The following is a 57,058-nucleotide window of genomic DNA, read 5'->3' as shown; positions in this document are numbered from 1 at the left end:
TGGTGCTCGACGAGCCGACCAGCGCGGTCGACGCGCACACCGAGGCACGGATCGCCGACGGCCTGCGGAAGATCAGAGCGGGCCGCACCACCGTGGTCCTCACCTCCAGCCCGCTCCTGCTGGACCGGGCCGACCAGGTCGCCTTCCTCCACGAGGGCAAGGTCGTCGCCGAGGCCGCCCACCGCGAACTGCTGCACAGCCACCCCGCCTACCGCGCCGTCGTCACCCGCGAGACCGACACCGAGCCGGCGGTGCGGACCGGCCCAGTCGACCGGATCGACCAGCCCCACCCCACCCACCGGATCGACCAGATCTAGGAGACCGCATGATCGGCCTGGCGCCGCCGGAGCACGATCCGGACGCCCCGCAGACCCTCACCACCCTGCCCGTCGGCTCACCGGCGACCGTACGCGGCTACGTGCGCGGCCTGATCCGCCGTCACCGCCGGGAGTTCACGGTGCTGGTGGCCGTGAACGCCGCCGCGGTCATCGCCTCCATGGCCGGGCCATATCTGCTCGGCGGCGTCGTCGAGAAGCTGGCCGCGGGCAGCCGGGACCTCCAGCTCGGGCGCACCCTCGCCCTGTTCACCCTCGCCCTGGCCGTCCAGGCGGTCTTCGTGCGCATGGTGCGGCTCCGCGGCGCGATGCTGGGCGAACGCATGCTGGCGGATCTGCGCGAGGACTTCCTCGTACGGTCCGTGGCGCTGCCGCCGGGCGTCCTGGAGCGGGCCGGGACCGGCGATCTGCTGTCGCGGATCACCACCGACATCGACCGGCTCTCCAGCGCGATGCGCGAGGCCGTACCGCAGCTGTCCATCGGTGTGGTGTGGGTGGGGCTGCTGCTCGGCGGGCTCACCGTCACCGCGCCGCCGCTCGCGCTGTCCGTACTCGTCGCGCTGCCGCCGCTGGTCCTCGGCTGCCGCTGGTACTTCAAGCGGGCGCCGGGCGCCTACCGTTCGGAGGCCGCCGGATACGCCGCGGTCTCCGCCGTACTCACCGAATCCGTCGACGCCGGCCGCACCATCGAGGCCCACCGCCTGGGCGGGCGCCGCATCGCCCTGTCGGAGGACCGCATCCGCGCCTGGACCCAATGGGAGCGCTACACGCTCTTCCTGCGCTCGGTGCTCTTCCCCGTCATCGACCTGACGCATGTGCTGCTGCTGGGCGCGGTGCTGCTGCTCGGCGGGGCCTTCGTCCTCCAGGGCTGGATGACCCCGGGGCAGCTGACGACGGGGGCGCTCCTCGCGCAGATGATGATCGAGCCGGTCGGCATGATCCTGCGCTGGTACGACGAACTGCAGGTGGCCCAGGTGTCCATCGCCCGGCTCGTCGGCGTCCGCGAGATCGAACCGGAGGCGGCGGACACCGGGCGGTCCCCCGACGGTCGTGACGTCCATGCCGACGATGTGACCTTCGGCTACCGCGCCGGCGTCGACGTACTGCGCGAGGTGTCACTGCGGATCCGTCCGGGGAGCCGACTGGCGCTGGTCGGGCCGTCCGGCGCCGGCAAATCGACGCTGGGCCGGCTGCTGGCCGGGATCTACGGTCCCCGCCGGGGCAGCGTCACGCTGGGCGGGGCGGAGCTCTCCACGATGCCGGCCGAGCGGGTGCGCGAGCAGGTGGCGCTGGTCAATCAGGAGCACCATGTCTTCGTGGGCTCGCTGCGCGACAACCTCCGGCTGGCGCGTACGGGAGCGACCGACACCGAACTCTGGGCGGCGCTCGGCGCGGTGGACGCGGCCGAATGGGCCCGGGCCCTGGACGACGGCCTCGACACGGAGGTCGGGTCGGGCGGTCACCCACTGACCCCCGCCCAGGCCCAGCAGATCGCCCTGGCCCGCCTGGTGCTCGCCGACCCGCACACGCTGGTCCTCGACGAGGCGACCTCGCTCCTCGACCCCCGGGCGGCGCGCCACCTCGAACGCTCCCTGGGCAGGGTGCTGGACGGCCGCACGGTGGTGGCCATCGCCCACCGCCTGCACACCGCCCACGACGCCGACGTGATCGCCGTCGTCGAGGACGGCCGCATCAGCGAACTGGGCAGCCACGAGGAACTGGTCGCGGCCGAGGGGGCGTACGCGGCGCTGTGGCGGTCCTGGCACGGGTGACTCGGCGGCCCGGGCCCGTCTGGCGGGCGCATCGGGCGGGAACCGGGGTGCGGCGCCGCGCTGCGGATGGTGCGGGCCGACCACGGCACGTCCGTCAGAACACGTCCGTCAGAAGCAGCCGATGCCAGAAGCAGGCGACGCCAGAGACCGCCGACGTCAGAGACCGCCGACGTCAGATATAGCCGAGTGCGCCCAGGGCGCCGACCCCGCCCAGCACCATGAACACCGGCATCAGCACCTTCAGCTCCACCCAGCTGCCGGCCTTGAAGCGCATGGCCTTCGGCGGCCCGACCGGGTACCAGCGCTTACGGCCTATCGGGATGGGCCACAGCACGGGGCACCCCGAGACGGTCAGCGCATCGCCGATGTCATGCACCAGCGCGCCGAGCACGATGGGCAGGCCCAGCCACAGGTACTGCTGCCCCGGTTCGGTGAACAGCCAGCTCGCGCCGTTGCCCGGCTGGTCGAGCACCCCGGCCAGGATCCAGGCCGAGGCCGCGCCCAGCAGCCACACCAGCACATCGCTGGAGACCCGGGCGGCCCGCCACAGCAGCCCCTCGATGGCCAGCACCATATGGACGAAGAGGATGCCGAGTACGGCCCAGCGGCCGCCCTGCATCGCCAGCAGCGACATCCCGCCGCCGACCAGCACGGCCCACACCCAGGTGTGGGTGAGCGTGCGGTGCCCCCCGTTGCGGCTGGAGTCGCCGCGCATCTTGGTCGCCTTGTAGACCGCGTGCGAGAGGGCGTCGACCACCTCGCACAGGATCCGCGACAGCGGGCCGAACGCCCGCGAGATGGTCGCGGACTTGTGGTCGAGGTCCGGGGCGAGCGCCGCTCCGGCACATATCAGCGCTCCGCAGACGAGCACCGGCCAGGGCATCGGATGCTCGGTGGCCGCGGCCGCCGCGCCCACCCCCAGCCAGGCCGCAGCCCCGGACAGCGAGTGCGCCGGTCCCATCATGGTCGTTCCCACCCCTTGTTCTGCCGCGTCGCGTGTCCTGTGCGTCGCGCGCTCGGTGACCGCGCCTCTGACGCCCGGTCGGCGACTCAGCGTAGCGTCAGATGATCTCCGTACGAGGACCGGGTGACCCGGCCCCCACCCCCGTTCGGGTGCCGTTGCCCTTCCTCCTCGGCCCGGCCTCCCCCACCCGGTCGGGATCTCCCCCGGACACCCCGCCCGCCCCGCATCGAGTGATCTCCACCACCTCGCGGCCTCGGCCCCGCACCGCGGGGACCAGCGGCGACAACAGCACGTCCACGGCCAGGTACGGAATGTGAAGGCATTGCGCGGATGTCTTCGTGAGTGCCGCGACCGCCGACGACCCCGGCGCCGCACAAAGGAGCCTCCCGCCCGCGCCGAGGCCCCGTCCGCTCCGGGCGGCCAGTCACCGGGCAACGACTCCTTACGCCCACATTTCCGCAGGTCAGAGCAGAAGAAGTGACTTTCTGAGGCGAGCCGGCCGATGGCTTGGACGGCAGAGCGCGACCCCGGGACGCTCGGACCACCGCCCAGACGATCTTCGACAGCTCCCTCTTCCGGTCGCCGGTTCCCTGATCCGGGCCCGAGGCAGGCAGTATGGGGGCGTGACCCTCATCGATCATCTGCCGAACGACGCCGACCCCGATGCCCTCTTCGAAGCCTTTTCGGGCTGGGCCGAGCAGCAGGGCATCTCGCTCTACCCTGCCCAGGAGGAGGCGCTGATCGAGGTGGTGTCGGGAGCGAACGTCATCCTGTCCACCCCCACCGGCTCCGGCAAGAGCCTGGTGGCGGCCGGCGCGCACTTCACCGCTCTCGCCAACGACCAGGTCACCTTCTACACCGCGCCCATCAAGGCGCTGGTGTCGGAGAAGTTCTTCGATCTGTGCAAGCTGTTCGGCACCGAGAACGTCGGCATGCTCACCGGCGACGCATCGGTCAACGCCGACGCGCCGGTCATCTGCTGCACCGCCGAGGTCCTCGCCTCGATAGCGCTGCGGGACGGCAAGGACGCCGACATCGGCCAGGTCGTGATGGACGAGTTCCACTTCTACGCCGAGCCGGACCGCGGCTGGGCCTGGCAGATCCCCCTGCTGGAGCTGCCGCAGGCGCAGTTCATCCTGATGTCGGCGACGCTCGGCGACATGTCGCGCTTCGAGGAGGACCTGACCCGGCGCACGGGGAAGCCGACGACGGTGGTGCGCTCGGCGACCCGGCCGGTGCCGCTGTCGTACGAGTACCGGACCACGGCGATGACGGAGACGCTGACCGAGCTGTTGGAGACCCGCCAGTCTCCCGTCTACATCGTGCACTTCACCCAGGCCGCCGCCGTGGAGCGGGCGCAGGCGCTGATGAGCATCAATATGTGCACGCGTGCCGAGAAGGACGAGATCGCCCAGCTCATCGGCAACTTCCGGTTCACCACCAAGTTCGGCCGGAACCTCTCGCGCTACGTCCGCCACGGCATCGGCGTGCACCACGCCGGCATGCTGCCGAAGTACCGCCGGCTCGTCGAGAAGCTCGCACAGGCGGGCCTGTTGAAGGTGATCTGCGGTACGGACACGCTCGGCGTGGGCGTCAACGTCCCGATCCGCACGGTGCTGTTCACCGCGCTGACGAAGTACGACGGGTCGCGGGTGCGGACGCTGCGGGCGCGGGAGTTCCATCAGATCGCCGGCCGCGCCGGCCGGGCCGGTTTCGACACCGCGGGCTTCGTGGTCGCGCAGGCTCCCGAGCATGTCGTGGAGAACGAGAAGGCGCTGGCGAAGGCGGGCGACGATCCCAAGAAGCGCCGCAAGGTCGTACGCAAGAAGGCGCCGGAGGGCTTCGTCAACTGGGGTGAGAACACCTTCGAGAAGCTCATCGCTTCCGACCCCGAGCCGCTGACCTCCCGCTTCAGGGTGACGCACGCGATGCTGCTGTCGGTCATCGCCCGGCCGGGCAACGCCTTCGACGCGATGCGGGGGCTCCTGGAGGACAATCACGAGCCGCGCAGGAACCAGCTCCGGCACATCCGGCGGGCCATCGCGATCTACCGGTCGCTGCTGGACGGCGGGATCGTCGAGCGGCTCCCCGAGCCGGACGCGGAGGGCCGGATCGTCCGGCTGACCGTCGACCTCCAGCAGGACTTCGCGCTCAACCAGCCGCTGTCGACCTTCGCGCTGGCCGCGTTCGACCTGCTCGACCCCGAGTCGCCGTCCTATGCGCTGGACATGGTCTCGGTCGTGGAGTCCACGCTGGACGATCCGCGGCAGATCCTGGCCGCCCAGCAGAACAAGGCCCGGGGCGAGGCGGTGGCCCAGATGAAGGCCGACGGCGTCGAGTACGAAGAGCGCATGGAACGGCTCATGGACGTCGAGTACCCCAAGCCGCTGGAAGAGCTGCTCTTCCACGCCTACGGGCTGTACCGCAAGAGCCACCCCTGGGTCGGTGATCACCCGCTGTCGCCGAAGTCGGTCATCCGCGACATGTACGAACGCGCCATGACCTTCACGGAGTTCACGTCCTTCTACGAGCTGGCGCGCACCGAGGGCATCGTGCTGCGCTACCTGGCGAGCGCGTTCAAGACGCTGGACCACACCGTGCCGGACGACCTGAAGTCCGAGGACTTTGAGGACATCATCGCCTGGCTCGGCGAGATGGTGCGGCAGGTCGACTCCAGCCTGCTCGACGAGTGGGAACAGCTCGCCAACCCCGAGGAGGAGACCGCGGACCAGGCGCAGGAGCGAGCCGATCAGGTCCGCCCGGTCACGGCCAACGCGCGGGCGTTCCGGGTGCTGGTGCGCAACGCGATGTTCCGGCGGGTGGAGCTGGCGGCGCTGGACAAGGTCGAGGAGCTCGGCGAGATGGATGCCGAGTCCGGCTGGGACGCTGAAGCCTGGGGCGACGCGATGGACGCCTACTGGGACGAGTACGAGGAGCTGGGCACGGGTCCGGACGCCCGCGGCCCGAAGCTGCTGCAGATCCAGGAGGATGCCGAGCACGGACTGTGGAAGGTGCGGCAGACCTTCGCCGACCCGAACGGTGATCACGACTGGGGCATCTCGGCGGAGGTGGATCTGGCCGCCTCCGACGAGGAGGGCCGCGCGGTGGTGCGGGTCACGGATGTGGGTCAGTTGTAGGGCGGGCATGCCCTAGGGTCTGTCCGATGGGTCAGGGTCGGAAAGGCCGCGGCCATGACCCATCGGACAGGCCCTAGGACGACGGCTTCACCCGAGGCCGTCGAGGACGCGACGGAGGGCCACCGGTCATGACCAATCCCGCCGAGAGGCTGGTCGATCTGCTGGATCTCGAACAGATCGAGGTGAACATCTTCCGGGGCCGCAGCCCGCAGGAGAGCCTCCAACGGGTCTTCGGCGGCCAGGTAGCGGGCCAGGCGCTGGTGGCCGCCGGGCGGACCACGGAGGGTGACCGCCCGGTCCACTCGCTCCACGCGTACTTTCTGCGGCCGGGCCGGCCGGGGGTGCCGATCGTGTACCAGGTCGAGCGGGTACGCGACGGGCGGTCCTTCACCACCCGCCGGGTCGTCGCCGTCCAGGAAGGACGCACGATCTTCAATCTGACCGCCTCCTTCCACAAGCCGGAGCCCGGCTTCGACCATCAGTTGCCGATGCGCCGGGAGGTGCCCGGCCCGGAGGACCTGCCGACGGTCGCGGACGAGGTCCGCGAGCACCTGGGCGGCCTGCCCGAGGCGTTCGAGCGGATGGCGCGCCGGCAGCCCTTCGACATCCGCTATGTCGACCGGCTGCGCTGGACGCCGGACGAGATCGAGGGTGCGGAGCCGCGCAGCGCGGTGTGGATGCGCGCGGTCGGCCCCTTGGGTGACGATCCGCTCGTCCACACCTGCGCACTCACCTATGCCAGCGACATGACGCTGCTGGACGCCGTCCGCATCCCGGTCGAGCCGCTCTGGGGGCCGCGCGGCTTCGACATGGCCTCGCTCGACCACGCGATGTGGTTCCACCGTCCGTTCCGCGCGGACGAGTGGTTCCTCTACGACCAGGAGTCGCCGATCGCGACGGGCGGCCGAGGCCTGGCCCGCGGCCGGATCTACGACCGGGAGGGCAGACTTCTGGTGTCGGTAGTGCAGGAGGGGCTCTTTCGTCCTCTCTGAGGGGCTCATTCGTCCCGTCCAAGGACGTGGCTGCCTACGCTCGTCCCATGGACTTCAACATCACCGCGGCGGAGGAAGCGCTCGTACTCCACGTCGCCGCCCTCGTGCGCGCCGACCGCTCCCCCACCGATGACGACCTGGCGGAGGAGATGGGCGACGAGGTCCGGCCCCTCCTTCAGTCCCTCCTCGAGAAGGGCTGGCTGGTCGTCGACAGGGAGCGGGCACTGACGCTGTCCACGATCGCTCGGGCCGCTGTGACGAACCGGCGGGATGTCGAGGGGCCACTGGCGTGACGGACGCCTGCGCACTCTGCCCCGTCGCCACCTCCAGCTCCAGGTCCAGCTCCATCTGCATCGCCGTCGCCGTCGCCGCGATCGGCTGACAGATCGTTTCCTCACCACCCACAAGGAGGACCGTCGGCGTATCGGTGCGCAGGTGGGGAAAGTTGTCGCCGGACATACCAACCACCTTGCACAAAGGGATAGTTAATGCGCCGATTCGCCACTGTCGCCCTCGGAACCATCGCGCTCTTCGGGGTCCTCGCCACCCCGGCCCAGGCAACCACCGGACCCGCCGCCGACCAGGCTTTCACCCTCGTCGGCCACGTGTGGGGCCTCGTCGCACCGGCGAGCGTCACCGAACACGCCGCGAACGCCGCCATCGAATCCAGTAAGTGACGACAAGGATCACACCGTCTTCGCAGCGGCTGGCACTATGAGTTGACGCCATGTATTGACGCCATCAGTTGATCTGCCTGAAGACGAGGGGACCGCGAGGTTGAGACCCGGGCGTGGACTCGGCCTCGCGGTTCCGCGCGAATGCGGTCAGTGCAGAGCGGACTCACCTACCACCGTAGCTCGCCTACGGCTGTAGCTCGTCTGCGCGCTCTATAGGCCGCGGCCTTGACGCGGTTGCCGCACTCGTCCATCCCGCACCAGGTGCGCCGGGCACCGCGCGAGCGGTCGAGATAGATACGAGTGCAGCGGGCGCGACCACACTCCTTGAGACAGGCGTGCGGGTCGGCGAGCACGGCGATGCCGCTTCTGGCCACTTGGGAGAGCGCGGCGTGCAGGTCCCCGGACATCTCCAGTCCTGCGTCGCTGAGCTTGATCGTGGGCACCGGCCCGGCGGCCGCGTCGTTGACGATTTCGAGGCCGCCCGGATCGAAGGGCCGATCGAGCACGCGGTCGAGCGCAAGCCGGTAGAGCGCCTCTCGCAGTGACAGCGCGGACTCGAAGGTGGCGACGTCGGCGGTAGCCCGGCCAGGGAGCTCTTCACATTCGGCCACCCAACGCTCCAGGTCCGCGGGCGCGGCCAGGGCGTCGACGGGCTCGTCTCGACGGGACAGCACGGTGCCGGCCAGATCAAGGGCCGGGTTTCCGCTGACGAATGCGAAATTCACGTCACCATCTTGACCGGTGACGCACCGGATGGCAACGTCGTCACCTGTTGAGATGGTGACGGCGAGTGCGAACGGAATGAACGGGACGAACGGGAGGAAGCGTGGTCGGGATCCGCGACATCGAGGCCGTCGTCTTCGACGTCCTCGGCACACTGGTCGACGAACCCGGCGGGCTTCGGGCGGCAATTCGCGAGGCCGCGCCCGCGTCCGACGGTGCCTGTGTCGACGAGCTGCTCACCTTGTGGCAGCAGCATGTCGAGGTCGAGCAGCAACGCATGGCGCAAGGGCATCGCGCGTACGTCAACACCGAGATCATCGACGGGGAGGCCGCTCAACGGGTGGCCGACCATGCCGGACTCACCGATCCGGCGGCCATCGCCCGGCTGGCCACAGCGAGTCAGCGACTGCCGCCCTGGAGCGACTCTGTCGCCGGTCTCGACCGGCTCGCGCGGCACCTCCCCGTGCTGGGCCTCTCCAACGCCGGCCGTACCGCCCTGCTGCGACTCAACGCACATGCCGGGCTGCGCTGGCATCAAGCCCTGTCCGGCGAAGCCGTCCTGGCCTACAAGCCGGCACGGGAGGTCTACCAGCTCGCCGTCGAAACCGCCGGATGCCCACCAGAAGGCATCCTCATGGTGGCCGCCCACGCCTGGGACCTGCGCGGAGCTCAGGCGACGGGCATGCGGACCGCCTATGTCCGGCGACCGGCCGGGGATCCGCCGACGAGTTCCGACGTCTTCGACTGGCGGTGCAACGGACTCGACGAACTGGTCACCGCGCTGACGGCGCAATAGCCGGGCGATCCGCATTCCGCCGAGCGGACACACTGCGCTCACACCTGCCGCATTGACGGCGACTCCTTCCGTTTTCCGTGCCGGACCGGGCGAGTTACGCTCAAGGTAATTGGGGCCGACACGGCTGATCGTGGAGGTCGGCATGGATGTCACGGTGGGAACCTTCAACCTCAACAATCTCTTTTCACGGTTCAACTTCCAGGCCGAGATTGAACAGATCCATCCGGTCGGACCCGACGGCGAGCTGACCTCGAAGTATGTGTTCGACGACCCCGAGAAAGTGCGGGTCCGCACGTACAAAGGCAAGCTGGTCAAGGGAAAGGACCCCGCGGAGCAGAAGTTGATCGCCGAGCGGATCAAGGCGATGGACCTCGATGTGCTGGCCGTTCAGGAGGTCGAGGACATCGACACCCTGCGATACTTCGCCGCTCAACATCTTGATAATGCCTACAGGTTTCTTTCGCTGATCGAAGGCAACGACCCCCGGCTGATCGATCTGGCCCTGCTCTCCAAATTCCCGGTGGGTGCGGTCACCTCATGGCAGCACGCCTCCCACCCCGAGGCGCCCGGCGAGCGAGTATTCAGCCGGGACTTGCTGGAGGTGGACATCCTGGATCCGCACGACACCGATCGGCGTCTGCTGACGCTCTTCAACAATCACCTCAAGAGCAAGTTCGTCGAGCACGGAGTGGACCCTGAGGAGGGCAAGGCCGCGGCCGATGCCCGCAGGCACCGGCAGGCGGAGTCGATCGCCCGTATAGTCGCCGCACGCACCCGCCCCGACGGGCGTTTCATCGTGCTGGGGGACATGAACGACTCCCCGGACGCGCCGACTCTCGCCCCGCTGGCCACCTCTGCGCAGCTGAGCCTGACGGAGGCACTCGCGCATCCTCAGGAGACCCGAGCGCCCAAGCCCGACGATCCGCCGCCACCCGCTTCGGGGTCGTGGACCCATCGGTTCAAGGCGGCCGGGCAGAACGCCCAGTACGAGCTGTTCGACCAGATCTGGCTGAGCCAGAGCCTCACCTCGCAGCACAAGAGCTCACATATCGACCGGCGCACCCGACACGGCGGTGACGGCTCCGATCACGACCCCGCCTGGGTCGTTCTCGATTTCTAGCCGCTGCCGGCCGCCTTTCTCGCTTCGGAGTGATGACCCATGCCACTGAAGAACTACGGAGTTCTGGCGTGCCGGGCCGTCGAGCGGCGCCGCGAGGGCGCCCCCGACGAGACCCCGCATTACCAGATGCACCTCACCGACGACGCCGGCACCCATTACCGGGCCGCGATCAACGTCAAGTCCCAGCAGCGTCCGCCCGATCTGCTCTTCGTGACCGATGAGAACTTCCACCATCCCGTGACCGGGCAGCTGCCCGCGGCCGGCAGCGGATGGAATCTCCTGGCGTCGCAGCCGGGCACGGCCAGCCTGGACTTCATCCGCGGCAATCTCTTCCCTCCTGACGCGGTACGGCCGCTGCCGCCCGATCTGCCCGGCCTGGACAACGACCTGGAGGACATGCTGGACCATCACGTGGAACGAGCCATCGCCGACTCGAATACGGAGATCTATCTCTTCGGAGAGCGCTACGGGCCCGAACCCAACGAACCTGACAAGGTGTTCGGCTTCCTGCCCGGCAACGGTGTCCACGAAATTCACATGAACCAAGGCAGCAGCGGACAGTTCCGTCCCAGCAACGGAGTCTGGCAGGACGGCGGGCTGCTGCTGCACTTCCCCGCCGAAGCGCGCTGGGTCGCCGTCTTCCTGGCGTTCCAGTCCCAGGTATGGCACACCGACGAGCGCACCGGCCACCCCCTCACCGCCGCACCGCCACGGCCCGTCACGCGTGACGCATCGGTGCGCATCCTGGCCGCGCTGGTCAACCCCACCGGGCCGGCACCCGAGCGCGAGACCGTCACGCTCCTCAACGCCTCCCCGGTCACCATCGACCTCGACGGCTGGCGCCTCGCCGACCAGCAGGATCACCTGCTGCCGCTGCCGGCGCAGCCGCTCACCGCCGGCGCCACCCTCGCTGTCGCGGGCGGCAACGAATTCCAACTCGGCAACCACGGCGGGTCGATCACGCTCCTCGACCCTGCCGGGCTCAAGGTCGACGGCGTCTCGTACACCGAGGAACAGGCCCTGCGCGAGGGCTGGACCGTCTCCTTCTGACATTCGAAGGTGCGTTTCGCGCTTCGTCCGCTGCATTGGCTTCGTTCGCTGCATTGGCTTCATTCGATGCGGTTTCGCGTTTCGTTCGCTGCATTGGTTTCGTTCGATGGCGTTGCAGGTGATCCAGGAGCGGGCGCGCTGTGCCGCACCACAGTGCGCCCGCCGGTGCCGCGCGGCGGGGTTCGGTCTCGGCTCGGGCGGCGGCCTTGGGAGCGTCCGGCGCGACGGCGGGGGCGGCGGGGGCAGCGGACACCCGCGCACCCGTCAGGAGATGCACCGTGAAAGTCCTGCAACCCACGCTGGCGAAGGTGCCGTGGGTACTCGCGGCGCTGGCCCTCACGATCGGCGTGCTGCTGGACCTCATCGCGCCCGAGCCGTACACGGGACTCCCGCTGCTGGCCGCCGCACCGCTCGTGGCGGGCGCCACGCTCTCCTTCCGCGCCGCGCTCGCCGTCGTGTGTGTCACCTGCGTGGTCTCGGTGGCGGTGGACATCGAACGCCGACGCCCAGCGACGCCCTTGCTCGTCGATCTGGCCGTCGTCGGCCTGATCGGCGTGCTGGCTCTGGGGGTCAACCGGCTCATTGTGCGGCAGGGGCGGGATCTGGCACTGGCCAGGGATGTCGCGGAGGCAGTCCAGCGGGCGGTGCTCCCGCACCCGCCGAGGGAGGTCGGGCCGCTGGACGTGGCCGCGGGGTATACAGCGGCACAGGCCGAGGCACGGATCGGCGGTGACTTCTACGCGGTGCAGGAGACACCGTTCGGAGTGCGGATGATCATCGGGGATGTGCGGGGCAAGGGCATCGCGGCGGTCGCCGCCGTGTCGGTCGCGATCGGAGCGTTCCGTCAGGAGGCCGAGTACGCCCCCACCTTGGTCACGCTGGGAGAGCGGATGGACGAAGCGATGGCCAGGGCAGCGGCCCGTGGCGGTCCAGTGACCTCCACGGAGGGCTTCACCACCGCCGTGCTCGCCGAGGTGTCCGCCGACGGCGAGGTGCTGAGCCTGGTGAACCGCGGACATCCGCCTCCGTACCTGGTGCACGAAGGGCATTTCGTACCGCTCGACCCGGCCGTCCCACAGCTGCCTCTCGGGGTGGGCCTCGGCGATATCGCTCCCCCCGGCCCCGTATCCGTCGACACGCTGCGACTGCCGCCCGGTGCCTCCCTCCTGCTGATCACCGACGGTGTCACCGAGGCGCGGGACAGCCGGGGGGCCTTCTACGACCCGGTCCGCTCGGAGCGCATGCGCAGGTCGTTCAAAGATCCGGAGACGCTGGTCGATGCCCTCACCAAAGACGTCGGCCGCTGGACCGAAGGCAACCGCGAGGACGACATGGCCATCCTGGCCGTCACCCGACGCCGCCTTTCCCGCCCCACCTGACCAGGAAACGAGCAAGGGTGTCGCCGCAGGGGGCGGGGCGGGGGCCCGCTCGGCACCGGCAGCCTGCCGAACGCGGGAGAGGCTCAGCCGGCGTCCGGGGCCGGTTGGCCGCCGGACGGGCGTGACAGCATGCGGCCATGCCTCTCCCGCACCCCGACGGCGATTACGCGATCACCGCGATGTACTCCGTACCCGATGACGCCTGGTACTTGGAACTGGACCTCGTGGCCGGGCAACGCAGCCTTGTGACCGCGATCGTCCCCGACGAGGACCCGGCACGGGAGCCGACGGTGTGTTTCCACCCTCATGGGCCACACCTGGACGTTCCCTACGAGGTCATGCGCTGGTTCATGGAACAGGTCGAGGAAGAGATCCGCACGTCCCGCGCCTGGATGCGGCTGCGTCCCGAGCTTGTCGAGATCATTTACCAACTGCGGCAGGAGTACCTGGGGGTCATCGACGATGACGACTTTCGTCATGTCCTGGCGGAGGTGCGCACCGAAGTCCCCGAGGCAGACCTCCCCGCCGTCCTTGAGGCAGCCTTCGGGCGGAGGCCCGACGGCACCACCGTGGACCAGTGACAAGCACTACGGTCGCCAGGCGACCAACGACGCAGAACCAAGGCGCCGCCGCCTGTCCGGCTGTCCGACTGTCCCGAAATGCCCGTAGGGGCACCCGCCGTTCCTGACTCGGATCCCAGCTCGGCAAGGACCGCCGCGTGGTCGGACGACCAAACGCCATTCACCGCCCGGTCTGAGGCGTCGAAGAAGACATGGCCGGGGGCGGCGGTTGCCGTTTTTGCCGTTTTGTAGCCGCCGAACAGCCGGACCTCGTCGGAGTCCGGCCATGCGTTGAAGTCCCCCGTGATCACAGGCGGGAAGGCGGTCCCGGTTCGATGGGCCACGACGAACTCCGCGAGCACTCCGACCTGTTCGCAGCGCACCGCAGAGGCGTCAACGGCTGAGGACGGCGTTGCCCGTGGCGCGGGCACTTTGCCCGTCCCGTGAGCACGAGATGGCGCAGGCAGCGATACCCACCAGGGCGCCATGGTCACCGTTCTGCGGAACCGCCTGCGGCACACCCGGCCCATATGACCCGGGATGGTCCGGGCACATCTGCGCAGCCGCGGTCAGGTGTCCTCGGGGTCCAGCTCGAACGTGAAATAGACGCTCAGTGTGTCTACGAGTCGCCAGAGGCCGGCCCTCTGAGCACGACGCCCGGTAGGACCACCGCATGCCCGGAACGGTTGCCTCTGCCGAACAGCGGCAAGCTGGCAGCCTGGCGGTTTGCCCCACGGCCGCCGAAGGTCGGTCGCCGACAGGCTTACGATCAGCCGGCCGCACCCGGGCCACTTCCGAAGCGGAACCCCAGAGCCTTCATCAACTCCGTCACCAGGTCCTCCGCGAGCGGGTCCGCCTCGGCCGCGAGTACCGCGGCCACCGCGTCAGAATCAGCTTCACGGCCGGCTTCTCTTGCCCATGCCACGGCAGGCCCAACCGCCATCGTGTTCCGCTCGGTTATCTCCTCTGGAGCTCCGTAAGAGTCCCGCGCTGTCTGCGGTGACAGCACGCATTCCCACCTCTGCCCCTGCGGGCTCGTCGCTTCTACCGCCACCACATCACTGTCAAACACATGGGCGACGAGCACCGGAGCCCGGGTCTCTTCGATGATTGAGTCGGCAGGTCTTCCACCGCCATGAAGTTGCACCATCTGCCACACACCATCCTGGGCGGACCAACACCTCTCGCCGCCCGCCTGGTTCATCGCAGGCAACTCCGTCAGAGGTCTGTCGCTCCGGGCTATCACGAAAGATCCAAAGAATCCCATGGGCGGAGACCGTAGACCCCACCACTGACAGACCCCACGTTCGTCCCGTCGGGGCTGGTGCGGGCTGTCGGGGCCGGGTCCGACCGTCGGGCTCGGATCGGACCGTCGGGGCCGCTTCGGACCGTCAGGTCCCGACGGCTCACCGCCGATCGGCGCACCGGCGGAAATTCCCTACCGTGGTGGCCGGAAAGGGCGGAGACTCCTCTCATGGCTGACATGGGGTCGTTTCGGGAAGCGGTCATGGCGTGGGCGGCCGGTGGTCCCGGCGACCCCGCGCGCGAGCTGGCCGCGCGGCTGCCCGTCCGGGCAGTCGTCCTGCTCGAAGGGCCGAGCGACGCCGCAGCGGTCGGCGCGCTGGCCGCGAGCCGCGGCCGGAACCTGGCTGCCGAAGGAATCTGTGTCCTGCCGATGGGCGGGGCGATGAACGTCGGGCGCTTCGCCCGCCTCCTCGGGCCACCCGGCCTGGGCGTGCGCCTCACGGGGCTGTGCGACGAGGCGGAGCGTCGCTATTACGCCCGCGGCTTGGAGCGGGCCAGTGCGGCAGAGCAAGGGTTCTTCGTCTGCGCGGCGGACCTGGAGGACGAACTCATCCGCGCGCTGGGCGTGACACGCGTGGCGGAGCTCGTCCGGGCGGAGGGCGACCTGCGCGCCCTGCAGACCTTCCTGCACCAGCCCGCCCAGCAGGACCGCACCCCACAGCAGCAGTTGCGGCGCTTCCTCGGCACGAAGAAGGGGCGCAAGATCCACTATGGCCGCGCCCTCGTCGAGGCCCTCGACCCCGACCGCGTACCCGCCCCACTCGACGGCCTCCTCACCAGTCTCTGACCGCTGGGCGATGTCCCTCTCGGCAGAAGCAGCCGGGCGGCGAGCCCGGCGGTCTCCGTAGTGAGTGGCAACCGCTCGTGCGCGCTTCAGTCACCACGCCTGTCGCTCCCCGACAAGAACGGCAGCCGCAGCCGCTCCGACCCGGCGCCTGTCAAATCACCCCGCCCCACAGCCAGAGCAACGAGCAGCGCGGTTGGGGTGTACCAGCGCTTACGCTCACGCAATGGATCGTGACGAGAAGACGGCGCATCTGGAGTGGTGGGCCAACCAGCGCACATGCCTGGCCCACATTCCCGTCAGAGTGACGGCCACCGCCAACGCAGGTAAGTGGGAGGCCGTGATCTCACCTCCCCTCGACCAAGATGCCTACGAAACCCTGAAACAGCTCATCGACACGGACGACCCCTGCTTCACCCTTCGCTTCGACGACTCCGCCGTCGACGTCCAGACGGAGGGCCTCGACGACGGCGGTCACCTTCGGCTGGCTGCCATCCCCACGTCTTCATCGCCTTGAGCCCCGCGAGCCCGCGAGCCCGCGAGCCCGCAATGATCGACAGGCCGCCGGGTCCACTCCGTGAAGCACCGGTGCGCAGCCGGTTCCGGAAGAGCCGAAGACCCGGGGAAGCTGCTGGCCAGGTGCAGCAGCCCTCGTGGCCACGGAAATGATCGCCACTACTCCCTGCGGCTGGTCCCACGGCATTCGCCGAGCCGCGCGACTTGCGACCCTTCCGCCCCGACTCTCGCGTGGTGATCTTGGCCCTCAGCAGCCTCGCATGCGCTCTCATCTGCTGCTTCAGAGAGGCCAATTGAGGTGGCTGGTAAGTGTTCCCGATCGAAATCGGGTCGCCGGCGCACCCCCGCACTGAAGGCATCAAGGCAGTACCTCCGGCCCCGGGTTCCCTCGTTGCGCGGTCGTCGGTCAGCGGGTGGCGCTGCGTGAGAGGGAGACGGGCCCTGGGCGGGTGGTGGTTGGCGCGGTGGTGGGTGTCCTGGGCCGGGCCGGGTTGTCGTTGCGGGCTTGTTCCAGGGCTCGGGTGAGGTGGATGCGGTACCACATCACCTCGTCGAAGTCGTCCGCTGTCAGTACGCGCTCGTAGGCTTCCCGGGCCGCTGGTGTTGCGGTGATGACCGACGCGAGGGTGGGCCTGAGCCGGCGGAGCAGGGAGCGTTCCAGTGGGTTCTCGGCCACCGAGGCCAGTTCTTCCGGGGGGAGTACGGCGGCGATCACCGCTGCGGACTCCCAGGGGTCCTCGGTCTGGCCCATCAGCTGGCCGACCCTTCGGCTGCGCCACTGGCGCGCCCGCCGGTCCTGTCCGTTGTCGAGCATCACCCGCATCGCGGTGGGGATGTTGCCGCGCAGCAGATCCGGTTCTCGGTCGGCGAAGTCGGTGACCTCGGAGGCGAGATAGAGCCAGACCACCGCGCCGTAGCGGTTCACATAGAACCGGACGGGGCCGAAGCAGCCGGCTCGGGTCAGGCGCAGGACGCGGCCGGGGCCGATGCCCATCAGGGCCGCGGCCTCGGTCGTGCCGACCGTGCGGATGCGCTCGCGGAGAGCGTCGGGGAAGCCCGGCTCGGCCTGCAGCCGGGCGACCTCCTCCGCCGGGACCCGGCGCCGGCCGGGTGCTCCGGCGCCGCCCGGTCGGCCGTCGCTGTCGGCGGCCGGGATCGTTCGTACTTCTCCGAGCTGGGTGGCGAGCTCGAACTCGCCGGTCCTCAGCTCCAGTTCGCGGGCTGCTCGCCCCATCGCGAGCGTCTGCCGCCCGTCGCACATCACTGTCATGTCGGTTCCCCCGCAACTCGGTCGATCACTGACAGTGACGACCATAGCCGCAGTCAATGACAGTGCGTCAACCTCTCCCGCCGACCTGTGGATAACTCTCCGGCCGGCGGAGCGCGACGCCCAGATGCTCCCCGACACGATTGACCAGCAGGGTCATCTCGTAGGCGATCTGGCCCAGATCGGCGTCGGCGCCGGCCAGCACGCACAGGCAGCTGCCGTCCCCCGCAGCCGTCACGAACAACACTCCGTCGTCAAACTCGATCATGGTCTGGCGCACCCGCCCGACACCGAAGTGGAGTGCCGAGCCCTTGGCCAGGCTGTGCAGTCCCGAGGCGACGGCCGCGAGGTGCTCGGAGTTCTCCCGCCCCAGCTCCTCGCTCGCGCCGGTCACCAGCCCGTCAGTGGAGAGCACCAACGCGTGCCGTACCTTCTCCACCCGTTTGGTCAGGTCGTCCAGCAGCCAGTCGAGTCCGCTGCTCAATGCCATGTGCCGCTTCCTCCCCGTATCCCCGTCCGCGCGCCCGGCCGGACGGCAGGCGCGCGGTCCGTCCGCAGCCTGCCGTGCCAGCCTGTCCCACCTCCGCCGTCTCGGCAAGCGGCCCTGCGGTCCGGCGCGCCACACGGCGCGAGTTCGTGCGGCACCGGGAGGATGCCGGTATGGGACACAAGATGAGCAAGGACGAGTGGCAGCGGTTCCTCTCCGAGGGCGCCCGCACCGGCAAACTGGCGACCGTACGGGCCGACGGCGGTCCGCACATCGCCCCCGTGTGGTTCCTCTTGGACGGCGACGACCTGGTGTTCAACACCGGCGCGGAGACCGTCAAGGGCCGCAATCTGGCCCGCGACGGCAGGGTGGCGCTGTGCGTCGACGACGAACGGCCGCCGTTCTCCTTCGCGGTCGTGCAGGGGTCCGCGGAGATCAGCGACGATCTGCCGGAGGTGCGCGACTGGGCGACCCGGATCGCCGCCCGCTACATGGGCGAGGACCGTGCGGAGGAGTACGGCGCCCGCAACGGGGTGCCGGGCGAGGTGGTGGTCCGCGTCAAGATCGACAAGGTCGTCGCCGTCGCGGCGCTCGCGGACTGAGGACACCGGGCGGCACCAGCCGTCCGGTGTCCGCGCCGGATCGGGCCGCGGCTCAACCCACCGGCGCCGGCACCCTGGCGGAGTGCCGCCGCCCGGCGTGCTCGACGAGCCGGACCAGGACTTCCTTGCCCGAGTCGCGATCCCTCGCGTCGCAGAGCACGACGGGAGTGCCGCGGTCCAGGTCCAGCGCGCGGGCGACCTCGTCGGCACCGTAGGACCGTGACTCCGCGAAGCAGTTGACGGCCACCAGGAAGGGGATCGAGCGGCGCTCAAAGTAGTCGACCGCGGGGAAGCAGTCCTGCAGTCGACGGGTGTCGGCCAGTACCACGGCTCCCAGTGCGCCCTCGGACAGGTCGTCCCACAGGAACCAGAAGCGGTCCTGTCCCGGGGTGCCGAAGAGGTACAGGGAGAGCCCCTGCCTGATGGTGATGCGGCCGAAGTCCATCGCCACCGTGGTGGTGGCCTTCCGCCCTACCGGTCCGGTGTCGTCGACCGCCTCGCCCGCCGCGGTGAGCCCTTCCTCGGTGCGCAGTGGGCGGATCTCGCTCACCGCCCCCACCAGGGTGGTCTTGCCCGCGCCGAAGCCGCCCGCGACTAAGATCTTCAGGGTCAACTCGGGGTCGGGGACCGGGGCTGCGCCGTCCGGGGCCCCTAGTGCGGCGTTCATCGGCCGTCTCCTCCAGGATGCAGGTCCTGCGCGTCACGGGGTATACGGATGCATGGCTCGACGAGGGGAGCCTGGCGGCGGCAGAGCGCCGCGCGAATCCATGGCGAGGACCGTACCTGGCGCCGACCGGGATGTCCGCCCGTTCGCCAAAGCCGTCGTCTTCTTCGATCAAGAATCCCACCGACCCTGATTTCCATGGTAGTTGGGTCGTACGTTCGTTCCCCGCGGCGGTGGCCCATGGGAGATCATGTCTCCATGACGCAACAACAGGAACGTGAGGAGCTCGGACCGGCCGCCGCCGCGAACACCTCGGCCGGCTCCGTGGAACGCAACGGCATCGATCCGGTACCGGACACCGAGCGGCACGGCACGCCCCGGTCCCTGTTCTGGCCATGGGCCGCATCCGGGCTGTCGCTGCTGTGCATCGCCTACGGGATCTACCTGATGGGCCTCGGCCTCAGTCCCTGGCAGGCGATCGCCACCGGGGCCCTCGGCTATGTGCTCTCGTTCCTCCTGGTGGGGCTGGTCTCGGTCGCCGGTGCCCGTACGGGCGCGCCCACCATGGCGATCGGCCGGGCGTCCTTCGGACTGCAGGGCAACAAGCTGCCCACTTTATTCAGCTATGTCTCCAACGTCGGCTGGGAGACCGTGCTCGTCGCGCTCTCCTCCCTGGGCGGCGCGGTGATTCTGGCGCGGGTCGCGCCCGGCACCTTCGCCCAGGCCGACGGGCGGACGCCGACCACGGCGGCGCAGGCGGTCTGCTTCGCGGTGACGGCGGTCGCGGTGGTGGTCGTCGGCATCTACGGACACGCACTGATCATGAAGGTGCAGAAGTATCTGACCTGGGCCGTCACCGTACTGACCGTGGTGTACATGGCGCTGATGGCCGACCGCGTCGAATGGTCCGCTCTGGGGGACGGCCGCTCGGGCGACCTCGGCACGTTCGTCGGCGGCGTGGTGTTCGCGATGACGCTCCTGGGGCTGGGCTGGGTCAACTGCGGCGCGGACTACAGCCGCTATCTGCCGCGTACGAGCAGCGGGCGGGCGATCACCGGGTGGACCACGCTGGGCGGGGTGCTGCCGCCCCTGGTACTGCTGGTCTTCGGCGTGCTGCTGAACGCCGGTGATCCCAAGCTCGCCGAGGCCGCGGCCGCCGACCCGGTGGGCGCCCTCGCGGCGGAGCTGCCGACCTGGTTCCTGGTGCCGTATCTGCTCACCGCCATCGGGGGCTTCGCCTCCGGAGCGATCATGGACATCTACAGCTCGGGCATGTCGATGCTGGCGCTGGGCATCCCCGTCCGCCGGCACCTCGCGGTCCTGGTGGACGGTGTGCTGATGGCCGTCGGCGGCTGGTACGTCCTGTTCGTCTCGCCCAGCTTCTTCGCCACGTTCCAGGCGTTCCTGTCGATCATCGGGGTGGCGATGGCCGCCTGGACGGCGGTCTTCCTGGTGGAGCAGTGGCGCCGCCGCCACACCGGTTTCGACCTGCGAAACGTACGGTCCCTGGGCTGGCCGGCGGTGCTCTCACTGATCGTCGCCACCGTCGTCGGGCTGGGCCTGATCACCTCGGCGGACCCCCACATCGCCCGGGCCGTAGGCTTCCTGCTGACCGACAGCGCCGCGAAGGGCACGCTGGGCGCCATGAACCTCGGCGTCGTAGTGGCGCTGGCCGTCGCCGGCGTCCTGTACGCCCTCACCGCCCCCCTCGCCGCCCGGCGCACCCCGCCCGAAGGAACACCATGACCGACCACCACGCCGACCGGCCGCACGAGGTCCGGGCGTTCTTCGCGGCCCGCGCCGCCGGCTGGGACGCCAAGTTCCCCGACGACGGTCCCGCCTATGCGGCGGGCGTCGGCGAACTGGGCCTGCAGGAGGGCGACCGGGTGCTGGACGCCGGCTGCGGCACCGGGCGGGCGCTGCCCGCGCTGCGAAAGGCCGTGGGCCCGCGCGGCGCGGTGCTGGGCGCGGACCTCACCCCGGAGATGCTGCGGGCCGCCGTACGGGCCGGGCGCGGCCGGCATGCGGCGCTGCTGCTCGCGGACGCGGCCCGGCTGCCGCTGCCCCCGGCCTCCCTGGACGCGGTCTTCGCCGCCGGCCTGATCTCCCATCTGCCGGACTCGGCGGGCGGGCTCGGCGAACTGGCCAGGGTCGTACGCCCCGGTGGCCGGCTCGCCCTCTTCCACCCCATCGGGCGGGCCGCCCTCGCCGCGCGCAAGGGCCGCCCGCTCACCCCCGACGACCTCCGGGCCGAGCCGAATCTGCGTCCCCTCCTGGCCGGGAGCGGCTGGGACCTGACCCGGTACGAGGACAAGGACGACCGCTATCTTGCGCTGGCGGTCCGCCGGGGCTGAGCCCGGCCACCGGGCCCGTGGTTCAGGACGCCGCCGGGCTCTCCCCATGGGGGACCGGGCAGCCGCCGGTGCGGCGGGAGGCGGGGAAGGTGCCCAGTTCGGCCACCCGGAAGCCGTTCGGATAGCCCTTGATCTCGGGGTTCTGGCGGGCGTAGTGCGGGGTGCGGCGGGGCGGCAGCAGCCGTACGGCCTTGGCGCGCAGCTTCAGGGCGCCGCGTACGGCCTTTTGGACCGCCGGTTTGGGCCGCTCGTAGCGGAAGGCGTCCAGCAGCGCGTCGTCCAGGAGGGCCTTGCTCGCGCCGCGCACCACCGGGGCGAGCGGTCCGTACCAGCCCGCCATCAGGTCCAAGGTGGCGTCCGACACCCGTCGGGCGCCCTCGTCCCAGCCGAAGTGTGCCGCCTCGTAGGCATCGAGGCACCGCTCGAAGTCCTCGTAGGTCTGCGGGAGTTCGGCGATGCCCATATGGCTGCCGAGGGTGCGGTAGTAGGCGGCGACGGCACGCTGTTCATGCTGGGTCAGGCGCCGCCAGCCGTATGCGTCGAGCCAGCGCTTGGGCACCACCACGAAGGTGCACAGGACATAGCGCATGTCGTCGTTGGTGATGTCGTAGCGGCGGTGCATCTGGTTGATACGGCGGATCGCCGTCCGGCCGTCCTCGCCGTCGAAGCCGTGCTCCAGGACGGCGTCCAGAAGGAGGGCGGTGTCGTCATAGCGCTTCTGGGTGCGGTCCGTCAGTTCGGCCGTCTGCGCCAGTAACCGGCCGATGCTGGGCACGGCGTAGGTGCGGTACAGCGCGAGTTCCAGGGCCCTGGTGATGTCCCAGGGAAACTCGTGCGTCGCGATGATGCGGTAGATCCGCAGGAAGTCGCGCTCCGGGTCGAGCCGCCGGATCTCCTTGAGCCAGTCGTAGCGCCGCACCTGGCACCTGTCCCTTCGATCGCCGAAAGGGCAATTTTAGGGGTGGGCAAGGGGGTTGAAGGATGGCGGCGGCCGCCAGTTCCGGCGGCGTATGGCCGGATTCCGTCGCCTCGGGAGCCGGTTTACGTCGCCTCAGGAGCCGGTTTACGTCGCCTCAGGAGCCGGTTTACGTCGCCTCAGGAGATCGCCGTGGGGTCCGCCACGGCCAGCGCCCGCCGCACCGGCATACCGGTGCGCCCGGCCAGCGCCAGCCGCTCACGGACCTCGCGCGGGGCGCGCGGGCGGTAGCCGGGGCCCGTACCGCAGCAGCCCCCGTGGAACGTCAGGCCCGCGCGCAGTACCGCCTCCAGAGCGCGCCAGCCCGCCACGTCCCGCCGCTTGGGGACCGCCAGCTCGGCGCCCGCGTCGATCAGCTCGCCGCGGCACTGCGGGCAGTGTCCGGGGCCGGGCCCGGTCGGCGTCCTCTTCCACGCGGTCCGGCAGCCCAGGCACACGAAGTGCATCCGGCGGCTGTAGAAACACATAGGCGCAGCGTAGGGCTGGTGACAAGCCGCTACCAACCCCATTAGGGTGCGCCGACATACTGAGCCACGGACCGGGATGGGGAGGCCTCGTGCCCACGACCGAGAGCGCCGACGACGACCAGTTGTTCGTGCTGACGGCGGTGCTGCTGACGCCCGCGCAGTTCCCGAACTGTGCGAAGCAAGGGACGACAGCCTCGACCCTACCGTCCGCAAGTCGACGACAGTACGGAGAGGCGCTGTGACCAGGCATGATGAGGCTCAGGACGATCAGCTCTACGTCCTGACCGCCGCTCTCCTGACCCCAGCCACCTTCCCGGCCGTACTGGGCAACGACTACCCGGAAGCCTGTGCGGTGCTCGGCCTGACTCCGATCGCGGACGGGTACGGCCTGGTCCTTGGGCAGGACGGCGACGGAGCGCGGTGGACCGTGGTCGTGGATGACGTGTCCCTCGTAGCCGTAGCCATCTCCTCATGGGACTGCGGCATGGAGTACGACCTGTCGCCGGACGAGCACTCCATCGTGGCCGGGCTCCCAGGCTGGCCGCTCCCCCTCGCCGTGGCGGCTCCGGGGGTACCCGCCCCGCACGACCCAGAGCCAGACGTTGATGATCCCGACGCCCGGCCTCTCGCACCACCTGACGCAAGCACCTGGGGCCCAGCACAGCGGCGGCTCGGTGCCGACGAGATTGCTTTGCAGTGGGCGACCTGGCGATCGCAGATCGACGACACAACCTTCGCCACCGATACCGACGCTGATGCGGCAGCCGGCGAGGGCGCAGGCAGGCCCAGCGGTGTCCGCCGGGTGCTCACCGAGGCCAGCGCCTACATCGACAACCCTCCGCCCATCGGGCGTGTCCGATCCGCCTTCGCCACCGAGGACGCTCGTACGCTGCGCGCTGACGGTCCCGGCTGGTCGCTGGTCGCCAGGACCGACGACATCGCGTTCGTGCTGCTGGATGAGGAACCCGGCGAGGTGCATCCGGTAGGCCGTGGGGCCGAGCTGCCCGGCCTTTTGGAAGCGCTGGACAAGATGGCGGTGCGACCGTCCTGACGCGGAATTCCGGCAGACACAACGAAGCCCCCGGGATCGCGTCCTCGGGGGCTTCTTCGTGGCTGTGAAAGCTACGGCTTCCAGTCGTCGCGGTAGTCGCGGTCTCCCATGTCGCCGAACGGCCTGGCGACCTCAAGCATCAGCTCGCCGAGCACTGTGGCGTTGGCATTGTTGCCAGCGTTGCACGAATAGCAGTCTCGGCACGGACGGGTGGTGGTGTCGTCCAGAACCGCCTACTCGTTGCTGACGCCGTTGCCGCTGAGAACCGGGATGTCGTCGAGGAGGTGCGAGATCGGCTCATCGCCATTGGCCGGGGTTGAGTTGTCGGCGCACTGCTGGTTCTGTGGCGCGGACAGGATGGGGATGTCCTGGACTGCGACGATGTTGACCAGGCCGATCAGTTGCTGAATGTTGGCTTTGATGGGAATGCCCAGGCAGAGCTTGTTCAGGCTGTCCGTGACAAGGCTGCCCTGAGGCGACATGTCGCCGCGGGTACCCGAGTTGCCGTATGCGTCCTGGGCGTGGTGGCCATTGACAGTCGCAGTGCCGCTGCCGTGGCCGATGGCTGCCGCCGGGGCGGCGCTGACCGCGCCAAGGGCGAGCACGATTGTTGCTGTTGCGAGTACCTGCTTGATCATTCAGTTCCTTCCGGTTCGGGGAGCAGCCGGTGGGGGGCCGGACGCCTCCTGCCAGCCCGTCTTCGCACGTGTGCGGCTGGCACAGAGGGTCAGCCGATGGCGGTCCCAGGGGAGGCTTGGCAACTCGCATGCGGTGAAACCATATTTACGGCGGATTCCTCCTCGCGGGTGAGGCAAGGGCGGTCGCCGTGTTCGACGCGCCAGACAGGAGCAGGCCCTGTACGCGAACGTCGGCGGACCGGACGTCATGGGAGACCAGCTCGACCACCTCACGGCGGTGATGAGCCTGCCGCCGCGGGTGAGCCTGGGCCTCGTGCCTTCCACGGCCGCCACAGGGATCTGACTTGGTCACTCATTCTCGATGTTCGATGACAGGCTCGTGCTCGTGGAGACGTTTTCCGCCGAACCATCCGTCACGCAGCCGCGCGAGATCGAGCTATACACGAAAGCGTATTCACTGCTCAAGCAATCGGCGGTTTACGGAGAGAGCGCCAGACTGCTCCGGAATGGTGCACGAGTTCGTACACTGAGACGGAGAACTGCGTCGAAGTCGCCGATAGTGACCCGACTCAGGTCCTGGTTCGGGGTACGAAGGACCGAGAGGGGGCCGTTCTCATCCTTACGCCTGCCTCCTGGGCAGATTTCGTGGAATTCAGCAAGACCGTCGTCACCTGAGAGATCCTACCGGCCGGCCACTTCTCGCAAGGAGGGGACATTTCTCTCGGCAACCCCAACGGTCAAGCCCCCCGGGTGCCTTATACTCCGCGTATGGCACAGAAGATCGTCACCATCTATACGGACGACCTCACGGGTGAAGAAACCGAAGAGGCCGCCACCCACGTCCTCAGTCTCGACGGCGTGACGTACGAAATTGACCTGGGTCCTGACAGCTACGAACAGCTGTTGCAGGCCGTCGCCCCGTTCACGAAGGTTGGGCGAAAGGTTGGCAGGACCCGTAAGGCCCACAAGGCCACTGCTGCCGCCAGCCGTGAAGACAGCGCAGCGATCCGCGCATGGGCCAAGGAACAGGGCTACGAGGTCAGCAACCGCGGCCGGGTGCCGGCTGAGGTACGCGAGGCGTACACCAAGGCCCACTGACCGAACAGCGGAAGCCCCTCACTGCCTTGTGAGGGGCTTCCATGCTGCGGCAGAGTCATCCAAACCTCAGACAGATGAGCCATTGAGCGATTGAAGAAAGGGCGAGAAATGAAGGGGGTAATGGCACATACAATCTCGCAAAACCCCGTCGGGGACGCCGTTCTTCAATCATGTACGAATCTGGGGCTTCCGTATCGTGGATGGCATACCAGGCCGTCGGGCTGTTGAGTATGGAAACAATCCAGGCCAACTGCGAGGGCTCGCAGTCACCCAATGGGTGGATTCGGGGTGTGGCCTGGTCCCCGCTCCGACCCGTGCTCTTCGGAAGTTTGCGGCTCCAGCCGAGCCCACAGGGCGCGATCGGCGGAATCGATTGCCCAACTGGGGTGAACAACGGCGCGGGATGGGATGCTGAATCGTTCCAGCTGTGGACACTGGCTTAGCAACAGACAAGACCGAAACGTCTCATTCATCACCCCCAAGACCCCGGGTGACAGTCGAGTCATCTACGCGAATGCGAAATCTGACGTCTACGCCTGGGGCAACAGCTACGGTCCGGCGTTCTGCGTTCAAACCAAATTCGCCATGTGCTACGTCTGGGATGAGGACTGGAGGTTCCGCGGGAGGTGGGAGAAAGGGGCGGGTTACGGCGAGGCGTTCAATATCGAAATTAGGCACAACCATGACAAATTTGGGCTCACCGTGAAAGAAGACGGCATTATCGAGCCCTACTACCTCCGACACCGCGGCGAGGCGAGGCGAAGGTTCTCCTGCCTCGCCGCTCTGCTGTCCCTGCTCCGAGGCCATAGGGCATCAGAGTGTCGCGGCTGAGGGAGTCACATGCCTTCGCGTCATGGACTTCAACATCACCGCGGAGGAGGACGGCTCCGGCGCGCGCTGGACGGTGGCGACGGAGGATGTGTCGCTGGTGGCGTGTGCGATCGCGGCCTGAGACTGCGGCGTGGCGCGAGCAGGTGGACGGCGACGTCAGCTTCGCCGCACCGGGGGACGAGGCCCACGAAGGCGTGCGCCGGGTGCTGGCGAGGTGCACCCCGTGAGTCGGGGGCCCGAACTGCCCGGTCTGCCGGCGTCGCTTGACGAACTGGCGGCGCGGCCGGTCTGAGCGCGGCCGGCCCGGGCCCCCGCGGTCTGCGGCGGGGGCCCGTCTGCTCAGCGGCCGAGCTGTTTGCGGCCGACCCGGCGCAGGCGGCGGCGCTGGGAGGAATCGAGGGTCAGATACGCGACGGCCGGGACGCCGACCATGACCAATACGGCCGCCCAGAAGGGCAGCAGCCACAGCAGGATCACTCCCACCGCAACGCCGCCGATCGCGACCTTCGCCTGTGTGGACATCCTTCACGCCCCTTTCGCGGCGCCCGCCGCACTCTGTGTACTCCATTGAACGCCGTTTCCACGCCGCAGGTTCCCTGTACGGCGCCGCGGTGCTGTACCCTCGGGCGCTTCAGGCGCCATTAGTCAAACTTGAGGAGTCCCGGACCCAGTGCCCTCCCTCCCCACGGTCACCCCGGCTCGGCCCGCCGAGCTCGCCCGCTGTGCGGCGGTCTTTCTGCCGTCGGATCCGCCACGAGCCGGGCGGGTCGCCTTCTGGCGCCCCGACGGCGAGCCCGTCGCCGACACACCGCACGACCGGCTGGGCGTCGCCCTGCCCGACGAGGACGGTGCGGTCGAGGTGTGCGAGGTCCCCGCCCTGGTGCTGCCCGTCGCCGACGCGCTGCCCGTGCTCACGCGCGCCCGGGCCGCCCGGGGCACCCATCCGGCGGCGGCCTTCTGGGGGGCCGCGGCCGTGCTGGCGCTCCAGTTGGCGGCACGCGGACGGCTGCTGCCAGGGGTGAGCCCCGAGGGATTCGACGCCTGGCGGGCGGGTCCGCTCGATCCGGGGGACGTCGGGCGGCTGCGTGAACTCGCGGCCGCGATGCCGCCGTACGCGCACGCCGTCCCCCTTGCGGACAGCGACCCGGTGGCGCTGCCCGACCCCGAGCGGCAACTACGGGCCTTCCTCGACGCGGTGGCGGACGGGCTGCCCCGCTCCCCCGCCGCGGCGCTGGTCACCGGCGCGCCGGCCTTCGCGGCGACCGCGCCCAGTCACGTCCCCGAGCAGCGCGCCTGGGCCGCGGACGTCGCCGCCGGCCATGACGCGGGCGTACGGATCTCCCTGCGGGTGGAGGTCCAGGGGGTCGAGGTCCAGGGGGTGAACGGCCCTGGCGGCGAGGACGCCTCGCGCACCCCCGGCGACACCGCTTCCTCCCCCTCCTTCACCGCCGTGCTGCAGCTGCACAGCCTCACCGACCCGGCGCTGGTCGCGGACGCCGCCGAGGTGTGGGTGGGAACCTCGCCGGCGGGGCAGGCGTTCGGGCCTCGGGCGCGGATGGACACGCTGCTGACGCTGCGCCGCGCGGCCGGCGCCTGGGCTCCGCTCACCCCGCTGTTGTCCGCGGCGGTGCCCGACGCGCTCCAGCTCGCCGACGAGGAGGTCGCCGAGCTGCTCGGGCCGGCCTCGCGCGCGCTGGCCGCCGCCGGAGTGCAGGTCCACTGGCCGAAGGCGCTGGCACGCACCCTGACCAGCCGGGCCGTGGTGGGGCCGCCCGACGCGACGGACGGCACCGATCCGGACGGGCCGGAGTCGGCGCTGCCGTCCTTGCTGTCGGCGAACGCGCTGCTGTCGTTCAGCTGGCGGTTCGCGGTCGGCGACCAGGAGATCGGCAGGGCGGAGCTGGACCGGCTCGCCGAGGCGGGGCGGCCGCTGGTCCGGCTGCGCGGCCAGTGGGTGCTGATCGACCCGGAGGCCGTACGGGTCGCACGGGACCGCCGGGACCGCAAGGTCACCCCGCTCGACGCGCTCGGCGCCGCGCTCACCGGCAGTGCCGAGGATCCGGCAGGCGGCCGTGTCCAGGTGCAGGCCTCGGGCTGGCTCGCCCGGTTGCGCGACCGGCTCGCCGACCCCGAGGGCGCCGACGACGCCCCGGTCCGGCAACCCGCGGCGCTCACCGCGACCCTGCGCGACTACCAGCTGCGCGGTCTCGGCTGGCTGCACCGGATGACGTCGCTGGGGCTGGGCGCCTGTCTCGCCGACGACATGGGACTCGGCAAGACGATCACGCTGATCGCGCTGCATCTGCACCGGCAGCAGGAGCGTGCGTCCGCCGGTCCGACCCTGGTGGTCTGCCCCACCTCCCTCATGGGCAACTGGCAGCGGGAGATCGAGAAGTTCGCGCCGGGCACACCGGTGCGCCGCTTCCACGCCGGGCGGCGCAGCCTGGCGGCCCTGGCGGACGGCGAGTTCGTCCTGACCACGTACGGGACGATGCGCCTGGATGCCGCGAAGCTCGCGGAGGTGGACTGGGGGCTGGTCGTCGCCGACGAGGCGCAGCACGTCAAGAATCCCTTCTCCGCGACCGCCAAGGCGCTGCGGACCCTGCCCGCCAAGGCCCGGGTGGCGCTGACCGGCACCCCGGTGGAGAACAACCTGTCGGAGCTGTGGGCGATCCTCGACTGGACGACGCCCGGCATCCTGGGGCCGCTCGGCCGGTTCCGTACGCGCTGTGCGCGGGCCGTCGAGGGCGGCGTGGCGGCGTCCGCGGAGGCGGGCGCGGCGGCCGAGCACCTGGCCCGGCTGGTGCGGCCCTTCCTGCTGCGCCGCCGCAAGTCCGATCCGGGGATCGCGCCGGAGCTGCCGCCCAAGACGGAGACCGACCGTGCGGTGGCGCTGACCAGGGAGCAGGCCGGGCTGTACGAGGCGGTGGTGCGCGAGGGGCTCGACGAGATCTCCGGGACGGACGGGGTCGCCCGCCGCGGGCTGGTCGTCAAGCTGCTCACCTCGCTCAAGCAGATCTGCAACCACCCCGCGCAGTATCTGAAGGAGTACGGCCCCGGGGACGGCGCGGCGGCCGTCACGGTCTCCGGGCGCTCGGGGAAGGTCGAGCTGCTGGACGAGCTGCTCGACACCCTCCTGTCCGAGGGCGCGAGTGTGCTGGTGTTCACGCAGTACGTGCAGATGGCGCGGCTGCTGGAGGCCCATCTGGCGGCTCGGGGAGTGCCCACGCAACTGCTGCACGGCGGGACGCCGGTGGCCCGGCGCGAGGAGATGGTGCGGCGGTTCCAGGACGGTGCGGCGCCGGTGTTCCTGCTGTCGCTGAAGGCGGCCGGTACCGGGCTGAACCTCACCCGGGCGTCGCATGTCGTGCACTTCGACCGCTGGTGGAACCCGGCCGTCGAGGCGCAGGCCACCGACCGCGCGTACCGCATCGGGCAGACCCAGCCGGTGCAGGTGCACCGGTTCGTCACGGAGGGCACGATCGAGGACCGGATCGCCGAAATGCTCTCCCGTAAGCAGCGGTTGGCGGACGCGGTCCTGGGATCCGGCGAGGCCGCGCTGACCGAACTCACCGACGCCGAGCTGGCGGACCTGGTCGCACTGCGAGGGAGCGAGCGATGAACACACCCGGGAACGACACGGCGGGATACTCCGACGGGGCCGCGGCGGCCGCCTCCGAGCGGACGTTCGCCGCGCTGCCGGCGACGCGCGGCCGGGCCTTCGCGCGGAGTTGGTGGGGACAGGCCTGGCTCAAGGCGCTGGAGGACTCCGCGCTCGACGGCCAGCAGGTCAAACTGGGCCGGCGGCATGCGCGGGCCGGTGCGGTCGGCGCGGTGTCGGTACGCCCCGGGACGATCACCGCGCTGGTCCAGGACCGTGACCACACGCGCCACCGGTCCGACGTCCTGCTGCAGCAGTTGAGCGCGGCCGACTGGGACCGCTTCCTGGACCTGGTCGCGGACCGGGCCGGGCATATCGCGGCGCTGCTGGACCGGGACATGCCGCCGGTCCTGGTCGAGGACGCGGCCGCCGCCGGGATCGAACTCCTGCCGGGCATCGGCGACCTGGAGCCGGAGTGCGACTGCGGGGCATGGGACCACTGTGCGCATTCGGCGGCGCTGTGCTACCAGGTGGCGCGGCTGCTCGACGAGGACCCGTTCGTGCTGCTGCTGTTGCGCGGCCGGGGCGAGCGGGAGCTGCTCGACGAGCTGCAGGCGCGCAGCGCGGCACGGGCGGCGGTGCCCGCCGGCGAGGACGCGCCGGCCGCGGAACCGGGTGCGGGGGTGCCGGCCGCCGAGGCGTACGCGGCGCGCGACATTCTGCCGCCGCTGCCCGCGCCACCGCCGCCGGTCGACACTCCAGGTGCCGCACCGGCGCTCGGCGGCGGCACCCCGCCCGCGCCCGGAGTGACGGTGGCCGCACTGGAGTTGCTGATCGAGGACACGGCCGAGCGCGCCCGGCAACTGCTCGCGGACGCGCTCGGCGCCGGGCACCCGGACAGTGTGCCGCCGCCCCCTCTGACGCCCGCCCAGGACGCGGTGCGCATGGCGGCGAGGGGCCTTGGGGAGGAGATATCGACGCGGCTGGCGGCCGGTTCGGGGCGCGATCCACGGGGTCTGGCGCTGGCCGTACGAGCCTGGGAGCTGGGCGGCGCCGCCGGGCTCGCGGTCTTGGAGGAGGAGTGGACACCGGAGCCGGAGGCGCTGGCCCGGGCCGCCGGCCGGCTCGCGGCCGCCTGGGGGGACGGCGAGACCCGGCCACGGCTGCGGGCCGCCGGCAACCGCTGGACGGTGGTCGGCGGCGATGCCCAGCTGCGCTACGGGCGGGACGGGCGCTGGTGGCCGTATCGCAGGGAGGGCGGGCGGTGGGTGCCCGCGGGCCCGGCCACGGACGATCCGGCGGGCGCGCTCGCGGGGCTGTCGGCGCAGGAGTGAGCGGTCCGGGGGCGGCGCGGCCACGGGCCGCCTGCGGGGCGGGGGCGGTCGCCGGACCGGGCTGGCCCGATCCGCCCCATCCGGCTGCGCCGTGCCCCCGGCCGTGATTCGCTGAGCCCACCCCCCGCCAGGCAAGTCGCCCGCAGCAGGAGGACCAGTGACCGGTACTTCGCAGCCCGCGCCGCAGCAGCCGGCTTACGGACAGCCGCAAGGGACCGCCGACGACACGCACCGCGCACCGCACCCCCCTGGCCGCCCGCACCCCCGCCTCCGGTACTACGAGGACCGCTCGCCGGGCAGCGGAGCGCTGCCGCCGCGTGCCTGGTACGCGAGATCGGACGCCGCCCGGCTCTCGCTGCACGGCACCTGGCGGTTCCGGCTGTCGGCGCGCGCCGACGCCGAGGACGACGCGTTCACCCGCCCGGACTTCGACGACGCCCAGTGGCAGCAGCTGCGGGTGCCGGGCACCTGGGCGCTCAAGGGCTTCGGCGCGCCCGCGTACACCAACACCGCCTACCCCTTTCCGGTCGATCCCCCGAGGCTGCCGGACGAGAACCCCACCGGCGACCACCGGCACGTCTTCGATCTGCCCGACGGCTGGGACGAGGGGCCCGCGGTGCTGCACTTCGGCGGGGTGGAGTCCTGCGCCCGGGTGTGGCTCAACGGGCGGGAGCTGGGGCACTTCAAGGGCAGCCGGCTGCCGCACGAGTTCGAGGTCGGGCATCTGCTGCGGCCGCGCCGCAATGTGTTGGCGGTGCGGGTCCACCAGTGGTCGTCGGGCAGCTATCTGGAGGACCAGGACCAGTGGTGGCTGCCGGGCATCTTCCGGAACGTGTCGGTCCACCGCCGTCCCGAGGGCTCGGTCGTCGACCACTTCGTGCACGCCGGGTTCGACCACGTCACCGGGCGGGGCACGCTGCGCGTGGAGTGCGAGCCCGGCGGGCGGGTGACCGTACCGCAGCTGGGGCTCGATCTGGCGACCGGACAGAGCGCGACGGTCGCGGTGCGCCCCTGGACCGCCGAGGAGCCGCACCTCTACGACGGGGAGCTGGTCACCGCCGGCGAGCGGGTCCCGCTGCGGATCGGGTTCCGTACGGTCCGGGTCGAGGACGGACTGCTGAAGGTCAACGGCCGCCGGATCCTGCTGCGCGGCGTCAACCGCCATGAGTTCCACCCGCTTTACGGGCGCACCGTCGGCCCGGAGACGATGCGCCGCGATCTGCTGCTGATGAAGCGGCACAACATCAACGCGGTGCGCACCAGCCACTATCCGCCGCACCCGGCGTTCCTCGACCTCTGTGACGAGCTGGGCATGTGGGTCGTCGACGAGTGCGATCTGGAGACGCACGGCTTCGCCCAGCAGGGCTGGCGGGGCAACCCGGTCGACGACGAGCGCTGGGAGCCGGCCCTGCTCGACCGGGCCCGCCGGATGGTCGAGCGGGACAAGAACCACCCCAGCGTCGTGCTGTGGTCGCTGGGCAACGAGTGCGGGACGGGCCGCGGGCTCTCCGCGATGGCCTCCTGGATGCGCGAGCGCGACCCGTCCCGCCCGCTGCACTACGAGGGCGACCGCAGTTGCGCCGACACCGACGTCTACTCCCGGATGTACGCCGACCACGCCGAGGTGGAGCGCATCGGGCAGCGCGCCGAGGAGCCGCTGGCCGATCCGGACCTCGATGCCCGGCGGCGTGGACTGCCCTTCCTGCTCTGCGAGTACGCGCACGCGATGGGCAACGGGCCGGGCGGGCTGAGCGAGTACCAGCGGCTGTTCGAGACCTACCCGCGCTGCCAGGGCGGGTTCGTGTGGGAGTGGATCGATCACGGGCTGCGGCAGCAGACACCGGACGGTGCGGTGTTCCACGCCTACGGTGGCGACTTCGGCGAGGAGCTGCACGACGGGAACTTCGTCTGCGACGGGCTGGTCTTTCCCGACCGGGTGCCCTCACCGGGCCTGATCGAGTTCAAGAAGGTCGTCGAGCCGGTGCGGATCGCGGGTGAGGCCGCGGGCGACGGCCGAGCGGACGCGGTCCGGATCACCAATCTGCAGGACTTCGCCGGCCTGGGGCACCTCGACTTCGTCTGGCGGTACGAGGTGGAGGGCGAGGTGCGCGGACACGGGCGGCTGGAGGTGCCGGCGCTGGCGCCGGGCGAGTCTGCCGTGGTGGCGCTGCCGAAGGCGCCGGCCGAGGAGGGGGACGAGGGCGAGGCCGTCTGGACGGTGCGGGCGGTGCTGGACGAGGACGCCGCATGGGCGCCGGCCGGGCACGAGATCGCCTGGGGCCAGGTGCCGGCCGGCCGGCGCCCCGTCGCCGCTCTTCCGGCGGCCACCGCCAGGCCGCGCCGCGGTGAGGGCAATGTGATCCTCCTCGGCCCGGGGACCTTCGACGCCACCACGGGGGCGCTCGGCTATCTGGACGGCGTACAGCTCCGCGGCCCCCGGCTGGACGTCTGGCGGGCGCCGACCGACAACGACGAGGCTGCGCCCTGGCAGCCGGGGCCGCGGCCGGCCACCGAGTGGCGGCGGCTCGGTCTGCACCGGATGCGGCACCGCGTCGATGCCGTCGAGTCCGGCCCGCAGGCCCTGGTGGTACGGACCCGGGTCGCGCCGGCCGGGTCGCCCCTGGCGCTGTGCGCGGTCTACCGGTGGAGCGCCCACCGCGAGGCGCTACGGCTGGAGTTGACCGTCGATCCCGAGGGCGACTGGCCGGTTGCGCTGCCGAGGCTGGGGGTGCGGATGGCGGTGAGCGGCAGCCTGGGGTTCGCGGAGTGGCTCGGCGGCGGGCCCGGCGAGGGCTATCCGGACACCCGGCAGGCCACGCAGCTCGGCCGCTGGGCGATGCCGGTGGACGCGTTGCAGACGCCGTACGTCCGGCCGCAGGAGAACGGTGCGCGGCCCGGGGTGCGCTGGGTGCGGCTGACCCGTACGGACGGCTCGGGCCTGCGCATCGAGGGCGACCCGGACTTCTCCTTCTCCGCCCGTCGGTGGACCGACGAGGAGCTGACCGCGGCCCGGCACACCACGGACCTGCGGCCCGGCGAGGACCTCTGGCTGCATCTCGACCACGCGCAGCACGGCATCGGCAGCCAGTCGTGCGGGCCGGGGGTGCTGCCGCAACACCGGCTGGAGGCGGCGCCGGCGCGGTTCTCGTTCGTGTTCTCGTCGCTGCGCTGAGCGTCGCGGGGCGCCGGGGCGGGGCGCCGGCCGCCGGCGGTGTCAGTGGCCGGCGCTACGATCCGAAGGAGAGCGGACGACCGGCGCACCGGGCCGGGAATCCGGCGGGCCGGGCGGGAGATCGCCCGGCCGGCACCGCGCATCGAGAGGCTTCGCACCATGGTCAGCACCTCCCCTTCGCTCGCCGACGCGCTCGCCGCGGGGCCGGTCGTCCTCGACGGCGGGCTGTCCAATCAACTGGAGGCCGCCGGAGCCGACCTCAGCGACGCGCTGTGGTCGGCCCGGCTGCTGGCCGAGGAGCCGCAGGCCGTCGTGCGGGCACATCTGGCGTACTACCAGGCCGGGGCGCAGGTCGCGATCACCGCCAGCTATCAGGCGACGTTCGAGGGCTTCGCGCGGCGCGGCATCGCCGAGGAGCAGGCCGCGGAGCTGCTGCGGCGGAGTGTGGCGCTGGCCCGCGAGGCGGCCGGGCTGGCACAGGCCGGCGGGATCGCCGGGCCGCTGTATGTGGCCGCGTCGGCGGGTCCGTACGGGGCGATGCTGGCGGACGGCTCCGAATACCGCGGCCGCTACGGCCTGTCGGTGGCGGAGCTGGAGCGGTTCCACCGACCGCGGTTGGAGGTGCTGGCCGCGGCGCGGCCCGACGTGCTGGCGCTGGAGACCGTGCCGGACGCCGACGAGGCCCGGGCACTGCTGCGGGCGGTCCGCGGGCTCGGGGTGCCGGCCTATCTGTCGTACAGCGTCGCGGGGGACCGCACCCGGGCCGGGCAGCCGCTGACCGAGGCGTTCGAGGTGGCCGCCGACGCGGACGAGGTCATCGCGGTGGGGGTGAACTGCTGCGCGCCCGACGACGCGGACCGGGCGGTGCGGACGGCCGCGCGGGTCACCGGCAAGCCGGTGGTGGTCTACCCCAACAGCGGGGAGAGCTGGGACGCCGAGGCGCGGGCGTGGTACGGCAACCCGGCGTTCGGCGCGGACCGGGTCGCCGGCTGGGCGGCGGACGGCGCCCGGCTCATCGGCGGCTGCTGCCGGGTGGGGCCGGACGTCATCGCCGGGCTGGCGGCCGGGCTGGGCCGCTGAGGGGCGGCCGGAAAAGCGGGACCGTCGGTCGGTTAGGACGCGTACGCGGGTCGAAGGCGTTACACAGACGCAACCGAAGCGGCGGCGACAGCCCTCCTGGTGGGTGGCAGGATGCAGCCACATCGCAGCACGCACCACATGGTTGATCTTCGTCCCGCACTGGAGGACCGGTGTCCGCTCGCTCAGCGTTGCCCGTCATAGCCGTTGCCGCGGCCGTCGCCGTCCTGGCGGGGTGCACCAGCACCAAGTCCGACGGGAAGAAGGGTTCCGGCGGCCTGGAGCTGGTCTCCTCCGGCACTCTCAAGACCTGCACCCACCTTCCGTACGCGCCGTTCCAGGTGAAGAAGGACGGCAAGGTCGTCGGGTTCGACGTGGACCTGGTGGATCTGGTCGCCAAGGACCTGGGCGTCAAGCAGGAGATCGTCAACACGCCCTTCGAAGGCATCGAGACCGGTCAGGACTTCACCGTCCGCAAGTGCGATCTGGCCGCGGCCGGCATGACGATCACGCCGGCCCGGGACAAGGTGATGGATTTCTCCGACCCCTATTTCAACGCCACCCAGGCGCTGTTGACCAAGAAGGGGAAGTCCTACAAGAAGGTCGAGGACCTCAAGGGCAAGAAGCTCGGCTATCAGAAGGCCACCACCGGCGGGATCTACGCCAAGGAGCACGGCAAGGGCGTCGAGCTGGTGGAGTTCGAGGATCTCGGGCTGCTGCTGACCGCCGTGAAGTCCGGCCAGGTCGATGCCGGTATCAACGACAACGGTGTGCTCTTCGACTATGTGAAGCAGAATGCGGACACCGAGGTCACCGCGGAATTCAACACCGGTGAGCACTACGGAATCGGCGTGCGCACCGGCAACGACGCCCTGCGCAAGAAGATCAACGAGGCCATCAAGAAGGCGAAGTCCGACGGAAGTTACGACCGGATCTACAAGAAGTGGTTCGGCACCACACCGCAGAGCTGAGGCCGGTCCTGATGCCCCTGTCCAAAAGACGGCGCGCGCGGCTGATCCGCGGCGTGCAGTACGGCGTCCTGGTGGTCGCCGTGGTGGTCATCGCGCTGGTCGCCGACTGGCACCAGCTGCGGTCGGCGTTCTTCGACGTCGAGGTCGCCAAGGCGCTGTTCCCCGACATCATCACCACGGCGCTGGTCAACACGATCCTCTACACCCTGCTGGGATTCGGGTTCGGTCTCGCGCTCGGCCTGGTACTGGCGCTGATGCGGCTGTCGTCGGTGCCGCCGTACCGCTGGCTCGCCATCACCTATATCGAGTTCTTCCGCGGAATCCCGGCGCTGCTGGTGTTCATCGCGCTGGGTTTCGGTGTTCCGCTGGCCTTCGAGGTCGCGCTCGACATGAACGTGACGGTGATGCTGTCGCTCGGCCTGGTGGGCGCCGCGTATATGGCGGAGACCATCCGGGCGGGAATTCAGGCGGTACCCAAGGGCCAGACGGAGGCGGCGCGTTCGCTGGGGATGTCGCACGGCCGGGCGATGGTCTCGATCGTCATTCCGCAGGCGTTCCGCATCGTGCTGCCGCCGCTGACCAACGAACTGATCCTGCTGACGAAGGATTCCTCGCTGGTCTATCTGCTGGGGCTGGCGCTCCATCAGTTCGAGCTGGCCAACTTCGGCCGGGACGCGCTCAATGAGCACAAGAGCCTGACCCCGATCCTGATCGCCGGGCTGCTCTACCTCGTGATCACCCTCCCGCTGGGCCAGCTGGTCCGGCGGCTGGAAGCCCGTACGGCGAAGGCCAGGTGAGCTGCATGACGACGGACCGGGCGGCCGCGTCCGCCGAGGACGCGAAGGCCATCGACGTACAGGGCCTGCGCAAGGCGTTCGGCGAGCTGGAGGTGCTGCGCGGGGTCGACTTCTCGGTGGCGCACGGCGAGGTGGTGTGCGTCATCGGGCCCTCGGGGTCCGGGAAGTCGACGTTGCTGCGCTGCGTGAACCTGCTGGAGGAGCCCAGCGCGGGACGGGTCACGGTGGCCGGGACCGACGTCACCGACCCGGACGTGGACATCGATCTGGTCCGGCGGCGGATCGGGATGGTCTTCCAGGCCTTCAACCTCTTTCCGCATCTGACCGCGCTGGAGAACCTGACGATCGCTCAGCGGCGGGTGCTGCGCCGCGACCGCGCCGACGCGGAGCGGATCGCCCGCGCCAATCTGGAGCGGGTCGGGCTGAGCGACAAGGCGGCGGCCTATCCGGCGCAGCTGTCGGGCGGGCAGCAACAGCGGGTGGCGATCGCCCGCGCGCTGTCCATGGAACCGGAGCTGATGCTCTTCGACGAGCCGACCTCGGCCCTCGATCCCGAGCTGGTCGGCGATGTGCTGGCGGTGATGCGCGGGCTGGCGCGGGACGGCATGACGATGCTGGTCGTCACCCATGAGATGAGCTTCGCCCGGGAGGTCGCCGACCGGGTGGTGTTCATGGACGGCGGAGTGATCGTCGAGGAGGGCACTCCGGAGCAGGTGGTGGGCGCTCCCCGGCACGAGCGGACCCGGACGTTCCTGGCGCGGGTGCTGGATCCGGCGGCCGCCGAGATGGGCGAGGTCGCGGACCCTGGCGGGGAAGCGGCGGTCAAACCGGGCTGACCGTTCAGGGGCCGCGACGCCCTCCGAAGACCGGGGGTGTCGCGGTCGGCGACCGCCGCACCCCGCCCGTCGTGGGGGGGCAACGGCTTCGGCACGACCGACGGCCCCGACGCGTTCGACGCTCAGGGCCGTCGCTCAGGGCCGTCTCCTGGACGGCGGGATGCCGACGACGCAGGTGGCCGTCCGGTTCAGGACAGCGGCTTGGTGAGCTTCTTGGTGCCGGTCCGGTTGCCCATCAGGCTGCAGCTGACGGACTTGATGCCGAACTTGTAGCCCTTGAGCGAGGGGTACTGGACGTAGGTGCCCTCGGCGGTGCCGGCGGGCTGCCGGGCCGCCTTGCGCTCCAGCTCGTTGCGGCACAGCGCGGACGCCTTGCCCTTGATCTCGGATTCGGTGGTCAGGCCGGTGCCGAGGCGGTGGGTGGTGACGACCTCGGCGTCGTGCGGGCCGTCGCAGGAGGCCGCGTCGTTGTTGCCGCCGCCGCCCTTCGGGAGGTCGTAGCAGTCGCCGACCTTCAGCAGGTAGAAGGGGATCGTGCTGCTGGTGGGCGTGGGCGTGCTCCCGTAGTCCGTGCCGCTGGAGGACTCGGAGGGCGAGGGGGACGCGGAGGGGGACGCGCTGTCGGAGGGCGTGGCGCTCGCGCTCGAACTGGACGACGGCCGGGCGCGGTTGTTGTCGTCGTCATCGTCGTTGGCGATCACGACGAAGGTGACGACGGCGGCCAGCGCGACCACACCGGCCCCGATGATCGCCGCGATGACCTTGCCGTTGCCGCCGCCTCCGGGCGGGCCGGGCGGCTGCTGCCAGCCACCGGGCCCGGACGGGCCGCCCGCTCCCGGAGGGCCGTAGCCGCCGGCCGGCGGGCCGTAGCCACCGGGGGCCTGGTTGCCGCCCGGGGGCGGGGGGTAGCCACCGGGACCGTATCCGCCCTGGGCCTGACCACCGGGGCCGTAGCCGCCCGCCGGCGGGCCGAATCCGCCCGGGTTGTTGTGGGGCGGCTGGTTCGGCGGTTGCGGCTGGTTCGACGGCGGAGGCGGAGGAAAACTCATAGCGGAGATGATCGCTTCTTTACGGGGTTTTGAGGGACTCGGTGACCAACCTGGAACATTCCGGGTCTGAAATGTCCGCTCCGTGGGCACCGTTGGCGACAGGGGGCTAGCCACCCTACGGCCCGGAGGTTTCTCGTGTTCACCGACCTGCCCCTGGACGAGCTGCGCAGCTACCGCCCACCGCTTCCCGAACCGGCCGGCTTCGACGCGTTCTGGCAGCGCACCCTGGACGAGGCCCGTGCCCATGACCTCGACGCGCGCTTCACCGAGATCAACCCCGGACTGCCCCTGCTGCGCTGCTACGACGCCGCGTTCTCCGGCTTCGGCGGGCACCGCATCCGCGGCTGGTTCCTGACGCCGCGCGCCGGTGCCGGGCCGCTGCCGTGCGTCGTGCAGTACCTCGGCTACGGGGGCGGCCGGCTGCTGCCGCACGACTGGCTGCTGTGGCCGTCCGCGGGGTACGCCACGCTGGTGATGGACTCCCGGGGCCAGAGCGGCCCCGACCGCCCCGGCGACACCCCCGACCCGGCCGGCTACGGCAATCCGGGAGTACCCGGCAAAATGACCCAGGGCCTGCTCGACCCGGACGACTACTACTACCGGCGGCTGTTCACCGACGCCGTCCGGGCCGTGGAGGCGGCCCGCGGCCACGACGAAGTGGACGCCGACCGGATCGTGGTCGCCGGCCGCAGCCAGGGCGGCGCCCTCGCCCTGGCGATGACCGGACTGGTCCCCGGTCTGGCCGGCGCGCTGATCGACGTGCCGTTCCTGACGCACATCCGGCGCGCGATCGACATCACGGACGAGGGCCCGTACGGCGAACTCACCCGCTACTTCGCGGGCGCCCGCGGCCATATCGACGCCGCCCTGCACACCCTGGACCACTTCGACGGCCTGAACTTCGCGACCCGGGCCAGCGCCCCCGCGCTCTTCGGCACGGCACTGCGCGACGCGGTGGTCCCGCCGTCGACCGGCTTCGCCGCGTACCACCACTACGCGGGCGAGAAGGAACTGAAGGTGTGGCGGTTCAACGCCCATGAGGGCGGCGGCGGAGAACAGCGGGTCGCGGAGATCGCCTACGCGCGCAAACTGCTCGGCTGACGGTACGGCCGGCCGCGGCGGGGCGAGCGCCGCGGCCGCCGCCTCAGGCCGTGCCCAGCAGATGCTCCAGCGCCAGCTGGTCCAGCTGCTCGAAGGCCATCCCCCGGGCCGCGGCCGCCGCGGGATCGAAGGTCTCGTAGGCGGTCGCATCGGCGAGCAGCCCGGCCAGGCCGTCCTCGGCCGTGGGGCGGGCCAGCTGGTCGAGGCGGGCGGCGCGCAGCGCCTCCTGGACGGCCGGGGCGGCGCGGAAGGCCGCCGCGCGCTCCTTGAGGATCAGGTAGTTGCGCATACAGCCGGCCGCCGAGACCCAGACGCCGTCCAGGTCCTCGGTGCGCGGCGGCTTGAAGTCGAAGTGCCGCGGACCGTCGTAGCCGGCCGTCTCCAGGAGGTCGACCAGCCAGAAGGCGGACCGCAGATCGCCCGCGCCGAAGCGGAGGTCCTGGTCGTACTTGATCCCGTTCTGGCCGTTGAGGTCGATATGGAAGAGCTTGCCCGCCCACAGCGCCTGGGCGATGCCGTGCGGGAAGTTCAGTCCGGCCATCTGCTCGTGCCCGACCTCCGGGTTGACGCCGTAGAGCTCGGGACGCTCCAGCCGTTCGATGAAGGCCAGGGCGTGGCCGACGGTGGGCAGCAGGATGTCGCCGCGTGGTTCGTTGGGCTTGGGCTCGATGGCGAACCGCAGGTCGTAGCCCTGCTCGACGACGTACTGGCCGAGGAGGTCGAAGGCCTCCTTCATCCGGTCCAGGGCGGCTCGTACGTCCTTGGCGGCGCCGGACTCCGCGCCTTCGCGCCCGCCCCACGCGACGTAGGTACGGGCTCCCAGCTCGGCGGCGAGGTCGATGTTCCGCAGCGTCTTGCGCAGGGCGTAGCGGCGGACGCCGCGGTCGTTGGCGGTGAAGGCGCCGTCCTTGAAGACGGGGTGGGTGAAGAGGTTGGTGGTCGCCATCGGGACGACGAGTCCGGTGGCGTCCAGTGCCTGCCGGAAGCGCGTGACGGCGGCCGCGCGCTCGATGTCGCCGGCGCCGGAGGGGATCAGGTCGTCGTCGTGGAAGGTGATGCCGTACGCGCCGAGAGCGGCGAGGCGGTGGACGGATTCGACGGGGTCCAGGGCGCTCCGGGTGGGGTCGCCGAACGGGTCGCGGCCCTGCCAGCCGACCGTCCACAGGCCGAAGGTGAACTTGTCCTCGGGCACGGGCTGGTGGCGCATCGCGACTCCCTCGGTCATTTCGTCAACGCACTTTACAAATTCCGCGGTCAAACTAATATGCGGCAGCACACCGGGGAACCCCCTGGACACAGACCATGGGATACGGGCGCCAAGGGAGAGTGCACGATGGGCGCACAGGCAGCGGGACCGCTCGTCGCCGGGGTGGACAGCTCGACGCAGTCCACCAAGGCGCTGGTCGTGGACGCGGAGACCGGTGTGGTCATCGCCCGGGGACAGGCGCCGCACACGGTCAGCGGCGGCGAGGGCCGGCAGAGCGACCCGCGGCAGTGGTGGCAGGCGCTGGGCGAGGCGCTGACGCAGTGCGGCGACGCGGCGCGGCAGGCCTCGGCGGTGTCCGTCGGCGGGCAGCAGCACGGGCTGGTGACGCTGGACGCGGCCGGTGAGCCGGTGCGCCCGGCGATCTTGTGGAACGACGTACGCCCGGCGGCGCAGAGCGAGCGGCTGATCGCGGAGCGGGGCGGGGCGAAGGCCTGGGCGGACCGGATCGGGAGCGTGCCGACGCCGGCGTTCACGGTGGCCAAATGGGCCTGGCTGCAGGCCAACGAGCCTTCGGCGGCCGCCGGCACCGCCGCGGTGCGGCTGCCGCACGACTACCTCGTCGAGCGGCTGACCGGCCAGGCCGTCACCGACCGCGGCGATGCGTCGGGCACCGGCTGGTGGGCGTCGTCGACCGGGTCGTACGACGCGGACATCCTCGCGCACGTCGGGCTGGACCCGAAGGCGCTGCCGCGGGTGGCCCTCCCGGGGGAGGCCGCCGGGACCGTGCACGCCGACGACCTGCCGCTGCCGCACGGTGCGCTGGTGGCCGCCGGGACCGGCGACAACATGGCGGCGGCGCTCGGCCTGGGGCTGCGCCCGGGGCAGCCGGTGCTGAGCCTGGGCACCTCGGGGACGGTCTATGCGGTCTCGGCCCAGCGGCCCACCGATCCGACCGGCGTCGTGGCGGGCTTCGCCGATGCCCGCGGCGACTGGCTGCCGTTGGCCTGCACCCTGAACTGCACGCTCGCCGTGGACCGGGTGGCGGCGCTGCTGGGCCGCGACCGGGAGGCCGTGGAGGCGGGTGGCGAGGTGGTGATGCTGCCGTTCCTCGACGGCGAGCGGACCCCGAATCTGCCCGGAGCGTCGGGCCTGGTGCACGGGCTGCGGCACGAGACCACGGCCGGCCAGCTGCTGCAGGCCGCCTACGACGGCGCGGTGTTCGCGCTGCTGGAGGCGCTGGACCGGGTGCTCGACGGGAACATCGCGGCGGAGGTACCGCTGCTGCTGATCGGCGGCGGGGCGAAGGGCCGGGCCTGGCGGGAGACCGTGCGACGGCTGTCCGGGCGCCCGGTGGTGGTGCCCGAGGCGCAGGAGTTGGTCGCGCTCGGTGCCGCGGCGCAGGCGGCGGGACTGCTGCTGGGCGAGGACCCGGCGGCGGTGGCGCGCCGCTGGGGTACGGCCCGCGGCGCGGAGTACGAGGCGCAGGAGCGCGACGCGGCCGCCTGGGAGCGGATCCGGGCGACGCTGGCGCACGGCGAGGCACTGCTGCGGGGGTAGGCGGTTCGGCCGGACTGGTGAAATCGGCGGGGTTCGGGGGTTTTGCCGCCCCCCTCACCCCACCCACACGCCCTCCCCCGCCCCCCTCCTGCCCTCCCCCCGTAGGGGGGAGGGCAGGAGACGGGGGGTGGGGGGCGGGGGCCCGACATCGAGGAGCTCGCCATGCCCGCCGCACCCCCGCCCACCCCCGACACCCCCCACGCCATCCGCCGCCGCAATCTCGCCCGGGTGCTCCGGGCCGTGGCCGCGCAGGGGCCGCTGTCCCGGTCGGCGGTCGCGGCGCGGATCGGGCTCACCCGGGCGGGCGTGGCCCCGCTCGTGGAGGAGCTGCTGCGGTCCGGGCTGCTGGTGGAGGCGGGGCGGGCGGCGCCCAGCGGGCGGGGGCGGCCCGGCAGCGAACTGGCGGTGAGCGCCCATGGTCCGGCCGGGCTCGGGGCCGAGATAGGCGTCGACCATCTGGCGGTGTGCGCGGTCGATCTGCGCGGCCGGGTGCGGGCGCGGGTGGCGGCCGACGCGGCGAACCGGCAGAGCGAGCCCGGGCCGGTGCTGCGGCGGCTGTCCGCGCTGCTCACGGAGGTGACCGCGCGGATCGCGGCGGAGGGGCTGCGGCCGGCGGGGCTGGCCGTCGCGGTGCCCGGCCTGGTGGCCCGGGGCTCGACGACCGTGGTGCACGCACCCAACCTCGGCTGGCGGGCGGCCGATCTGACGCCGGAGCTGGCCTCGGCGGCGGCCCCGGGGCACGGCTTCGACGGCATCCCGCTGACCGTGGAGAACGAGGCGAACCTGGGTGCGCTGGCCGAGCTGCGGTGGGGCGGCGACGGCGCCGAACTCCCGGGAGCCCCCGCGGACTTCGTGCATGTCTCGGCGGAGATCGGGATCGGTGGCGCGGTGGTGGTGGGCGGTCAACTGCTGCGGGGGGCGCGGGGGTTCGCGGGTGAGCTGGGGCACGTCCCGGTGTATCCGGACGGTCGCCGCTGCGACTGCGGCGGGCGCGGATGCCTGGAGCTGTACGCGGGCGAACAGGCCGTACTGCGCGCGGCCGGGATCACGCCCGAGGGGGCGGCGGCCGCGCATCCGGGGCCTGGGGCGCGTGTGGCGATGCTGGCGCGCCGGGCCGCCGACGGGGACGCGGCCACCGTACGGGCACTGCGCGAGGCGGGGACGGCGCTCGGGATCGCGCTTGCGGGGGCGGTGAACCTGCTCGATCCCCAGGCGGTGGTCCTGGGCGGCGCGCTGGCCGGGCTGGCGCCTTGGGTCCTGCCGTCCCTGGAGCGGGAGTTGGCGCTGCGCACGGCGGTCGCGGCGGATCCGTCGCGCGCTGGCGGGCCGAAGGTGACGGTGTCGCGGCTGGGCGCGGACGGCCCCCTGCTCGGTGCGGCACACGCCGCCCTCCAGGCCGTGCTCGACGATCCCCTCAACTTCCGCGCCCCGGCACACTCTCCCCGGGGCTGAATCGCCTAAACCTTTCCATCGAAAGGGATTTCCATGCCACTCCATCGAGCGATTGTGCCGATAAAAAGCGCCCGACTACGGTCGGTTCGGCGGGCTGCCGCGGAACTGTCGTGACGGAGGGTTTCGGGGCGGCCGCATCGCACCCTTCGAGGAGATAGGTCGCATTGTGACGATTGCCGACGAATCGCTGCACGGCAGTGCGGAAAACGCCCCGAATTCCAGCCTGAGTACCACCGCCGCACGGAATTTGGCGACCACCACCAAGACCCCGCCGCAGATGCAGGGCATCACGTCCCGCTGGCTGCTGCGACTGCTGCCCTGGGTGCAGGTATCCGGCGGCACCTACCGCGTCAACCGCCGGCTGACCTACACCCTCGGTGACGGACGCATCGATTTCGCCAGCAGCGGCTCCGACGTCTCGGTGATCCCCGATGAGCTGCGCGAGCTGCCCGCCCTGCGGCAATTCACCGATACCGAGGTCCTCGCGGCGCTCGGCGAGCGATTCACCCAGCACGCCTACGCGCCCGGCGAGCTGATCGCCGAGGCCAGCACGCCGGACGACCGGCTGGTGCTGATCGTGCACGGCCGGGTGGACCGCATCGGCAGCGGCAAATACGGCGAGGAGACCGCGCTCGAGGCGCTGGCCGGCGGCGACCACCTCGGTGACGGGCCGCTGGCCGCCACCGAGGGGACCTGGCAGTTCAGCTATCGCGCGGTGACCCGGGTGACCGTCCTGGCGCTGTCGCGGCAGGCCGCGCAGGAGGTCGTCGACCGCTCCCCCGAGCTGCGCGACCATCTGGCCGCGGGCGTGGCGGACCCGGCGCACCCGACGAACGACAGCGGCGAGTCCGCGGTCTCGGTCGCCTCCGGACACCACGGCGAACCCGCGCTGCCCGGCACGTTCGTCGACTACGACCTGGCGCCGCGGGAGTACGAACTCAGCGTCGCCCAGACGGTGCTGCGCGCCCACAGCCGGGTCGGTGACCTCTACAGCGACCCGATGAACCAGGTCGAGGAGCAGCTGAAGCTCACGATCCAGGCGCTGCGCGAGCGCCAGGAGAGCGAGCTGATCAACAACCCCGAGTTCGGGCTGCTGCACAACGCCGACCTCAAGCAGCGCATCCACACCCGCAGCGGCCCGCCCACCCCGGACGATCTCGACGAGCTGCTCGCGACGGTCTGGAAGGACCCGGGCTTTCTGCTCGCCCACCCGCAGACGATCGCCGCGATCGGCCGGGAATGCAGTGCTCGCGGGCTGTATCCGACCGCGGTGGACTTTATGGGGCACTCGCTGCCGTCCTGGCGCGGGGTGCCGATCTTCCCGTGCAACAAGATTCCGGTGACGAAGGAGCGGACCAGTTCCATTCTGCTGCTGCGTACCGGCGAGGAGAATCAGGGCGTGGTCGGTCTGCACCAGACCGGAATTCCTGATGAATACGAGCCGAGCCTTTCGGTGCGCTTCATGGGCCTCGACGACCGGGCAGTCATCAAGTACCTCGTCAGCGCCTACTATTCGGCGGCAATTCTCGTGCCCGACGCGCTGGGCGTCCTCGAGGACGTGCAGATCGGCCACTGAGCAGACGCGCGGAAAGAGACCGCGCGCCCTGGGCGGCCCGCATCCCCGCCCCGGCGCCACGGCAGCACGCCACGTACGCACCGCATCCCACAGAACAGGTGAGCCTTCTCCATGACCACATCGGTGGACCCGACGTCCGGCCCGCAGCCTTCCGGGAGCGAGCAGAACCGTTCCAGCCTGGACACCTCGGCGGCCCGCAAGCTGGCGACCACGACCAAGACGCCGCCGCAGATGCAGGGGATCTCCTCCCGCTGGCTGCTGCGCGTCCTGCCCTGGACCCAGGTCTCCGGCGGTACGTACCGCGTCAACCGCCGACTCACGCACACCCTCGGCGACGGCCGGATCGAGTTCGTCTCGACCGGCACCGAAGTGCGGGTGATCCCCGCGGAGTTGCGCGAACTGGCGCCGCTGCGCGGCTTCGACGACAGCGCGACGCTGGAGGCGCTGGCCGGCCGGTTCGTCCAGCGGGAGTTCGCCCCCGGCGATGTGCTGGTCCGCAAGGGAGGGCCGACCGACCGGGTCATCCTGATCGCGCACGGCAAGCTGGACCGGACGGGCACCGGCAAGTACGGCGAGGACACGACCCTGGGCACGATCGCCGACGGTGATGCCATCGGCGCGGCGGCCCTGGTGTCGCCGGACGCGGAGTGGGAGCACTCCGTGCAGGCGGTGACCCGGGTGACCGCGCTGACCCTGTACCGCAGCGACTTCGAGGCGGTGCTGGCGGAGTCGGAGCCGCTGCGCGCCCATGTCGAGGAGTTCCGTGCGGCGCTGGTGCCGGCGCAGAACAAGCACGGTGAGGCGGCCATCGAGCTGGCCGCCGGCCATGTCGGTGAACCGCTCCTGCCCGGCACCTTCGCCGACTACGACACGGCGCCGCGCGAGTACGAACTCAGCGTCGCACAGACCGTGTTGAAGGTGCACTCGCGCGTCGCGGACCTCTACAACGGCCCGATGAACCAGCTGGACCAGCAGCTGCGGCTGACCGTGGAGGCGCTGCGCGAGCGCCAGGAACACGAGATGGTCAACAACCGCGAGTTCGGGCTGCTGCACAACGCCGACCTCAAGCAGCGCATCCACACCCGCAGCGGCCCGCCCACCCCCGACGACCTGGACGAGCTGATCTCGCGGCGCCGTAAGACGCAGTTCCTGCTGGCGCATCCGCGCACCATCGCCGCGATCGGGCGGGAGTGGAACGCGCGGGGCATCTACCCCAGCACCGTCGAGTTCGAGGGCGCGGCGGTGCGTTCCTGGCGGGGTATCCCGCTGCTGCCCTGCAACAAGATCCCGATCAACCCGGACCAGACCAGCTCGATTCTGGCGCTGCGGGTCGGCGAGGAGAACCAGGGGGTGATCGGGCTGCACCAGACCGGTATCCCCGACGAGTACCAGCCCAGCCTGTCGGTGCGCTTCATGGGCATCAACGACCAGGCCGTCATCAATTACCTGGTCAGCGCCTACTATTCGGCGGCGGTGCTGGTGCCGGACGCGCTGGGAATCCTGGAGGACGTGGAGATCGGTCACTGACGGCGACGGCTGCCGTCCGGGGTGCCGCGCCGGTGATTGGCCGTCAGGGTGGCGGCGCGGCACCCGGGTGACGACTGATCAGGTCATATGCCCGGCTCCTGACCTCGCCGTTTCGCCTTTGGCCGAGCCATTGGCGAAACGGCTACGCCCTTGGCAGGGAATGCCCTCTTGCGCATGATGAACGTACAGATGTGCGTGACATGTACGCGACCTTCCCCCTCGGTCCCTGTCAGGAGTTCACATGGCGCACGATCCTTCCCGCCCGGCCCGCCGGCGCCTGATCACCGGTGCCGCCGCACTCGCCGCCTCGGCCGCGCTCGCTCCCCTCACGACCGCCGCGGCAGACCCGCGCGGGCGGGCACCGCGCGGCGGCGGCTATCCCCCCGTCCAGTGGGTCCCGGCGAGCCCGGCCAACTTCACCGCCGCCAACCGCCCCACGCAGTATCCGATCAACATGGTCGTGGTGCATGTGACGCAGGAGACCTACGAGGACACCCTCAGGCTCTTCCAGGACCCCGCGCACAAGGCGGCCGCACACTATGTCGTACGGTCCGCCGACGGTCATCTCGCCCAGTGCGTCAAGGAACGCAACGTCGCCTGGCACGCCGGCAACTGGGGCTACAACACCCGCAGCATCGGTATCGAGCACGAGGGCTGGATCGACGACCCGACCTGGTTCACCGACGTGCTGTACGAGCGGTCCGCCCGGCTCACCGCCGCGGTCTGCGCCCGCTACCGGATCCCGCTGGACCGCGCGCACATCGTCGGCCATGTGGAGGTGCCCGGCAGCGACCACCACGACCCGGGCGAGTTCTGGGACTGGGCGCGCTACATGGAGCTGGTCGTCGAGGCCTCCTGGCGGCGCGCCGGGTGACGACGCACTCGGTTTCGGCGATTGGGCGCGATGCGCGACGCGGAAGTGAACGTCTTCGGTACCTGGGACGGTTGGCGCGACGTCAGGGGGGCTCGTGAAGCAGCGATTCGGCCGGGTTCGCGCGGTGCTGACGGTGCTGGTGGCGTGGGGTGTGCTCGCGGGCGGCGGGCTGGCCGGCGGGTCTCCGGCCACCGCCGCCACCACCACCGTGCAGGGCTTCGACGCCGTGGCGGTGGCGCCCGGCGTTTCGTACGGCGAGTTCCTGGTGACGGTGCCGCGCGGGGTCGTGCACGGGCATCTGCTGACGGTCGACCTGGCCGATCCGCGGGTCGCGGTCGATCTGCTGTATCCGGGGGTGGTCGGCGCCCGGGCGCCGGTGTCCCAACTGGCCGCGGCGCGCGGCGCGGTGGCGGCCGTCAACGGCGACTTCTTCCACATCACCGAGACCCAGCATCCGGGCGTGGAGGCGACCGGCGCCCCGGTGGGCCCTGCGGTGGCGTCGGGGCGGCAGCTCAAGGCCGCGGTACCGGGCGGGCAGCGGTTCGGTCCGGTCATGCCGCCCGGCGCGACCACCGAGGACGTCATCGGTGTCGGCTACGACCGCCGGGCGCGGCTGGACCGGCTCACGCTGCGCGGCGCGGTGCTCACCCCTGGAGGGGTGCTGCCGCTGCGCGGGCTGAACCAGTACGCGCTGCCGGTGGACGGCATCGGCGCGTACACCGCGCGGTGGGGCCCGGCGTCCCGGGTACGGGCCACCTGCGGTACGGACACCGACCGGACCGCGCCGTGCACTGCGCAGACCGCGGAGGTGACGGTCCGGTACGGCAGGGTGTCGGCGCTGGACGCCCGGCCGGGCACCGGCGGGGTGGCGGCGGGGAGCGTGGTGCTGGTGGGCCGGGAGGAGGGGGCGCGGCAGCTGCGCACGCTGCATGTCGGCGAGCCGGTGACGGTCGGCTACCGCCTCGTCGGGCAGCAGCCGGTCCCGCTGCGGTTCGCGGTGGGCGGCTTCCCGATCGTGCGGGACGCCGAGCCGGTGGCGGGTCTGGACGCCGTGACGGTGGCGGTGCGGACGTCCGCGGGGATCGGGCCCGGTGGCCGGCAGCTGTATCTGATGGCGCTGGACGGGGCGCCGGGGCAGGGGCCGACCGGGCTGACGGTGCGGGAGCTGGCCGAGCTGATGGAGCAGCTGGGTGCCCGCGACGCGATGAACCTGGACGGCGGTGGCTCCTCGACGCTGGTGACCGGCGACGGCTTCGGCCGGGTCGTGGTACGCAACCACCCGTCGGGCGGCGCGGAGCGGCCGGTGCCGAACGCCGTCGGGGTCTTCTCCCTCGGGTGAGCGGTGGGCGACCGGCCGGCCGGGGCCCGGCGGCGGTCGGGCCCGCCCGGCGATCCGGGCCGCCGCGGTGGGCCGCCGCGGTCACGGGCGGACGCTGCTCACCATGTCGGCGGCACCGGCGAGCCCCTGGTGGATGTCCGGGGCGAGGCTGCTGCTCGCCAGATAGAAGCCCAGCAGTGCGCACACCAGGGCGTGCGAGAACTTGAGTTTTCCGCTGCGCAGGAAGATCACCGTGAGGATCACCAGCAGCAGCACGACCGAGATGGAAACAGCCACGGGACGCACACCTCCTCGACCGCCGCCCGAACGGACGGCAGGAGTGGCCAGTTTGGCGTATTCAGAGGTATGTCCGGTTCGAGGCCCGATGCTCCATTGGGGTGATCACCGTGGGTCACGGCGGGCGGCGGCACCCCGTGGCGTGACGTGGATCACGTCACTCCCCGCAACGGAGTATGCGGATCGGCCGTCTTAGGGCCTGTCATCGCCGCCCCACCCACACCGCAGACGGAAAGCCCGCATGAGCCAGACCCCCTCCCCCCGCCGCCGGCCGCCCTGGCCGCTGTGTGTCGCGCTTCTGCTGATCCCGGTGATCGGCGTCGGTGTGTTCACCTGGTGCGGGGGCATAGCGGCGTCGGCGTCCAAGGGCGACCCGGTGAAGGTGACGCTGGGCGCGGCGAGCGGCACCAGAACCGTCCAGGCCGGCGACACCCTGCAGGTGACCGCCGAGGGCGGGGTGCTGACCGAGGTGACGCTCACCGATCCCAGGGGCCGGCGGCTGCCCGGCGGGCTCGGGGACGGCGGGTCCGTCTGGACGTCGAGCGAGAAGGCCGCGCCGGAGACCAAGTACTCCCTGGTCGCGAGGACGAGGAACGCGCGGGGCGGCGCCGGCACGACCAAGGAGTCGCTCACCACGGCGAAGGCGGCCAAGCTCAACAAGCTGGTGGTCGATCCCGGCCGGCAGGGCTCCGTGGTCGGCGCCGGCCGGCCGATCACGGTCACCTTCGACTTCCCGGTGACCGACCGGGAAGCGGTGCTGCGGGGCCTGAGCGTCACCTCCGACGACCGCGCTTCGGGTTCCTGGGACTGGGGCAGGGACGACAGCGGCAAGGACCAGGTGGCCTGGCGGCCCGCGCGGCCCTCGAAACCGGGGACCCGGATCACGCTGCGGGCGGAGCTGAGCGGCGTGGACTCCGGCGGCGGACGCTACTTCGCGACGGACTATGACCTGAACTTCACCATCGGCCGGACTTGCGCCGACTCGGCCGCGGCGCGGGTTTGTGGCAAGGTCCACGTGGGTGACCCCGTCGTGGTCACCGCATCCTCCGTGCGAGGGAAAGACGAGAGGACGATCGGGATCGGAGACTGGAGTGCCGGTGTTCCCGCCGGCGGCGAAACGAGCGCCCTCGCGTCGAGCAGTAGACCCCTTTCAGAGCCTAGTGTGACGGAATGAGCACCGTGCAGGACCAGGATCAACTCACGGGGTGGCGGCGCTTTCGGCGGCGCGTCCCCAATGGCTTCGCCATCATCTTCAGCGTGCTGGGGCTCTTCTGTGCCCTGACGGCGCTGATCGGGCCCCTGCGGCGCGCGCTCCACCCGGTGATCTACTGGCTGGACACGCTCACGATCCCAGTGGCGCCCAACTTCGCCTACGCGGTGTTCCTCTTCCTGTTGGGCGCGGCGATGACCGCGCGCAAACGCGTGGCGCTGTGGTTCGTCGTGGCCTACATGGTGCTGGTCGTCCTGGCCGACGCGCTGTTCCTGGCCGCGGGGTACGCGGAGTTCGCCTTCTCGCTGGTGCTGTGCACCGGTGCGCTGGTGCTGCTGCTCGTCGCGCACCGCGAGTTCTACGCGATCACCCGGCGGGGCGCGTTCCTGCGCGCCCTCGGGGTACTGGCCGCCGGACTGGCGGTCGCGGTGCTGATCGGCTGGGGGCTGGTGACGCTGGCTCCGGGCACGCTGGAGGCCGGCGGCGGCAACCGCCTGCTGTGGGTCGCCAACCGCGTCTGCGGCGGGCTGGTCGGCGGCCATCTGGTCGAGGGCCATCCGCCGCACTGGATCAGCACCGTCCTGGAACTGCTCGGTGCGCTGGCGCTGCTGAACGCGGCGGCCACGCTCTTCCGTTCGCAGCGGATGGAGGCCGCGCTGCACGGCGACGAGGAGGCCCGCATCCGGGCGCTGCTGAACCGCTACGGCAGCCAGGACTCGCTCGGCTACTTCGCCACCCGCCGCGACAAGGCCGTGGTCTTCTCCCCCAGCGGCAAGGCCGCCGTCACCTACCGCGTCGAGGCCGGTGTCTGCCTGGCAAGCGGTGACCCGGTCGGTGACCGCGAGGCCTGGACCCAGGCGATCGAGGCGTGGCTGGAGGTCGCCGGGCGGTACGGCTGGCAGCCGGCCGTCATGGGCGCCAGCGAGAGCGGCGCCAAGGCGTTCGCCCGCTGCGGGCTCGGTGCGCTGCAGCTGGGCGACGAGGCCATCCTGCACGTGAAGGACTTCGACCTGGACGGCCGCGAGATGCGGGTCACCCGCCAGGCCGTCAACCGCGTCGAGCGGGCCGGCGCGACCTTCCGGGTACGGCGCCACTCCGCGCTGACCGACGAGGAGATGCAGCAGGTCATCCACCGGGCGGACGCCTGGCGCGACACCGAGACCGAACGCGGCTTCTCGATGGCGCTGGACCGGCTGGGCGACCCCGAGGACGGGGACTGTCTGCTGGCCGAGGCGTTCGACGGCGACGGCAACATGATCGCGCTGCTGTCGTTCGTCCCCTGGGGCGGCGACGGCATCTCGCTGGACGTGATGCGCCGTGACCGCACCGCGCCCAACGGCGTGATGGAGTTCATGGTCGCCCAGCTGTGCGCCCAGGCCGGGGCGATGGGCGTGCGCCGGATCTCGCTGAACTTCGCGGTGTTCCGCTCCGCCTTCGAGGAGGGCGCGCGGATCGGTGCCGGACCGGTGCTGAAGTTCTGGCGCCGGCTGCTGCTGTTCTTCTCCAAGTGGTGGCAGCTGGAGGCGCTCTACCGCTCCAACGCCAAGTACAACCCCGAGTGGTACCCGCGCTTCCTGTGCTACGCGGACGCCGGCGCGCTGGCCCGTATCGGTCTGGCCTCCGGTATCGCCGAGGGCTTCGTGGCCGTACCGAGCCTGGGCAAGCTGTGGGGCAAGGGCCACAAGAAGCGGGTGCTGGCCCCGGCGAGCACGGCCGGTCTGCCGTCGCTGGACGAGCTGGGCCTGGTGCGGACGGCACCGGCCACCGAGGAGGAGCAGCGCGCGCAGGAGCTGGCCGCGCTGCCCGAGCAGGTACGGGTGCGCCACCGCAAGCTGGAGCGGCTGCGGGAGAACGGCACCGACCCCTATCCGGTGGGCGTGGAGCGTACGCACACCCTGGGCCAGGTCCGCGACGAGTACCCCGACCTCGCGGCCGGTGCGCGCACCGGCAAGTCGGTCAGCGTCGCCGGACGGGTGCTGCTCACCCGTGACCACGGCGGCGTGCTCTTCGCGGTGCTGCGGGACTGGTCGGGCGATCTGCAGATCGCGCTGACCCGGGACGGCAGCGGCAAGGAGCTGCTGGACCGCTTCGGCTCGGACATCGACCTCGGTGACCATGTCGAGGCCGAGGGCGAGGTCGGCAGCAGCGACCGCGGTGAGCTGACCGTGTTCGTGACCCAGTGGCGACTGACGGCCAAGTGCCTTCGTCCGCTGCCGGACAAGCGGCGCGGGCTGTCCGACCCCGAGGCCAAGGTCCGCCAGCGCTATGTGGACCTGGTCGTCTCGACGGACGCGCGGGAGAACGTACGGGCCCGCAGCACGGCCGTGCAGGCGCTGCGCCAGGGTCTGATCGACCGCGGTTACCTCGAGGTCGAGACGCCGATGCTGCAGCAGATCCACGGCGGCGCCAACGCCCGCCCGTTCCACACCCACATCAACGCCTACGACCTCGACCTGTATCTGCGCATCGCGCCGGAGCTGTACCTCAAGCGGCTGTGCGTGGGCGGTATGGAGAAGGTCTTCGAGATGGGGCGGACCTTCCGCAACGAGGGCATCTCCTACAAGCACAACCCCGAGTTCACGATGCTGGAGGCCTACCAGGCGTTCGCCGACTACGACGTGATGCTCGACCTGACCCGGGAGCTGATCCAGGGTGCGGCGGTCGCCGCGTTCGGCAGCGCCACGGCCCGTAAGGCGGATGCGAGCGGCCGGCTGGTCGAGCACGACATCTCGGGGATCTGGCCGGTCAAGACCGTCTACGGCGCGATCTCCGAGGCGCTCGGCGAGGAGGTCGACGCGGACACCGAACCGGACCGGCTGCGCCGGCTGTGCGGTGCCGCCTCGGTACCGGTGAAGCCGGAGATGGGCCGCGGGGACATCGTGCTGGAGATGTACGAGCGGCTGGTGGAGGAGAAGACCCAGCTCCCCACGTTCTACAAGGACTTCCCCACCGACGTCTCGCCGCTGACCCGGCAGCACCGCAAGGATCCGCGGCTCGCCGAGCGCTGGGACCTGGTCGCGTTCGGCACCGAACTGGGCACCGCCTACTCGGAGCTGACCGACCCCGTCGAGCAGCGCCGGCGGCTCACCGCGCAGTCGCTGCTGGCGGCCGGCGGGGACCCGGAGGCGATGGAGCTGGACGAGGACTTCCTGCAGGCCCTTGAGTACGCGATGCCGCCGACCGGTGGTCTGGGCATCGGCGTGGACCGGCTGGTGATGTTCCTGACCGGTCTGTCGATCCGCGAGACGCTGCCGTTCCCGCTGGTGCGGCGGCGCTGAGGCGGACCGTCCAGGAGCGCGCTCACGGCCCGGTCACAGCGGGCGAGACGGCGGAGGCCACCACCTTTCGGGGGTGGCCTTCGCCGTTCGCCGGCACCTGCCACAGGTCGGCGCCGTAGTCCCCGGGAAGGGCGTACAGCACAGTGCGGCCGTCCCTCCACAGCGCCTGGTCGTCGACGCTCGCCCGCTCGGCGAGCGGCCACTCGCGTCCGCTGCGCAGATCCAGGACGTACAGCCGCCAGGGGGCGTCGGCGCCCTTGGGCCGGACCCGCTTCTTGAAGGCGATCCGGGTGCCGTCCGGGGAGAGCGAGGGGCATTCGGCGTTCTCGCGCACGGCGGTCAGAGTGCGGCGGTTCAGGTCGCCGCGGACCAGGTAGGTGCGGCCCCCGGTGCCGAGGGTGGCGTAGAAGGTGGTGTCGTCGGCGGCGAAGGTGACGCCCCAGAAGTTGTGGTCGACGGCCTCGTGGCGGCGCCCGCCGATCCGGACGGTGAAGTCCTCCAGGCTGTCGTGGAGGGTGTGGGTCCGGGTGTCGTAGAGGGCGGTACGGGTGGAGAAGGCGCCGCCCGCGTAGGAGTCGCCGCTGACGAACACCGTCCAGGCGACGAGCCGGCCGCTGGGCGAGACCCGGGCGCGGGTGGGAATGCCGGGCACCGGGAAGTGCCGGACGGCCTTCAACCGCGCGTCCAGGACCACGGCCTCGTGGCCGGGCACCACTCCCCCGGTGGCCCGTAGGCAGACACCGGTGCCGGCGGCGGCGTGGAAGCGCAGACAGTCGTCGGGACCGGCCGTGCGGACGGCGCCGGGGTCGCTCAGCGGTACGGCGGCGAGGTGGTCGCGCTGCGGCCCCCACGCCAGGTTCCGGAAGATCAGGCGCCCGGGCCCGCCGAGGCCGAAGCCGCCCTGCCGCACGGCGGGTTGGCCCGCCCGGTCGTGGTCGCGCTCGGCGGCCCGGCCGGCGGCCCGGCCGACCGCGACGACGGCGGCCGTGGCGAGCAGGACGGTGACCGCGAGGAGCACCAGGGTCCGCCGGTGTGCGGGCCGCGAGAAGACCGGCGTCATGGGGAGGCCTTTCTGCCGAGGAACAGGGCGCCGAGCGCGACGGCGGCGGCCAGGCAGCCGGCCGCCGCGGCCAGCGCGGTGACGGGGCCGGCGGCGGTCCAGGCGGCGCCGAAGAGGACCGCGGCGGCGAAGCGGCCCACGGCCTGGCCGGTTTGGACCAGGGCCAGTCCACTGGCCCGCAGGTTCGGCGGCAGCAGGGGGGCGGCGGCCGCCATCAGCACCCCGTCGGTCGCCGCGTAGAAGACCCCCAGTAGCACGAACAAGGCGAACGTGGCGGGGAGTTGGGCGCTGAGCGGGGTGAGCAGCAGCAGGTAGGCGGCGAGCAGGGCGCCATGGCCGGCGAGGAAGACGCGCAGGCGTCCCGCGCGGTCGGCCAGGCGGCCTACGGGGAGCGCCAGCAGCAGGAAGGCGGCCGCGGTGCCGACCGGCAGCAGCGGGAACCACTGGGCGTCGAGGTGCCGGCGCTCCTGCAGCACCAGGTACAGGAAGGCGTCGCTGATGGTGGTGGCGCCGAGCAGGACCGCGGCCAGGCTCAGCCGGGACAGGCCGGGGGTGGCGGCCAGCGTGCGCAGCACCCGTAGGGCGCCGGGGCGTGGTGCCGGCGCCCGGCGTTCGGCCGCGTCCGGGCGCGGTTCGCGGACGTACAGGGCGAGCAGCAGCACGCCGAACGCGGCGCAGCAGAAGCTGACCTGGAAGACCGCGTCATAGCCGTCCCGGGCGGCCCACAGCACGGCGAAGGCGGCGAGCGGGCCGAGCAGGGCGCCGGCGGTGTCCAGGGTGCGGTGCACGCCGAAGGCGCGGCCCTGTTGCGCGGGGGTGGTGGACAGCGAGATCAGGGCATCGCGCGGGGCGCTGCGCAGGCCCTTGCCGGTGCGGTCGGCGGCCAGGACGGCGCCGACCGCCCAGGGGGTGGTGACGGCGAGCAGGCCGAGTTTGCAGACCGCGGAGAGGGTGTAGCCGGTGGCCGCGACGAGCTTGCGGCGCCGGGTGCGGTCGGCGGCGTAGGAGCCGGCGAGCCGTACCAGCGCGGTGACGCCCTGGTAGACGCCGTCGAGCAGGCCGAAGGCGAGCGGGGACATGCCCAGGCCGGCGACCAGGTACAGCGGCAGGACGGCGGCGACCATCTCCGAGGAGACGTCCGTGACCATGCTGACCAGCCCGAGGGCGACGACGTTGCCGGCGACGGCGCCCCGCAGGAAGGCCGGCCGGTGGCGGGCGA

The 57,058-nt window shown here is 71.3% G+C and carries 50 protein-coding genes and 2 pseudogenes (2 of these 52 only partly in view); 37 read left to right on the top strand and 15 right to left on the bottom strand.

The features are described 5' to 3' along the window. Positions 1-317: the end of an ABC transporter transmembrane domain-containing protein gene (locus ACZ5XZ_RS15735; RefSeq protein WP_468978105.1), read on the top strand. Its footprint begins 1,528 nt before the window's first position; 317 of the gene's 1,845 nt are visible here — the last part of the coding sequence; its start codon lies off the left edge, out of view; its stop codon occupies positions 315-317. An 8-nt stretch (positions 318-325) separates the two neighbouring features. Beyond that, a complete protein-coding gene (locus ACZ5XZ_RS15730; protein WP_468978103.1) occupies positions 326-2,107 on the top strand; it encodes an ABC transporter ATP-binding protein in 1,782 nt (593 codons plus the stop codon). Positions 2,108-2,279: 172 nt separating this feature from the next. Here the strand turns inward: ACZ5XZ_RS15730 and ACZ5XZ_RS15725 are convergent, their stop codons facing one another. Further along, positions 2,280-3,071, bottom strand: a complete 792-nt coding sequence (locus ACZ5XZ_RS15725; RefSeq protein WP_468978101.1) for a metal-dependent hydrolase — start codon at positions 3,069-3,071, stop codon at positions 2,280-2,282. Positions 3,072-3,694: 623 nt separating this feature from the next. On the opposite strand from ACZ5XZ_RS15725, the gene ACZ5XZ_RS15720 reads away from it, so the two are divergent. The 4 genes from ACZ5XZ_RS15720 (at position 3,695) to ACZ5XZ_RS15705 (ending at position 7,877) form a co-directional block, all read left to right on the top strand. After that, entirely contained in the window at positions 3,695-6,208 is a 2,514-nt protein-coding gene (locus ACZ5XZ_RS15720; RefSeq protein WP_468978099.1) for a DEAD/DEAH box helicase, read from the top strand. A gap of 128 nt (positions 6,209-6,336) precedes the next feature. Further along, complete coding sequence (locus ACZ5XZ_RS15715) at positions 6,337-7,200, top strand: acyl-CoA thioesterase (protein WP_468978097.1); 864 nt, start codon at positions 6,337-6,339, stop codon at positions 7,198-7,200. Between the two features lie 47 nt (positions 7,201-7,247). Continuing rightward, entirely contained in the window at positions 7,248-7,493 is a 246-nt protein-coding gene (locus ACZ5XZ_RS15710) for a hypothetical protein (protein ID WP_468978096.1), read from the top strand. 195 nt (positions 7,494-7,688) lie between these two features. Beyond that, positions 7,689-7,877: a hypothetical protein gene (locus ACZ5XZ_RS15705; RefSeq protein ID WP_468978093.1), complete on the top strand. Its 189-nt coding sequence runs from the start codon at positions 7,689-7,691 to the stop codon at positions 7,875-7,877. Positions 7,878-8,044: 167 nt separating this feature from the next. On the opposite strand, the gene ACZ5XZ_RS15700 is transcribed toward ACZ5XZ_RS15705, so the two are convergent. After that, positions 8,045-8,602, bottom strand: coding sequence for a CGNR zinc finger domain-containing protein (locus tag ACZ5XZ_RS15700; protein ID WP_468978092.1), 558 nt, complete (start codon positions 8,600-8,602; stop codon positions 8,045-8,047). A 101-nt stretch (positions 8,603-8,703) separates the two neighbouring features. Between ACZ5XZ_RS15700 and ACZ5XZ_RS15695 the strand changes: the two genes are divergently transcribed. From ACZ5XZ_RS15695 to ACZ5XZ_RS15675, 5 genes are all read left to right on the top strand, one after another. Continuing rightward, complete coding sequence (locus tag ACZ5XZ_RS15695; protein ID WP_468978090.1) at positions 8,704-9,396, top strand: haloacid dehalogenase type II; 693 nt, start codon at positions 8,704-8,706, stop codon at positions 9,394-9,396. 142 nt (positions 9,397-9,538) lie between these two features. After that, positions 9,539-10,516, top strand: coding sequence for an endonuclease/exonuclease/phosphatase family protein (locus ACZ5XZ_RS15690; RefSeq protein WP_468978087.1), 978 nt, complete (start codon positions 9,539-9,541; stop codon positions 10,514-10,516). 39 nt (positions 10,517-10,555) lie between these two features. Continuing rightward, on the top strand, positions 10,556-11,566 hold the full coding sequence (locus ACZ5XZ_RS15685; protein ID WP_468978085.1) for a DUF2278 family protein: 1,011 nt from the start codon (positions 10,556-10,558) through the stop codon (positions 11,564-11,566). A gap of 278 nt (positions 11,567-11,844) precedes the next feature. Next, on the top strand, positions 11,845-12,945 hold the full coding sequence (locus ACZ5XZ_RS15680) for a PP2C family protein-serine/threonine phosphatase (RefSeq protein ID WP_468978084.1): 1,101 nt from the start codon (positions 11,845-11,847) through the stop codon (positions 12,943-12,945). A gap of 137 nt (positions 12,946-13,082) precedes the next feature. Continuing rightward, on the top strand, positions 13,083-13,526 hold the full coding sequence (locus ACZ5XZ_RS15675) for a hypothetical protein (RefSeq protein ID WP_468978083.1): 444 nt from the start codon (positions 13,083-13,085) through the stop codon (positions 13,524-13,526). Here ACZ5XZ_RS15675 and ACZ5XZ_RS15670 read toward each other — a convergent pair. After that, positions 13,421-13,912 (bottom strand): annotated as a pseudogene (locus ACZ5XZ_RS15670) (hypothetical protein); the annotation flags it as partial. The gene ACZ5XZ_RS15675 and the pseudogene ACZ5XZ_RS15670 sit on opposite strands and share 106 nt — an antisense overlap. 1,067 nt (positions 13,913-14,979) lie before the next feature. On the opposite strand from ACZ5XZ_RS15670, the gene ACZ5XZ_RS15665 reads away from it, so the two are divergent. Continuing rightward, positions 14,980-15,597 (top strand): TOPRIM nucleotidyl transferase/hydrolase domain-containing protein, encoded by a 618-nt coding sequence (locus ACZ5XZ_RS15665; RefSeq protein ID WP_468978081.1) that lies wholly within the window; start codon positions 14,980-14,982, stop codon positions 15,595-15,597. Positions 15,598-15,820: 223 nt separating this feature from the next. Then, on the top strand, positions 15,821-16,111 hold the full coding sequence (locus tag ACZ5XZ_RS15660; protein ID WP_468978080.1) for a hypothetical protein: 291 nt from the start codon (positions 15,821-15,823) through the stop codon (positions 16,109-16,111). Between the two features lie 405 nt (positions 16,112-16,516). Here the strand turns inward: ACZ5XZ_RS15660 and ACZ5XZ_RS15655 are convergent, their stop codons facing one another. Further along, positions 16,517-17,380: a DUF6397 family protein gene (locus ACZ5XZ_RS15655; RefSeq protein WP_468978079.1), complete on the bottom strand. Its 864-nt coding sequence runs from the start codon at positions 17,378-17,380 to the stop codon at positions 16,517-16,519. A 67-nt stretch (positions 17,381-17,447) separates the two neighbouring features. Further along, a complete protein-coding gene (locus tag ACZ5XZ_RS15650) occupies positions 17,448-17,867 on the bottom strand; it encodes a roadblock/LC7 domain-containing protein (RefSeq protein ID WP_468978078.1) in 420 nt (139 codons plus the stop codon). 170 nt (positions 17,868-18,037) lie between these two features. Here ACZ5XZ_RS15650 and ACZ5XZ_RS15645 point away from each other — a divergent pair, with 170 nt between their 5' ends. Next, positions 18,038-18,466: a PPOX class F420-dependent oxidoreductase gene (locus tag ACZ5XZ_RS15645; RefSeq protein WP_468978076.1), complete on the top strand. Its 429-nt coding sequence runs from the start codon at positions 18,038-18,040 to the stop codon at positions 18,464-18,466. A 52-nt stretch (positions 18,467-18,518) separates the two neighbouring features. Here the strand turns inward: ACZ5XZ_RS15645 and ACZ5XZ_RS15640 are convergent, their stop codons facing one another. Further along, positions 18,519-19,133 carry a GTP-binding protein gene (locus ACZ5XZ_RS15640; RefSeq protein WP_468978074.1) on the bottom strand — a complete coding sequence of 205 codons (615 nt, stop codon included), beginning with the start codon at positions 19,131-19,133 and terminating at the stop codon, positions 18,519-18,521. 255 nt (positions 19,134-19,388) lie between these two features. Here ACZ5XZ_RS15640 and ACZ5XZ_RS15635 point away from each other — a divergent pair, with 255 nt between their 5' ends. Both ACZ5XZ_RS15635 and ACZ5XZ_RS15630 read left to right on the top strand, forming a co-directional pair. After that, a complete protein-coding gene (locus ACZ5XZ_RS15635) occupies positions 19,389-20,876 on the top strand; it encodes a purine-cytosine permease family protein (protein WP_468978073.1) in 1,488 nt (495 codons plus the stop codon). Further along, positions 20,873-21,484 (top strand): class I SAM-dependent methyltransferase, encoded by a 612-nt coding sequence (locus tag ACZ5XZ_RS15630; RefSeq protein WP_468978072.1) that lies wholly within the window; start codon positions 20,873-20,875, stop codon positions 21,482-21,484. Before ACZ5XZ_RS15635 ends, ACZ5XZ_RS15630 begins: the two co-directional genes overlap by 4 nt. Before the next feature lie 22 nt (positions 21,485-21,506). Here the strand turns inward: ACZ5XZ_RS15630 and ACZ5XZ_RS15625 are convergent, their stop codons facing one another. Then, positions 21,507-22,403, bottom strand: a complete 897-nt coding sequence (locus ACZ5XZ_RS15625) for an oxygenase MpaB family protein (protein ID WP_468978069.1) — start codon at positions 22,401-22,403, stop codon at positions 21,507-21,509. Between the two features lie 176 nt (positions 22,404-22,579). Continuing rightward, a complete protein-coding gene (locus ACZ5XZ_RS15620) occupies positions 22,580-22,927 on the bottom strand; it encodes a hypothetical protein (RefSeq protein ID WP_468978068.1) in 348 nt (115 codons plus the stop codon). Between the two features lie 89 nt (positions 22,928-23,016). Here ACZ5XZ_RS15620 and ACZ5XZ_RS15615 point away from each other — a divergent pair, with 89 nt between their 5' ends. Both ACZ5XZ_RS15615 and ACZ5XZ_RS15610 read left to right on the top strand, forming a co-directional pair. After that, positions 23,017-23,169 carry a hypothetical protein gene (locus ACZ5XZ_RS15615; protein ID WP_468978067.1) on the top strand — a complete coding sequence of 51 codons (153 nt, stop codon included), beginning with the start codon at positions 23,017-23,019 and terminating at the stop codon, positions 23,167-23,169. Continuing rightward, complete coding sequence (locus ACZ5XZ_RS15610) at positions 23,166-23,978, top strand: hypothetical protein (RefSeq protein WP_468978065.1); 813 nt, start codon at positions 23,166-23,168, stop codon at positions 23,976-23,978. Before ACZ5XZ_RS15615 ends, ACZ5XZ_RS15610 begins: the two co-directional genes overlap by 4 nt. 233 nt (positions 23,979-24,211) lie before the next feature. Here ACZ5XZ_RS15610 and ACZ5XZ_RS15605 read toward each other — a convergent pair whose 3' ends face one another. Beyond that, positions 24,212-24,616 carry a rodlin gene (locus ACZ5XZ_RS15605; protein ID WP_468978064.1) on the bottom strand — a complete coding sequence of 135 codons (405 nt, stop codon included), beginning with the start codon at positions 24,614-24,616 and terminating at the stop codon, positions 24,212-24,214. A 211-nt stretch (positions 24,617-24,827) separates the two neighbouring features. Here ACZ5XZ_RS15605 and ACZ5XZ_RS15600 point away from each other — a divergent pair. The 3 genes and pseudogenes from ACZ5XZ_RS15600 to ACZ5XZ_RS15590 all read left to right on the top strand — a co-directional run. Further along, a pseudogene (locus ACZ5XZ_RS15600) lies at positions 24,828-24,959 on the top strand (Scr1 family TA system antitoxin-like transcriptional regulator); the annotation flags it as partial. 65 nt (positions 24,960-25,024) lie between these two features. Next, complete coding sequence (locus ACZ5XZ_RS15595) at positions 25,025-25,291, top strand: DUF397 domain-containing protein (protein WP_468978228.1); 267 nt, start codon at positions 25,025-25,027, stop codon at positions 25,289-25,291. A 93-nt stretch (positions 25,292-25,384) separates the two neighbouring features. Beyond that, a complete protein-coding gene (locus tag ACZ5XZ_RS15590; protein ID WP_468978062.1) occupies positions 25,385-25,714 on the top strand; it encodes a histone-like nucleoid-structuring protein Lsr2 in 330 nt (109 codons plus the stop codon). A gap of 1,170 nt (positions 25,715-26,884) precedes the next feature. Here the strand turns inward: ACZ5XZ_RS15590 and ACZ5XZ_RS15585 are convergent. Further along, positions 26,885-27,067: a hypothetical protein gene (locus ACZ5XZ_RS15585; RefSeq protein ID WP_384429271.1), complete on the bottom strand. Its 183-nt coding sequence runs from the start codon at positions 27,065-27,067 to the stop codon at positions 26,885-26,887. A gap of 148 nt (positions 27,068-27,215) precedes the next feature. Between ACZ5XZ_RS15585 and ACZ5XZ_RS15580 the strand changes: the two genes are divergently transcribed. The 7 genes from ACZ5XZ_RS15580 (at position 27,216) to ACZ5XZ_RS15550 (ending at position 38,333) form a co-directional block, all read left to right on the top strand. Beyond that, on the top strand, positions 27,216-30,167 hold the full coding sequence (locus tag ACZ5XZ_RS15580) for a DEAD/DEAH box helicase (RefSeq protein WP_468978060.1): 2,952 nt from the start codon (positions 27,216-27,218) through the stop codon (positions 30,165-30,167). Beyond that, complete coding sequence (locus tag ACZ5XZ_RS15575; RefSeq protein WP_468978059.1) at positions 30,164-31,480, top strand: SWIM zinc finger family protein; 1,317 nt, start codon at positions 30,164-30,166, stop codon at positions 31,478-31,480. The genes ACZ5XZ_RS15580 and ACZ5XZ_RS15575 overlap by 4 nt, the downstream gene beginning before the upstream one ends. Before the next feature lie 157 nt (positions 31,481-31,637). Beyond that, positions 31,638-34,652: a glycoside hydrolase family 2 TIM barrel-domain containing protein gene (locus tag ACZ5XZ_RS15570; RefSeq protein ID WP_468978058.1), complete on the top strand. Its 3,015-nt coding sequence runs from the start codon at positions 31,638-31,640 to the stop codon at positions 34,650-34,652. 159 nt (positions 34,653-34,811) lie between these two features. Next, a complete protein-coding gene (mmuM, locus tag ACZ5XZ_RS15565) occupies positions 34,812-35,732 on the top strand; it encodes a homocysteine S-methyltransferase (protein WP_468978055.1) in 921 nt (306 codons plus the stop codon). A 170-nt stretch (positions 35,733-35,902) separates the two neighbouring features. Then, entirely contained in the window at positions 35,903-36,700 is a 798-nt protein-coding gene (locus ACZ5XZ_RS15560) for a basic amino acid ABC transporter substrate-binding protein (protein WP_468978053.1), read from the top strand. Between the two features lie 11 nt (positions 36,701-36,711). After that, positions 36,712-37,497 (top strand): amino acid ABC transporter permease, encoded by a 786-nt coding sequence (locus ACZ5XZ_RS15555; protein WP_468978052.1) that lies wholly within the window; start codon positions 36,712-36,714, stop codon positions 37,495-37,497. A gap of 5 nt (positions 37,498-37,502) precedes the next feature. After that, positions 37,503-38,333, top strand: a complete 831-nt coding sequence (locus ACZ5XZ_RS15550; RefSeq protein ID WP_468978050.1) for an amino acid ABC transporter ATP-binding protein — start codon at positions 37,503-37,505, stop codon at positions 38,331-38,333. A 188-nt stretch (positions 38,334-38,521) separates the two neighbouring features. On the opposite strand, the gene ACZ5XZ_RS15545 is transcribed toward ACZ5XZ_RS15550, so the two are convergent. Further along, complete coding sequence (locus ACZ5XZ_RS15545; protein WP_468978048.1) at positions 38,522-39,382, bottom strand: hypothetical protein; 861 nt, start codon at positions 39,380-39,382, stop codon at positions 38,522-38,524. A gap of 135 nt (positions 39,383-39,517) precedes the next feature. Here ACZ5XZ_RS15545 and ACZ5XZ_RS15540 point away from each other — a divergent pair, with 135 nt between their 5' ends. Beyond that, the gene (locus tag ACZ5XZ_RS15540) at positions 39,518-40,483 is read left to right on the top strand and encodes an acetylxylan esterase (RefSeq protein ID WP_468978045.1); all 966 of its coding nucleotides are present in this window, start codon (positions 39,518-39,520) and stop codon (positions 40,481-40,483) included. Between the two features lie 43 nt (positions 40,484-40,526). Here ACZ5XZ_RS15540 and xylA read toward each other — a convergent pair whose 3' ends face one another. Next, a complete protein-coding gene (gene xylA / locus ACZ5XZ_RS15535) occupies positions 40,527-41,690 on the bottom strand; it encodes a xylose isomerase (protein WP_468978043.1) in 1,164 nt (387 codons plus the stop codon). A gap of 126 nt (positions 41,691-41,816) precedes the next feature. Here xylA and xylB point away from each other — a divergent pair, with 126 nt between their 5' ends. From xylB to ACZ5XZ_RS15505, 6 genes are all read left to right on the top strand, one after another. Beyond that, positions 41,817-43,247, top strand: a complete 1,431-nt coding sequence (xylB, locus tag ACZ5XZ_RS15530) for a xylulokinase (protein ID WP_468978041.1) — start codon at positions 41,817-41,819, stop codon at positions 43,245-43,247. 162 nt (positions 43,248-43,409) lie between these two features. Continuing rightward, positions 43,410-44,699, top strand: a complete 1,290-nt coding sequence (locus tag ACZ5XZ_RS15525) for an ROK family protein (RefSeq protein ID WP_468978039.1) — start codon at positions 43,410-43,412, stop codon at positions 44,697-44,699. Positions 44,700-44,862: 163 nt separating this feature from the next. Next, positions 44,863-46,275, top strand: a complete 1,413-nt coding sequence (locus ACZ5XZ_RS15520) for a family 2B encapsulin nanocompartment shell protein (RefSeq protein ID WP_468978226.1) — start codon at positions 44,863-44,865, stop codon at positions 46,273-46,275. A 111-nt stretch (positions 46,276-46,386) separates the two neighbouring features. Beyond that, on the top strand, positions 46,387-47,802 hold the full coding sequence (locus ACZ5XZ_RS15515) for a family 2B encapsulin nanocompartment shell protein (protein ID WP_468978038.1): 1,416 nt from the start codon (positions 46,387-46,389) through the stop codon (positions 47,800-47,802). 241 nt (positions 47,803-48,043) lie between these two features. After that, positions 48,044-48,676 (top strand): N-acetylmuramoyl-L-alanine amidase, encoded by a 633-nt coding sequence (locus ACZ5XZ_RS15510; protein ID WP_468978036.1) that lies wholly within the window; start codon positions 48,044-48,046, stop codon positions 48,674-48,676. 94 nt (positions 48,677-48,770) lie between these two features. Continuing rightward, positions 48,771-50,015: a phosphodiester glycosidase family protein gene (locus ACZ5XZ_RS15505; protein ID WP_468978034.1), complete on the top strand. Its 1,245-nt coding sequence runs from the start codon at positions 48,771-48,773 to the stop codon at positions 50,013-50,015. 81 nt (positions 50,016-50,096) lie between these two features. On the opposite strand, the gene ACZ5XZ_RS15500 is transcribed toward ACZ5XZ_RS15505, so the two are convergent. Next, positions 50,097-50,291: a hypothetical protein gene (locus tag ACZ5XZ_RS15500; protein WP_362924940.1), complete on the bottom strand. Its 195-nt coding sequence runs from the start codon at positions 50,289-50,291 to the stop codon at positions 50,097-50,099. Positions 50,292-50,532: 241 nt separating this feature from the next. On the opposite strand from ACZ5XZ_RS15500, the gene ACZ5XZ_RS15495 reads away from it, so the two are divergent. Together ACZ5XZ_RS15495 and lysX are read left to right on the top strand one after the other, a co-directional pair. Then, positions 50,533-51,465 carry an Ig-like domain-containing protein gene (locus tag ACZ5XZ_RS15495; RefSeq protein ID WP_468978032.1) on the top strand — a complete coding sequence of 311 codons (933 nt, stop codon included), beginning with the start codon at positions 50,533-50,535 and terminating at the stop codon, positions 51,463-51,465. Further along, entirely contained in the window at positions 51,462-54,779 is a 3,318-nt protein-coding gene (gene lysX / locus ACZ5XZ_RS15490) for a bifunctional lysylphosphatidylglycerol synthetase/lysine--tRNA ligase LysX (protein ID WP_468978031.1), read from the top strand. Before ACZ5XZ_RS15495 ends, lysX begins: the two co-directional genes overlap by 4 nt. 22 nt (positions 54,780-54,801) lie before the next feature. Here lysX and ACZ5XZ_RS15485 read toward each other — a convergent pair whose 3' ends face one another. Beyond that, positions 54,802-55,839: a TolB family protein gene (locus ACZ5XZ_RS15485; RefSeq protein WP_468978028.1), complete on the bottom strand. Its 1,038-nt coding sequence runs from the start codon at positions 55,837-55,839 to the stop codon at positions 54,802-54,804. Continuing rightward, positions 55,836-57,058, bottom strand: the 3' portion of a protein-coding gene (locus ACZ5XZ_RS15480; protein ID WP_468978026.1) for an MFS transporter. Its footprint extends 43 nt past the window's final position; 1,223 of the gene's 1,266 nt are visible here — the last part of the coding sequence; its start codon lies off the right edge, out of view; it ends in the stop codon at positions 55,836-55,838. The genes ACZ5XZ_RS15485 and ACZ5XZ_RS15480 overlap by 4 nt, the downstream gene beginning before the upstream one ends.

The organism is Streptomyces sp. NPDC033270, assembly GCF_055576575.1.
Note: the sequence above shows the minus strand (reverse complement) of the source record. Positions and strands in the feature narration are given on the sequence as shown.

Bases quoted from the DNA above. Each gene is read 5' to 3' on its own strand.
- ACZ5XZ_RS15705 (WP_468978093.1), top strand. From the start codon at position 7,689: ATGCGCCGATTCGCCACTGTCGCCCTCGGAACCATCGCGCTCTTCGGG.
- ACZ5XZ_RS15645 (WP_468978076.1), top strand. From the start codon at position 18,038: ATGGGACACAAGATGAGCAAGGACGAGTGGCAGCGGTTCCTCTCCGAG.
- ACZ5XZ_RS15690 (WP_468978087.1), top strand. From the start codon at position 9,539: ATGGATGTCACGGTGGGAACCTTCAACCTCAACAATCTCTTTTCACGG.
- ACZ5XZ_RS15590 (WP_468978062.1), top strand. From the start codon at position 25,385: ATGGCACAGAAGATCGTCACCATCTATACGGACGACCTCACGGGTGAA.
- ACZ5XZ_RS15710 (WP_468978096.1), top strand. From the start codon at position 7,248: ATGGACTTCAACATCACCGCGGCGGAGGAAGCGCTCGTACTCCACGTC.
- ACZ5XZ_RS15525 (WP_468978039.1), top strand. From the start codon at position 43,410: ATGCCCGCCGCACCCCCGCCCACCCCCGACACCCCCCACGCCATCCGC.
- ACZ5XZ_RS15640 (WP_468978074.1), bottom strand. From the start codon at position 19,133: ATGAACGCCGCACTAGGGGCCCCGGACGGCGCAGCCCCGGTCCCCGAC.
- xylA (WP_468978043.1), bottom strand. From the start codon at position 41,690: ATGCGCCACCAGCCCGTGCCCGAGGACAAGTTCACCTTCGGCCTGTGG.
- ACZ5XZ_RS15675 (WP_468978083.1), top strand. From the start codon at position 13,083: ATGCCTCTCCCGCACCCCGACGGCGATTACGCGATCACCGCGATGTAC.
- ACZ5XZ_RS15635 (WP_468978073.1), top strand. From the start codon at position 19,389: ATGACGCAACAACAGGAACGTGAGGAGCTCGGACCGGCCGCCGCCGCG.
- ACZ5XZ_RS15655 (WP_468978079.1), bottom strand. From the start codon at position 17,380: ATGACAGTGATGTGCGACGGGCGGCAGACGCTCGCGATGGGGCGAGCA.
- ACZ5XZ_RS15545 (WP_468978048.1), bottom strand. From the start codon at position 39,382: ATGAGTTTTCCTCCGCCTCCGCCGTCGAACCAGCCGCAACCGCCGAAC.
- ACZ5XZ_RS15575 (WP_468978059.1), top strand. From the start codon at position 30,164: ATGAACACACCCGGGAACGACACGGCGGGATACTCCGACGGGGCCGCG.
- ACZ5XZ_RS15515 (WP_468978038.1), top strand. From the start codon at position 46,387: ATGACCACATCGGTGGACCCGACGTCCGGCCCGCAGCCTTCCGGGAGC.
- ACZ5XZ_RS15630 (WP_468978072.1), top strand. From the start codon at position 20,873: ATGACCGACCACCACGCCGACCGGCCGCACGAGGTCCGGGCGTTCTTC.
- ACZ5XZ_RS15620 (WP_468978068.1), bottom strand. From the start codon at position 22,927: ATGTGTTTCTACAGCCGCCGGATGCACTTCGTGTGCCTGGGCTGCCGG.
- ACZ5XZ_RS15665 (WP_468978081.1), top strand. From the start codon at position 14,980: ATGGCTGACATGGGGTCGTTTCGGGAAGCGGTCATGGCGTGGGCGGCC.
- ACZ5XZ_RS15585 (WP_384429271.1), bottom strand. From the start codon at position 27,067: ATGTCCACACAGGCGAAGGTCGCGATCGGCGGCGTTGCGGTGGGAGTG.
- ACZ5XZ_RS15685 (WP_468978085.1), top strand. From the start codon at position 10,556: ATGCCACTGAAGAACTACGGAGTTCTGGCGTGCCGGGCCGTCGAGCGG.
- mmuM (WP_468978055.1), top strand. From the start codon at position 34,812: ATGGTCAGCACCTCCCCTTCGCTCGCCGACGCGCTCGCCGCGGGGCCG.
- ACZ5XZ_RS15495 (WP_468978032.1), top strand. From the start codon at position 50,533: ATGAGCCAGACCCCCTCCCCCCGCCGCCGGCCGCCCTGGCCGCTGTGT.
- lysX (WP_468978031.1), top strand. From the start codon at position 51,462: ATGAGCACCGTGCAGGACCAGGATCAACTCACGGGGTGGCGGCGCTTT.
- ACZ5XZ_RS15605 (WP_468978064.1), bottom strand. From the start codon at position 24,616: ATGATCAAGCAGGTACTCGCAACAGCAACAATCGTGCTCGCCCTTGGC.
- ACZ5XZ_RS15715 (WP_468978097.1), top strand. From the start codon at position 6,337: ATGACCAATCCCGCCGAGAGGCTGGTCGATCTGCTGGATCTCGAACAG.
- xylB (WP_468978041.1), top strand. From the start codon at position 41,817: ATGGGCGCACAGGCAGCGGGACCGCTCGTCGCCGGGGTGGACAGCTCG.
- ACZ5XZ_RS15660 (WP_468978080.1), top strand. From the start codon at position 15,821: ATGGATCGTGACGAGAAGACGGCGCATCTGGAGTGGTGGGCCAACCAG.
- ACZ5XZ_RS15555 (WP_468978052.1), top strand. From the start codon at position 36,712: ATGCCCCTGTCCAAAAGACGGCGCGCGCGGCTGATCCGCGGCGTGCAG.
- ACZ5XZ_RS15730 (WP_468978103.1), top strand. From the start codon at position 326: ATGATCGGCCTGGCGCCGCCGGAGCACGATCCGGACGCCCCGCAGACC.
- ACZ5XZ_RS15485 (WP_468978028.1), bottom strand. From the start codon at position 55,839: ATGACGCCGGTCTTCTCGCGGCCCGCACACCGGCGGACCCTGGTGCTC.
- ACZ5XZ_RS15650 (WP_468978078.1), bottom strand. From the start codon at position 17,867: ATGGCATTGAGCAGCGGACTCGACTGGCTGCTGGACGACCTGACCAAA.
- ACZ5XZ_RS15550 (WP_468978050.1), top strand. From the start codon at position 37,503: ATGACGACGGACCGGGCGGCCGCGTCCGCCGAGGACGCGAAGGCCATC.
- ACZ5XZ_RS15725 (WP_468978101.1), bottom strand. From the start codon at position 3,071: ATGATGGGACCGGCGCACTCGCTGTCCGGGGCTGCGGCCTGGCTGGGG.
- ACZ5XZ_RS15510 (WP_468978036.1), top strand. From the start codon at position 48,044: ATGGCGCACGATCCTTCCCGCCCGGCCCGCCGGCGCCTGATCACCGGT.